We start from the raw sequence: 57,671 nt of genomic DNA, 5'->3' as shown, positions 1-57,671 counted from the left end.
GCGAAAAGCGGAAGAAAGAAACTGCTGCAGTTGTTTGCGCTTGAAGATATGGATACAGAAGAAATTAGAGACTCTATTGTTGAGTTAAAAAGTAAAGAGGAACGGTTAAAGAATCAACTTATTGAGCTTGAAGGTAAAGTGAATAATCAAAAGGAAGTGTCCAGTTCGTTTTTAATGTTAGATGAGGTTAGAAAGCGATGGTTGAAAGAAGATACTATTTCTGAGGAAGATAAAAAAGAAATTTTGCGTATGTTAGTGAGAGAAATTATCTTATCGAAAGACGGGGAAGTTTCCATTCAACTTCTTTAAAGGTCTTTATGTAATAGTAATGACATTAGAATCTCATTCTCAATACATCGAGCTGCATAGGTGGCTAATTTTGTTCCTTTACCATCTGAATAGCTTTCAATGGCTTTAATTAAGCCGATTGTGCCAATTGAAATCAAATCCTCTGCGTCTTCACGTGTGTTTTCAAACTTTTTGACAATATGAGCGACGAGACGTAAGTTATGCTCAATTAATAAGTTTCGCGCTTCTTGATCACCTTGAGCGGCAAGTTGTAAGTACTTTTTTTCATCCTCTTTGCTTAAAGGTTGTGGGAAAGCATTATTTTTAACATAGGAAACAAACACAATAACTTCCCTCATTAAGTATGAAACGGCTGCGAGTAATCCTGACATTTGTTCACCTCCACCATATACCTATGCAATCGTAAGCATGTACGTGTCTGTACAAAAAAAATACACGATAATTCTATGTAACGCTTATCATTGCGAAACCATTGCAAGTCTGATAGGTTAAAACAAATAGTTGTTGGAGTGAGTTCAGTAGAAGGTGGAGAAAAAGATGACATTACTAACGAATTATCATCTCGCGTTAACGGCGTCACGGAAAACAGATGAGATGCAAGAATTAATTAGAAAGCAAGGTGGAACAAGTAGCGTGCGTTCCATGCAAGGCACAGTGATTGAGGACAAAACAATTGTAAGAGCGATGATTCGCAATGGCTTAAATGACGATGTTGACTGGTTTGTTTTTACTACTGGAATTGGCATCCATACCTTTATGCGTCACGCTGAGGAGATGGGAGTAAAAAAAGCGTTTGTTCAAAAATTAAATAACGCAAGAATTGCAGTTCGAGGCTACAAAGCAATTGCTGCATTAAAGAAAGAAGGTGTGTCCTATGAAGTGACATCAGAGGATGGTACAACTAAAGATTTACTTACTAAATTAAGTGTTTTTTCGTTTCAAAAAAAGAATGTTGTTGTCCAACTTTATGGAATTCCATCACCAGAAATAGATCATTTTTTTTCGGATAAACAAGCGACATTAACAACGTGGCTACCTTACCACCATCTCCCTCCAGAAGAGAGTGTAGCGGACAAATTGTTACATGAGTTAGTGATTAATAAAAAGTATCAAGCGGTTTGTTTTACATCTGCATTACAAGTAAAAGCGCTTTTTTCCTGTGCTGAGGATCGAGGGCTTGTAGAAGAAGTCATAGCTAGTTTTGATGAGGATGTCATTGCGACGGCGGTCGGAAAGGTAACAGCAGAGGCTTTATATGAATCTGGAGTAACGAAAGTCGTGTATCCTGCTAAAGAACGAATGGGGGCAATGATTATCCATTTAGGAAAATACATAGCTTCTACTAGATAAAAAATCCGTTGTCTGTTATAGACGACGGATTTTTTATTCTTCTTCTTTGGGCTTTTTAGTGACCTTCTTTTTCTTTGATTTATCTATTTTTTTCTGTTTTTGTTCTTCTTGCTTTAATCGTTTTCTTTCTGCCCGTTCCGTCTTAGTTTTGAATTGACGAAGCTCTGCAATTTCTCTTAGCAAGCGTCGTTCTTTAACTTCTTTCTTCAAGTGTTCATGTCGTAATGCTTTAAATAGAGAAATAACCATTAATAGCATAATGATTGAAAAGGGAAATGCAACGACAATCATCGTATTTTGTAACCCTTGCAACCCACCACTATAGAGAAGTACAGCAGCAGTGGCTGACATGAGAACGCCCCATAGAATTTTTATTTTTGTAGGGGGATTTAATGATCCATTCGTTGATTGGCTTCCTAGCACATGAGTAGCCGAATCAGCGGATGTTATAAAGAAAACGGCAATTAAGAAAATGGTAATATACGATGTAACCGTACTAAATGGCATGGCACCTAATACACCGAACAAGGCCTCTTCATCAGCCAAATTGGAGATCGTGGTTAACCCTTGAGATTCAAAGGATATCGCTGTGCCACCTAAGAAAGAAAACCAAACAAAGCCAAGTAGAGATGGTACAAGCAACACGCCAATCACAAACTCTCTTAGTGTTCTACCTCTTGAAACACGGGCAATAAATGTTCCGACATAAGGAGACCAAGCCATCCACCAAGCCCAGTAAAATAACGTCCACGCATTAATCCATTCACGATGTTCAGAACTATTCGGCGCAATGGTAAAACTTAATTCAGGTAAAGACTGAATGTATTGACCCAGTGTATTTGTAAAAAGGTTTAAAGAATATAACGATGCACCAAAGATCATAAAAAATAATAACATAAGCATGACCAAAACCATATTCATGCGGCTTAACACGCGAATGCCTTTATCAATTCCTGTACTGGCAGAAATTAAAAATAAAATAGTAACGATGACAATAATCGCAAGCTGTAGGCCAAAGCTATTCGGTATATTTGTTAAAAAAGATATTCCGCCATTCATTTGTGCTGCACCAAAACCGAGTGTAGTCGCAATACCTGATAGTGTCGCTACAATAGCAATGACATCAATTGTCTGTCCCCAGAAGCCTCTTGGATCAATAAGTGGTGAAAGAGTGGCACTAATTAAGCCAGGCATATCCTTGCGAAAATTAAAGTAAGCGAGGCAAATAGCGACAATGGCATATATTGCCCAACCATGAAAACCCCAGTGTAAGAAAACGTATTTAAGCGACTCTAGGGCTGCTTGACCAGTAGCTTCATCTGCGGTAGGAGCATCAATGGCATAGTGAGCTATAGGTTCAGCGGCTCCGAAAAACAGTAAGCCAACACCGAGTCCGGCACTAAATAAAAAGGCGAACCACGTTAAGTAGCTGTACTCTGGACGATCTTCTTCTTTTCCGAGGCGAAGCCTTCCAAACGGGCTAACAATAAAAAATAGGCAAACCAACAAGAATATAGTGACAACAATTAAGTAGTACCAGCCAAAGAAAGTAGCTATAAATTGACGTACAGTCGCAGTGACTGCTTCAAGCTGGCTAGGAAAGAGGATGCCAATTGCCACAAAAACAATTAAAATGCCTAGTGTCCAATAAAATACGTTTGTCAGTTTACCGGCGGTCTGTTTTTTCAATGAAAGTTCTCCTAACGTAAATATGTATTAATGGGCATAAGCAGATTATAAAGATCTATAGCTACAATGTCTAATTTTAGTACGTTCAGAATAAACGATTGGTGATTATGGTTATCTATCCCTTATTATTGTACGATTTTTGAAATCGATTCAACTAAGTAGAACGCAACAAGAATTTTTTCAAAGACTTATTAGAAATTAAAAAAACCGAATGAACGGTCAATTTTCATACGATTGATAGAAAATAGGTGACACCTATTTTCTAGAACCATGGTTTCTACACAAACACTATGGTTCGTTTAGACATAGAATTATATAGCTGTTTTTCTAGCAGCAATAAAAGTAGGAGGAGCTAAAAAATGGATTTTTTTAATTGTAATAACGTTCAACGTTTTTCGAGAACTCCTAGAAACGGTGGAGGCTTCCTAGATGGAGTCGCAGGACCAACAGGACCAACGGGACCGACAGGACCAGCAGGTGGTGGAACTGGTATAACAGGACCAACGGGGCCAACAGGACCAACTGGACTAGGGCTAGACAGTATCATTCCATTCAGTGAAGGTATTCGTCCTAGTTTAGTTGCTGGAGATTTTGTCTCTTTCAATGGAAGTGTTTACCGAGTTTTAGTTGATGCACCAGTTGGGGATCCTGGAACCTCTCCTGAATATGAACTTGTGATTGGCGATGGTGGGACTGGAATAACGGGAATAACTGGTCCAGCCGGTCCAACCGGCCCAACAGGATTAGATGGAGCAACGGGACCGACGGGATTAGATGGAGCAACGGGACCGACGGGATTAGATGGAGCAACGGGACCGACGGGATTAGATGGAGCAACAGGTCCAACAGGATTAGATGGAGCAACGGGACCGACGGGATTAGATGGAGCAACGGGACCGACGGGATTAGATGGAGCAACGGGACCGACGGGATTAGATGGAGCAACAGGTCCAACAGGATTAGATGGAGCAACGGGACCAACAGGATTAGATGGAGCAACGGGACCGACGGGATTAGATGGAGCAACGGGACCGACGGGATTAGATGGAGCAACAGGACCAACAGGATTAGATGGAGCAACGGGACCAACAGGATTAGATGGAGCAACAGGACCAACAGGATTAGATGGAGCAACGGGACCAACAGGATTAGATGGAGCAACGGGACCGACAGGATTAGATGGAGCAACGGGACCGACAGGATTAGATGGAGCAACAGGACCAACAGGATTAGATGGAGCAACGGGACCAACTGGCCCGACAGGCCCAACGGGTCTTGGATTAGATGGAGTAACGGTATTTGATCCAGCAACGGCTCCGGCGTTAACAGCAGGAGAGTTAGTATCGTTTGACGGATCAATTTATTTAGTGTTAGTAGATGCCCCAACAGGTACACCAGGCACATCAGCAGACTTTGAGTTAGTGCTTCCGGGTATTGGCATAACCGGCCCAACCGGAGCAACAGGGCTAGATGGAATTACAGGTCCAACCGGGGCAACAGGGCTAGATGGATTGACGGGTCCAACTGGTGCAACAGGATTAGATGGATTGACGGGTCCAACTGGTGCAACAGGATTAGATGGATTGACGGGTCCAACTGGTGCAACAGGATTAGATGGAATTACAGGCCCAACTGGTGCAACGGGACTAGACGGGGTAACGGGTCCAACCGGTCCAATTGGTCCAACCGGTGTTGGTTTAGATGGAGTGACAGTATTTGATCCAGCAACGGCTCCAGCGTTAACAGCAGGAGAGTTAGTGTCGTTTGACGGATCGATTTATCAGGTGTTAGTGGATGCCCCAACAGGCACACCAGGCACATCAGCAGACTTTGAATTAATTCTGCCAAGTATTGGTGTAACAGGTCCTACTGGGCCAGCTGGTCCAACAGGTGAAGGGCTGACAACGACTTATGCATTTGGTACCAACGGTGGAACGACCATTGCCGTAGTATTAGGTGGTACAACAGTTCCAGTTCCCGATAACCAAATTGTTTCAGGTTTAACAGCAGAGGATGATGGATTTGCGGTTGCTACTGCCGGGACCTACAGCATCTCGTACAACGTTAATCTAACTGCTGCATTATTATTAGGGTTGCGTCTTACAGTGAACGGTGTACCTTTAGATTCTTCTGAAGTATCTCCTGGTGTTACTGTTACGAACATTTCAGGTAATGTTATTACTACTTTAGCGGCTGGTGATGTAGTTGAGATAGAGTTGTTTGGTTTATTAGGAGCTGCCGTTCTTGTTGCAGGTCAGGGAGCTGCACTAAGTATCATTCGCATTGCCTAACTAACGAAAGCCTACCAAATAAGGTAGGCTTTACATATCATTTCATTCGTTCTAATTAGAAGAGGCGTTTAAACGATAGGCCCAGTGATTTGTCGGTCCGTATCCATGGCCAATGTTTAAAGAATGAGCTATAGCTGCAGCTGTAAATTGTTTGGCTTTCTTTACTGCTTCGAAAATAGGTACGCCTTTTGCCAGTTCAGACGTAATCGCTGCAGAGAATGTACAGCCTGTCCCGTGAGTATGTTTTGTGTCAGTTCTTGGTGCATCTAAAATATGGAATTCTTGACTTTTGCCGTAAAATACATCCGTTGCTTCTCCATTTAAGCTGCCACCTTTAATAACTACGTACTTAGCACCTAATTCGTGTATGATACGCTCAGCAGCTTTTTTCATATCCTCTAGTGTATCAATCTTCATGTCTATAAGATCTTCAGCTTCCGCTATATTTGGTGTGACAATGGTTGCTAAAGGCACTAGCGTGTCACGTAAAAACGAGCGTACGTCTTTTTCTAATAGAGGGTCGCCATTTTTAGCCATCATGACGGGGTCACAAATGTATGGAACATTTTGAAGCGAACCGAGTTTCGTTGCTAAAAGAGCCATCATCTCTTTTTGTGCAATCATGCCGGTCTTTATTGCATGTGGATAAATATCTTCAATAACCGATTGTAACTGTAGTTCAATAAAGTCAATTGGAAGATGGTGTATATCTTTCACACCCATTGTATTTTGCGCTACGATTGATGTGAGGACAGACATTCCATAAACATGTAGTTCCTGAAACGTCTTTAAATCCGCCTGTATACCTGCGCCACCAGTAGGGTCTGTTCCAGCAATCGTTAAGGCATGTTTTATCGGAGTCATTTTTAACCTCCTCCTTTCAAATAAAAAAACGACCGCAATGAGGCGGCCGTTTTGAGCAATTGTGCATTGCTTATCCACTTCCCTACGCTAGTGTTAACTAGATCAGGTTGAAGAGTTAAAGGTTTCCCTTTTCTCAGCATTCAAGCACCCCTAGTGGAATTTAGTATTGGACAGTTAAATCGTTCTTATGAGTTAACTGCGTCTTTAAGTTGTTTACCTGGCTTAAACGCAGGGTTTTTAGTTGCTGGAATTTCAATTTCTTCTCCAGTTTGTGGGTTACGTCCTTTTCTTGCAGAACGCTCTCTCACTTCAAAGCTACCAAAGCCAACAAGTTGCACTTTGCCTCCGTTTACTAATGAATCTGTGATGCCTTCAAATACAGCGTCTACTGCTTTTGATGCATCCTTTTTAGAGATTTCTGCTTGTTCGGAAACTGCATTAATCAGATCTGTTTTGTTCATCTGTAAAAACTCCTTTTCTTTACATAGAATAACCTATTATTCTGTTACGCTAGAATAATATGTATGCTTTATATCCGCTTTATAAGCGGGCAGACGTTACTGCCTGCCCTTAATTTACTCATGAATCCTGCTACTGTCAAGTTAAAAGCAGTAATTTTAAGGTTATAAGATAGAAAAGTAGACTTATGAATCAATTTCAGTAAAATTACGCAGAAGCGGTTGTTATACTTTCCTTACACGAATGTTACTAATCATTAATCCAGAAAGACATATCATGAATATAACGTAAAACGTAGCTGGCAACTGTTCCGTAAACAATGTTGAAAAAGCTACTATACATCCAGCTGCTGTGATTGGTAAACCAATAAATTCATTCGGCGAGTCAGTAATATTAAAGCGGGCTAAGCGCAATGCGCCACATAAAATAAATAGAACAACAGCAAGTCCACCGACAAAGCTTAGGGGCATTAAAGTAGCCTGTTGAACAAGAAGAGCAGGAGCGACACCAAATGAGACAAGGTCACTTAAAGAGTCTAATTGCTTCCCTAATTCAGATTCAATTTTCAATTTTCTAGCGACCATGCCATCAAATCGATCAAATAAAGCAGCGAGAGCTATAAATAAGAAGCCATACCAAATACTTCCTTGTAAAATAAACATAATTGCAGTAATCCCAAGTCCTAAATTAATAAGCGTTAACGCGTTAGCGAGTTGCCCTTTAATTTTCTTACGGGTAGAGACGAGTTGATTTAATAAAAACACGTACATTTCACCTCTTTTCGAGTTTATTTACGTGCTATAATACCAAAGTATACCATAAAATGATTAGCAATGAGGAAATAATGTATTAAAGGTGATGAGATGAAAAGGAAAATTTTTCAGGTGAGCGTTGAATTAACCAATCATAAATGGAGTTCTGCACTAATCAAACGGTTTACGATGTCAAGGTTAAGTAAACCCTTTATTCCGCTTTTTATTAAGACTTATAAGATTAATGTTGAAGAAGCTGTGCGACCATATGCGGAGCATAAGAGTCTGCATTCTTTTTTTACCCGGCAAATAAAAATGGCTAAACGTCCAATTGATCAATCGGATAAAAGTGTTGTGTCGCCAGTGGATGGTCGTTGTGAAGAAACAGGTACCATTAACGAAGAGACAAGCTTTGTTGTGAAGGGTCAGACGTATAAGATTGGAGAGATGCTGCAATCAAAGGAAAAAGCTTCTGACTATAATGGTGGTATGTACGTCATCTTATACTTAAGCCCACGGGATTATCATCGAATTCATAGTCCTTTTAATTGCGTTTGTACAGAGACTGTAAGCTTAGGAGATCGTTCCTATCCAGTAAATGAAACGGGCTTAAAATACGGTGTAAAACCACTATCTCACAATTATCGAACAGTAAATTATTTACAAGCTGAAAACGTAACAACTGCTATGATTGAGGTTGGTGCGATGAACATCAATACAATTGTTCGAACTAAATTAGATCCCCAATGGACAAAAGGGGAGGAAGTTGGTTATTTTTCGTTCGGTTCTACTGTTATTTTGTTGTTTAAAAAGGACACATTCACTTTAGAACTAAGTAGCAATAAAGTAAAAGTGGGCGAGAGAATTGGTCTATTGCACATAGAAAAACCCCCTTTGGACATCAAGTGACATACCAAGGGGGTTATTTTTATTCATTCTTTGCTGGTGATGACTTTTCATTATCGTAATAAGGCTTCATTTCGTCTCGAACAGAATCCTTCGACATAGGTATACCAATTCGATAGGCTGATCTCGAAATCAATAATGCGGCAACAGGAGTTGTTAAAAAGACAAACAAAATGGTAAGGAGGATCTTTCCTATAAAAAGCTGATGTTCATAAAGAAAGTATATAAAGGTTGCTGTCATAATCAAAATAACGCTTGCCGTCGCATTTTTTCCTGTTGCATGAAGTCGAGAATACACATCTGGAAAGCGAACTAAACCGATACCGGCAGCTATACTAAAAAGGGTTCCGACAGATAAAAAGACAACAATCATCCATTCAATCGCGGTCAAATAGATTCCCCCTCTCTAAATATTTTGCAAGTGCTACAGAGCCAATAAAGGCTAAAATCGCCACTACGAGAATAACTTCAGTATAAGCCATCGTATCTTGAAGAATCATGAGAATACCAACAAAGCCAATTAACATTAGTCCCAACGTATCAAGTGCAGCAATTCGGTCAGAATGTGTAGGGCCGATCAATACACGGATGATGCATAGTAAAGCGCCAACACACTTTATAAGCAAAAGCCAAGTTAGAATTGTGTCGAACATTATCTCCGTGTCACCTCCAAAATGCCTCGTTCAAACGTGTTTTGCACTGTATTAATAATCTCATCTCGGTTTCTAGCATCTAATGCGTGTACGAATATCACATTTGAATCAAGTGAGAATTCAATGGATAATGTCCCTGGTGTTAATGTCATCATCACTGCGAACATTGTTTTTTCTGTTTCTGTTTCGAGTCGGGTTGGGACCGCCACAATACCCGGTGCTACGTCCATTTTAGGACTTAAAGCGGTCTTCAATACGACTACATTTGCTATAGCAAGCTCCTTTATAAAAACGAGAATGAGCTTTATGAGAGACCACACACGGGAAAAGTAAAATTCATAGCCTTTAAACCTGATCAGTACTAAGACAACGAAAAATCCAATCGTAAAGCCGACCACGAAATCAACAAGGGTGAAGCTATTCTGAAACAGCATCCAAACAATGGCAAGAACGATGTTAATTAATAATTGAAAAGCCATAATGTACCTACTCCTTCAGAACAGATTGAATATAAACGGATGGATTAAGAAGATCTTCCGCAATGACTTCTGTATAAGCGAAAAATGGTTCCGCGAACAGACCGAGAATAATTGTTAAAACAACTAAGGGTGATGCCGCTAATAGTGTTGGTGTAATAGAAAACTTTGCTTGCTCTTTCGTATGTTGAGGCGCTCCCCAATATACGTTCATAAAGATTTTAATCATTGAAAACAAGGTGAGCATCCCAACAAATAGAGAAAGAAAAACTAAGAAGTAGCTTGATTCCTCGGCTGCAGCAACAATTAATGGGAATTTTCCAAAGAAACCACTCAATGGTGGAATTCCAGCGATAGACAAGCCGAGAATCAGAAATGACCATGCTAATGCTGGATGCGTCTTGAGTAATCCGCCCATCTTTTTTAAGTCAGTTGTCCCAGTAATTTTCTCAGTTGCGCCAGACATTAGAATTAAACCGGTCTTAACAATCATGTTATGAGCAAGGAAATAAATAGCTCCAGCTAAGGCAAGTGCAGTATTCAAGCCAATACCCATGATCATGTAGCCAATCTGGCTAATGATGTGAAAAGATAAAATACGCTTATAATTAAATTGTGCAACTGCACCAAGAACACCGAGTAGCATCGTTAAACCACCAAGTACAAGCATTATCGTCTGGTGGGTGAAGCTAATGTCAAATGTAAATACGAGAGTATACATACGAATGATGCAGTAAACGCCCACTTTGGTTAGTAAACCACCGAATAAAGCGGTAACTGCTGTTGGAGGACCGACATAAGAATGTGGGAGCCAAAAATACAGTGGGAACAAGGCACCTTTTGTAGCAAATACAAGAAAAAGTAAAATGGCTACAACTTGTAAGATCCCTGTTTGTTCTACTTCAGCAACTCGTTCTGCCATGTGGGCGAAGTTAACCGTTCCTAAAATACCGTAAATGTATGCGATGGCTACTAGGAATAACATGGAAGAGAATGCGTTAATAACAGCGTATTTAAAAGTTTCTCTAAGCTGGAATTTTGTACTTCCTGTAACCATTAAGGCATAGGATGCAAGCAACATCACTTCAAAAAAGACAAAGAGGTTAAACAAATCCCCAGTTAAAAAAGCGCCGTTTACACCAGTTACTAAATAAAAAAACAATGGATAAAAGTAATAGCGTTCCCGCCTTTTATCAATGGTCGTAAAAGCGAAAAAGAGACAGGTGGCACTAACGATACTAGTTAAAACAACCATAAATGCCGCCAGGTTATCGGCAACAATGGCAATTCCAAAAGGAGCTTCCCATCCTCCAAGCCCAATTGAAAGAGGACCTTCTTTATAAACAAGCCAAGCAATATAAATTGAAACGGTCATTAATCCAACTGCTGTTAATGAGCTAAGAATTCGCTGAGTGAGATGTTTTTTTGCAAATAAAATTAACAACGTTCCCATAAAAAATGGGATAATAATTGGCAACATGATTATATTATTCATCGTCAGAACCCCTTAACTTATCCAAGTCTTCTGTTTTGTTAACACGATAGGTTCGGTAGGCGAGAACAACAAGGAATGCTGTAATTCCAAAGCTAATGACAATTGCTGTTAAGATCATGGCTTGTGGCAAAGGGTCTGTTGCCTCGCTACCGGAAAGATCAACGAGAGGAGGTACCCCTTGTCTCAAGCCTGCCATTGTTAGAAGCAACATGTGTGCACCATGTGAGATAAGCAAAATGCCAATAATAACTTTTAATAAACTTCTGCACAGAATAAAGTAAGTCCCAACTGCAAAAAGAACGCCTATGGCAATAAACATTAAGATTTCCATTATGATTCATCCTCCGCAATTGTTACTGTAGCTGCCATCGCCATCCCAACAACAACTAGATAAATACCAAAATCAAACGGGACAGCTGTTGTTAACTCAACTTCGCCAAAGAATGGTAAGTGGAAGTAATCGAAATACTGAGTAAACAGTTCATCACCGAAAACCGGACCAATGAGACCAACAAAAAGGGATACGAACAAACCGGTTGCTAAAATACCAGGGAATGAAAAACGAATAATCCGGTTCGCCACATTTCGATCAAAAATAAGGTAGATCAATATAAACGCACTTGCAGTCATTAGCCCACCTATAAAGCCACCACCTGGATTATTGTGGCCTGCGAAGAACAGGTAAAAGGAAAAAGCAACGAGAAAGTAAATCGTAATCGTAATGAGAACCCGTTGCATGACGTCATGGGATTTTGAATACTTCACACGTCTTCGCCTCCTTTAAATCGAAGTTTGACCATCATCAAGATTGCTAAAGCAACGATTGCAAGGACAAGAACTTCTAAAATCGTATCGAGTCCACGAAAGTCAACTAAAATCACATTAACCATGTTCTTTCCACCAGCTAACGAATACGAATTCTCGATAAAGAATTCTGAGATAGGAGTGAAATTTGCATCATTTCGAAGGGCAAACGATGCTGTTCCAATTAAGAAAACCAACAGCCCCACACTAACTGAAAGAGCAATGTGTAGAGATTTTCTTACTCTTGAACCTGTTTCTTGTACCATCTCGGGTAAATGTCTGAATGCTAATAGCAAGAGTACAACAGTAACGGTTTCGATTAATAGTTGAGTGATTGCTAAATCTTGTGCACTAAAGACTGCGAAAAGTAAGGCTATTAAGAAGCCAACAACGCCTACAGTAATAATGAGTGGTATGCGCTCTTTCATAAATAAAAGGGCAATTGTACTTAGAATTGTTAAGAAGACGATTCCGTACAAAAACAACGGTGCTTCTTCTGTTTGTGCAAATGAGAGAGTAAAGCTATCAGAACGAATGAAGCTGTATGTTAACAAACTGACTATAAATAAAAGCATGTATGTGAAATAATCTTTTAATCGACCTGTCATTTGAACATTCGTTATCCATTCAGAGCTGGTAGATAACCCATTGAGACTTTTGTCATAAACTGAATTGAAAGGGTCGCGGTCATGTTGCATAAGCCAAAGGTTTTTCCATTTTGGGTAGGTCATGTAGAGTGTTGTTCCGAATCCAATGACACCTAACGACATAAGTAATTCTGTATTTAATCCGTGCCATAAGCTCAAGTTAATGGTTAGTTCTTCAGCAGGCAAATGAGGCAGGATACTTGCAACTGCAGGTTCAATGACTGTAGGGACGAGTAAGTTAGGAAATAATCCTAAAATGATAACGAGTCCTACTAAAATAACAGGACTAATCAGCATGCCAAGCGGAGCTTCATGCACTTCTTTCGAGAAATTTTCTTTATTAAAAGTACCAAAAAACGTTTTAAAGAACAAAATGGCACAATATAAAAACGTAAATACGCTGGCAATCCAGGCAACTGCTAGTACGACAACGCCCCAAGTTTCGACACCAGCGACATTCATTGACGAAATGTGTAGAAGCTCTGTAAAGAACATTTCTTTACTAATAAAACCGTTAAAAGGGGGAATTCCAGCCATAGAGGCAAGTCCAATTAAGGAGATAGTAAATGTCACAGGCATAATGGCCATTAGACCACCTAATTTTTGAATATGTCTTGTGCCGGTTTCATGGTCAATGATACCAACCGCCATAAATAAACTACCTTTAAAGGTGGCATGATTAAATAAGTGAATAATCGCAGTCATAATTGCTGCTGAATAAACAAGATTTTCATCAATCGTTTCACCAGTGAAGGCTGCTGAGCCGAGCCCAAGTAAAACCATGAGTAAGCCTAATTGGCTAATGGTTGAAAACGCAAGAATCCCTTTTAGGTCTTTTTGTCGAACTGCCGAAACAGATCCCCAAATAAGTGTCATAAGACCAGTAACAACGATGATCCAAAACCATTCAGCTGCACCCGCAAAAATAGGTGTCATTCTTGCAACTAAGTAAATTCCTGCTTTTACCATCGTAGCTGAATGAAGATAAGCACTGACAGGGGTAGGTGCTTCCATTGCATCTGGTAACCAAAAGTGAAATGGAAATTGAGCTGACTTTGTAAATGCTCCTAATAAGACTAAAATCATTGCTGGGATAAAGTATGGACTAGCCATAATAAGATCACGTTGATCGATTAGTGCTTGAATACTAAAGGTGCCGGTTTCTAAATAAAGAAGAATAAAACCAGCCATCATTGCAAATCCACCGAAAACAGTGACAAGCATGGACTTTCTAGCACCAAAAATGGATCCTTTGTTTGTGAACCAATAGCTGATAAGTAATGCAGACGACAAACTCGTTATTTCCCAGAAAATATACAGTACGATAAGGTTATCGGATAACACGATACCGAGCATCGCACCCATAAACATTAAAAGGTAAACGTAGAAATTCGCAAGCTGTTCTTTTGTTTTATCAAGGTAAAATATCGAGTAAAGAACAACTAAAACGCCAATACCTGTAATTAACAAGGCAAACAATAGGCCTAGCCCATCTAGATATGCATCGAAGTTAATGTCTAAAGATGGAACCCAAGCCATTTCCTCTACTATGTAACCGCCATTAGCTGTATCTCCTAATCGAAAAACGAAATACAAAAATAATGCTGCTGGTACGAGAATGGTAATCCAGCCAGTGTGTAAACGTTTTGTTAGCGGATAGATAAATGGAATGACAATGGCTGCAATAAATGGCAGCAAGATCGCAAGATGCAGGCTTGACATGCTTAACCTCCTTTATTTACTAACATGAATCTCCGCCATTATAGCGTAAAAAAATTAAAGTTGCACATTTTTTTACTTGACTTTTTGCAAACGTGAATTTCGTATTAAATAGGATGAGACACAACAAAAATAATGAAAAAAATGTATAAGATGTGATAAAAAACGCCACCTTTATAACAAAGGAGGCGTTTTATTATTCGCACGCGAACTAAAGTTTATGTATCAGCGGCTATATTAATTAGCATGTTTAGTATAAGTTGGTATGTATGTGAAGAAAACGATCTTTATTCAAAGACTGTGACGGATCGAGAAGGTTTACAATTGCTCCAACAAAACGATGAGCTATTTGCACCTCGTCAATATATTAAACTTGTTCCAGAAAAGGCTCCGTTAGAAAAAGAGGAAGCGAGGTAGATGCTTCCTTTTTGTGTAGCTATTTTTAAGACTGGTCGTAGGGATGTCAAATACTTAAGAAGTTAATTTTACCCGATCATGGAGTGAACGCTTGTACAATTCCTTGTAAATTAAGTCAATGAAATCTTGGTTTAAATTTAAATCAAGTGCTTTTCGATAGGTTTCAATTAAAAGCTCATCTGACAACTGTTCCATTTTCACTGCCTGCTTTTGAGCAGGTTCACCTCCTGTACAAACATACATACGACCGTAATTGTTTGATTTCTTGTATCCTACCACGTTCCTTGTTGTAGAACAACCGTTCGTTTTATCCACATTCGACCGTGTATAACTTGTGGGTTAATTGTGGGTTAAGGTTGGACAACGCTAATGTACTAATGTTTATAACGTGTATAACGTTATCCACAGGTTTGCTATTTGTGGGTTTTTGTCGAAAAATTTTACCGATTTCCAGAATGCCTCGACAAAGGTCAAGGTTTTATTTGAAATATATGAGTGTAGCAGGTATAGTTGATGTTTGACTACAAGTTTTTTGATTGAAAGAAATGAGGTGCACATGTGTTTGATCGCCTAATGCCTGATCAATATGTGAAGAGTATATATGAGATTGATTTTACAAGTTTAAAAACTAAAGGAATAAAAGCTGTGATAACAGACTTAGACAATACACTTGTTGAATGGCATCGTGCGGAGGCAACGCCTGAAGTACAAGATTGGTTTAAACATTTAGATGAGTATGGCTTAAAAGTAACCATCGTCTCCAATAATAATGAGAAACGAGTTCGTGCATTCTGTGATCCTGAGAAGCGAGTTTTTATTCATAGTGCTAAAAAACCAAGAAGGAAAGCATTTCGACAAGCATGTGAGCGTATGCAAGTAAAGCCAGAAGAGACGGTAGTAATAGGAGATCAAATATTTACTGATGTCCTTGGAGGAAACCGAGCTGGTATACACACTATTTTAGTTGTGCCCGTTACACAAACAGATGATTGGATGACGAAAGCAAATCGAAAAATGGAACGCTTTGTCTTAAGGAAATTGAAAAAACGAGGGCTAGTGAAATGGGAGGATACGAAAAGGGATGAGTAAGAATGAAGAACACTACTTTTGTTCAGGGTGTGGTGTCCAAATACAAACAAGTGAACCGAAAAAAATTGGCTATGCTCCAGCTTCTGCCCTAACAAGAGAACATGTTGTATGCAAGAGGTGTTTTCGGTTAACGCACTATAATGAAATTCAGCCGAGTGGTATTTCAGACCAAGAATTTCTAGACTTAATTCATACGTTAAGTCATAAAGACGCATTAATTGTAAAGATTGTTGATGTTGTTGACTTATATGGTAGCTGGATATCGAGCATAAAGCGACTAATAGGAAATAATACGCTACTTCTTGTAGCAAACAAAATTGATTTGTTGCCTAAATCGTTAAACCGGAATAAACTCCAGCACTGGCTCATGCGTGAAGCGAGTCAACAAGGTTTAAAGCCTGCCAACAGTACAATTATTAGTACCGTCACTGGGGAAGGATTAGATGAAACCATTTCTATTATTGAGGAAATGAGAAAAGGTAAAGATGTTTACATTGTTGGAAGTGCAAACGTTGGGAAGTCTTCCTTTATCAACCAGCTTTTAAAACGACATGGTGATGAAAAGGACCCGCTCATTACAACTTCACATTTTCCAGGCACAACGTTGAATATGATTCAAATTCCACTAGATGAACAGCAATCGCTTTATGATACGCCGGGAATTATTAATCGTCATCAACTTTCTCATTATTTGAGTGATAAGAGCTTAAAGCTTGTGACCCCAACAAAAGAAATTAAACCTATGGTCTATCAATTAAATTCTGGTCAAACCCTTTTTATAGGTGGTTTAGCAAGGTTAGACTTTATTAAAGGTGAGCCAACATCCTTTATTGTTTATGTATCCAATCGCTTAACGATTCATAGAACAAAATTGGAAAAAGCGGATCAGCTTTATCAAAATCATATTGGGGAGCTTCTTCAGCCACCAACCTCTGAAGATGAACAAGCTGTGTTTGATTTCAAAAGCCAAACATTTAAATTAAAGGATGGCTCAGTGGATATTGTTTTTTCTGGTCTTGGTTGGATTACGATTAAAGGTGCAGGGGTAACTGTAAATGCACATGCGCCAAAAGAGGTTGCCATTTCTCACCGTACATCGATTTTAGCGTAACCGGGTTTAGGAGGGGTTTAAGTGAAGAAATTTGCGTTAATTGGACAGCCACTAAGTCACAGCCTAAGCCCAAGTATTCATGCAGCTGCTTATCATGACTTGCAACTCCATGGGCACTATGATCTCTTGGAAACGGCGACTGAGCAAGTTGAAGGCGTCATTGAGTTAGTACGAACAGGGGAGATTGATGGCTTAAACGTGACCATCCCTCATAAAGTGACAGTAATGCCATTTTTAGACGCTATTGATGAAGACGCAAATGCCATTGGTGCGGTTAATACGATAAAAAAAGTAGGCAATCAAGTGATCGGCTACAATACTGATGCTCAGGGCTTTAAAGAGTCGTTACTAGAACGATTGCACATAAAAACTGTTAGGCAACAACGCATACTTGTCATTGGTGCTGGTGGAGCGGCAAGAGCGATTGTGCATACACTTGGTAAAGATGGAGCCGTGTTAACCATCGTGAACCGAACAATAAGTAAAGCAGAAGAGTTGGCAGGAATGTACCCGTTTGACGTAACTCACCTTACGATTGAAGCAGCGGAAATGATATTGAATCAATTTGATATTGTGATTAATACGACTTCTGTAGGGATGTCGTCCTTTACAAATAAATCGCCTATAAAGCTTGACCGATTGGCGAGCTCAACCCTTGTTTGTGATCTTATTTATAATCCGCTAGAAACGATCTTATTAAAAGAGGCAAAAAATCGAGGCAACGCTACACTGAACGGCGTAGGTATGCTCGTAAATCAAGCAGCTTTGGCTATTGAAATTTGGACTGGAAAGAAACCAAATCGCAAGTTGATGGAAGAAACACTGGTAAGAGAAGTAAGGAATTAATGGAGGAAGCTCATGTTAACAAATAAGCAGAAACGATTTTTGAGAAGCAAATCTCATCCCATCCAGCCGATTTTTCAGGTTGGAAAAGCGGGTGTAAATGAAAATATGATTACGCAAATAAATGAAGCACTTGAAGTAAGAGAGCTTATTAAAGTATCGATTTTACAAAACTGTATGGAAGATAAAGAAACGATCACAGCAGAAATGGTGGAAGGTACAGAAGCGCACGTCGTTCAAGTGATTGGTAGTACGATCATTCTATACAAAAAATCGGTAAACAATCCTAAGCTGCAATTACCAAATTAAACGTGGAGGTAAGCGGATGCGAAGAATTGGGTTGTTTGGTGGAACGTTTGATCCTCCGCACCATGGGCATTTATTAATTGCTCAAGAAGCACAACTTCAGTTAGGCCTAGACGAAGTGTGGTTTATTCCTGTTTCAAGCCCACCTCATAAAGTTCGAACAGAATTAACATCCGGTGCAGACCGACTGGCATTAACGAAAGCTGCTGTAAACGGGCATCCTGCATTTAAAGTGCTTGATTTAGAAATAGAACGTAAAGGGAAATCGTATACGTATGTTACTGTGCGTGAGTTACGAGAGTTATATCCGCAAGCCCACTTTTATTTTCTTATTGGTGCTGATATGGTGGAACAATTAGATCATTGGTATAACATTAGCGAGCTAAAGAATATGGTGACATTTGCGGCGTTTGACCGACCAGGTTCGCATATTGATGATGCCACAGAAGTCATACGCATCCCGTTTCCACAAATCGATATTTCGTCATCGTTTATTCGCGAACGGGTTAGGGCTAAAATGCCAATACGCTATTTTGTGCCTGAGTTAGTTAGGAAATTTATAGAGGAGCAATCATTATATGACGGTAACACTAACAGAAGCATGGAACATCGTTCGTCGTCATTTACCAGAGAAACGTTTTAAACATACAGTTGGTGTACGTGATACAGCCATTCGCCTGGCAAAGCATTATTATGTTGACGAAAAAAAAGCAGAGTTAGCAGCCATTGTTCATGATCTTTGTAAATACTTTGATACCGATGAAATGAAGCAAGGATTAGCTACTGTAGGAGAAAACCATTGGGCGGCGTGTGGAAGTGAGCTTCTTCACGCTCCATATGGTGCAATGTATGTGGAAAAAGAACTTGGTATAAAAGATAACGAGGTTCTTCAAGCCATCCGCTCTCATACAACAGGTAGGGCGGCTATGAGTCCGTTGGAGCAAGTTGTTTTTGTAGCCGATTATATTGAACCGAATCGTTCATTTGTTGGCGTAGACCAAGCTCGGAAGTACGCAACCGTTAGTCTTGATACTGCTTGTCTTTTTAGTTTAACAAATACAATTCAGTATTTACTCTCAAAAAGGTCACCTATTCACCCATATACTGTTGAAGCATATAATTACTACACATTGAAAGGGGAACACAAAGATTGAATTCATTTTTAAAATTAGCTGTTCATACAATAGACGATAAACGAGGGCATAACATCACGGCTCTTAACATGAAGGGAATCTCTCCCATTGCAGATTACTTTGTGATTTGTCACGGTAATTCAGAAAAACAAGTACAAGCCATTGCTCATGAATTGAAAAAAGTATTTCAAGAAGAGGGCTTAGAAATTAAACGACTAGAAGGTTATGATCAAGCGCGTTGGGTCTTGCTGGATATAGGAGATGTGGTCGTCCATATTTTCCACAAAGAGGAACGTGTCTATTATAATTTAGAAAAGCTATGGGGTGACGCGCCGTCTGTCCCATTGCAAGAGGTTATTAGCCAATGATGAGACCTGGAGAGTCCGCAACTCTTACCGTAGTAAGAGAGGCTTCTTTTGGCTATTTCCTCTCAGACGGAAATGAAGATGTGTTGCTGCATAAAAATGATGTGACAGAAGCGATAGCGATTGATGATTCTTTGAACGTTTTCTTATATCACGATCACCAAAATCGTTTAAGTGCAACCATGAAGACACCTATCATTAAAGATGACGAGATTGACTGGTTAGAGGTCGTGCAGGTGCGGCCCACACATGGTGTGTTTGTTTATAACGGCATTTCACGAGATTTATTTATCTCTATGGATGAATTTCCACAAGATCGAAGCGAATGGCCAGAAAAAGGAGACCGTTTATGCTGCTCCCTTACATGGGATAAAAAAGGGCGTCTCATGGGACGACTCGTTAAAGGTGCACCAATAACCGATAAAGCCGTACCGGCGGATCAGTCTTGGCTCAATCGTGAAGTGTCAGGTATTGTGTACCACTTTTTAGACGAAGGCGCAGCCATTTATGTAGAAGACGGTCCAATTGCTTTCTTACATCAAGATGAAGCCGATGGCATACCGAGGCTTGGACAACTGATTAAAGGACGTGTCCACTTTGTACGCGAAGATGGACGCATTAATATTACTCAGCGTTTAAAGCGAACCGATCAGCAAGACATTGATGCGAAAAAAGTGTTAATGTATCTAGAGAGTCGACGTAATCAAGCGATGCCCTTAACGGACAAATCAGCACCAGAAGATATTGAGCGTGCGGTAGGAATGAGTAAAGCAGCGTTTAAACGAGCTCTTGGGAAGCTTATGAAACAAAAGCTTATTGAGCAAAAAGATGGATTTACCCATAAAGTAAAATGAACGGAAGATTGATTGCATGAAACCTTATATACATTTCGCGCACATCTATGATCATTTAATGGCTCACGTAGAGTATGACCAGTGGTTAATTTATATGGAAAACGTTTTTAAAGAAAGAAAGGTTCAAATATCAAAAGTGCTTGATGTTGGCTGTGGAACAGGTGAGCTTATGCTCCGTATGCATCAAGCTGGTTTCGTTACAACTGGGCTAGACATCTCGGAGGATATGCTAGCGATAGCACATCAAAAATTACAAGCTGCTCACATTCAGCCGCAACTTTTTCAAGAGGATATGAGTCAATTTTCTCTTCCTGAAAATTATGATGCAATAACCATTTTTTGTGATTCGTTAAACTATCTTGAAAAAGAAGAAGATGTAAAGCGTGTTTTTTCACGTTGTTACAATGCCTTACACAAAAACGGCATTTTACTTTTTGATGTTCATTCCCCTTTTAAAATACAGCAGTTTTATCAGGCTACATTTGCAGACGAACAAGATGGTATTGCCTATATGTGGCACTCATTTGCTGGGGAAGAACCACTAAGTGTAGAGCATGAACTTACATTTTTTATTGAGACGGAGAATGGTCTATATGAGCGCGTCGAAGAGCTTCATAAAGAGCGAACGTTTGACGTAGCTACGTATACAAAGTGGTTGAAAGAAGCGGGTTTTACAGATATTCGTATAACAGGTGATTTTAATCAGTTCGAGCTTCATGATCAAACAGAAAGAATTTTCTTTTCTGCCCAGAAAAAGCAGGAAATGAGCAATTAATAGCGAAAAAGTTAAAATAAGTTAGGAAAACCTAACTTATTTTAACTGAAATTCCTGCGCTAGCTTTTTCTTCTCCGTTGCATATTTTTCTTCAGTTAAACGAAACAATGATCCAAATCCCTCTCCTAATAATTGATCTAAATGAGCAATGCCGACCCCTGTAATACCTCCTGGAACACATACTCGTTCTTGTAATGTTGGAAGTGTGTAATACCCCTCTTGTAACAATTTCCCTAAACCAATTAACATGGATGTCGTTAATTCTGTTGCTTCTTTTTCACCTAATGGCGTCTCTGATACAGCTCCTTCAATAAATCGCTGCGCCATAAATGCAAAAAATGCAGGCCCACAACTTACAATATCAGAAGAAACTCGGGTAACATCCTCATCAATAAACAAAGGTCGCGATATGGATGAGACAAAGGAAATGATCGCTTCTTCATCAGCACTCGTGCAACGAGAACTAAAACTAACAAGGGTAGAACCGGACTGAGCTCGGTTTAAAATGCTCGGGATAATACGGGCTACTTTACAAGGGAAAAGCTCTTCTAAATGGTGAATGGATACTGGGCTCGTTATAGAGATTACTACATGTTCACTTACTAAATAAGGAGCGACTGTTGGTGTTAAACCCGGAATATCCTTTGGTTTTACACAAACGAAAATCCATTTACACTGTCGAGTTAACTCTTCAATATTAGAAGCAATATGAATAGCTGGGTAGGTTTCTTTTATCTTTATTGCTTTTTCAATTGTCCGATTCGTAATAACAATGTCTTCTTCTTTTATTGTCTTCGCTTCAAGTAACGTATCAATGAGCATACTGCCCATACTTCCTGTTCCAATAAAGCCAATCTTCATCCGAATTACCTCCTTTAAGACGTAGCTTTACTCATGTTATGCGCCCATGCTTGGTTAACATTCATACAAATTAGTAGAGGAGGGTTAAAAGGTGAAGAGCCTGTTGCATTATGTAAAACAACAGTATCTACCGATTGTGATCATTGTTGGAGTCGTTATGATGCTTATCTTCTTTCTTTTTAATCGAAGCGATACAATAGCGAACGGCGAAGATGCTTTTGAGACAGACCCCTTTAAAACAATGGACTTAGAGGATGAATTAATAGATGACGTGCCGCTTGTGTTAATGGTTGATGTGAAAGGTGCTGTGAAGCTACCTGGGGTTTATACGTTTACTGAAGGAGATCGAATTGACGATGCTATAAAGAGAGCTGGAGGTTTTACAGAGGATGCTGAAGAAATTCATGTTAATCTAGCTCTTAAACTTCTAGATGAGCAAGTAATTTACGTTCCGGAAATGGGAGAGGCACCTGTTGAGATAGAACAGCATTGGAAAGAAGAAGGGGAGGGAGAGTCTGAAAAAGTCAATTTAAATACAGCAACGATTGAAGAACTACAAGGGCTAACTGGGATTGGTCCTGCAAAAGCTGCGTCAATTGTTTCCCATCGAGAAGAACACGGCCCCTATCAAACCATTGACGATTTGAAAAATGTCAGTGGAATAGGTGAAAAATCTTTTGATTCTTTAAAAGATTTTATAGAAGTGAACTAATACACCATTTGACGCTTTCTTTTATTCATTTTACACTCTTATATATGTAAGAGAAAAGGAGTACAAACATGGAACGAATTTCGTGGGATTTATATTTTATGTCACAAAGCCAATTGCTTTCATTACGAAGTACGTGCCCGAGACTGAAAGTAGGCGCGACAATTGTTAGAGAAAAGCGTATTATTGCAGGTGGCTATAATGGCTCTGTAACAGGGTCTGATCACTGCTTAGATCAAGGGTGTTATGTCGTTGACGGACATTGCATAAGAACCGTTCACGCAGAAGTAAATGCATTATTACAGTGTGCTAAGTTTGGTGTGCCAACAAAAGGTGCGGAAATTTATATTACCCACTTTCCGTGTGTGCATTGCGCAAAGTCATTAATACAAGCAGGTATTTCCAAAGTGCATTATGCCAATGATTACAAAAACCAGCCTTATGCAGAGCAATTGTTTGCAGAAGCAGGAATTGAGTGTATAGAAGTAGAGCTAGATCCAACTGTATTTGATACACTGTTTCACGATAAGCTCTCATTAACAACTGAATTACTACAAGAAGTAGAAGAGCTTGGGATATCAAGTGATCGGTTAGAAGAATTTGTTACAAAAACAAAAACATTGTATTTTTCAAAAGCAAGTGAATAAAGCATTTATCTCCTTTTTATCTGCTATCTCCGCTATTTTATTTGTTGTTCAACTAGAATCTACTCTCGCTTTAATTTTTTTACTCATCGCTCTTGTTCTTTCCTCTTATTCGTTTAGTAAAGGGGAAAGAGCAGCTCCTCTCTTTTTTCTTTTACCTTTTAGCCTGTACCTTTGCTCGACATCTTTTATTGACGACCGTAATGCTTCCTCTTTAAAACCAGGACCGACATCCCTTACTTTTTATGTGAAAGAAGCGCCCTATATAAACGGCAGTCAGTTAACAACAACGATTAAAACAACTGACGGAGAAACCTTGTTGCTAATGGGCTACGCTAAGGAAGAGGTAGAGCTCTATCGTCCAGACATGAGTGTAGGGAACATCTGTCAAGCTAAGGGGGATCTAACGCAACCCACAGTTGCAAGAAATCGCTATGGATTTGACTATCGTCAGTATTTGTATTATCAGCATATACATATGCTATTTCGCGTTACCCAGCTGGCTACCATTTCATGCAAATCAATTGATTTGCAGTCTTTTGTTACAAAAGTGCAAAAGTATAGACATAACGCAACACAACGGCTACAGGAGCAACTACCACCGTCATTGAGTGGCATTGTACTTGCTTTAACATTTGGAGAGCGTCGCTATCTAGCTCCTGATGTCATAGAGGCTTATTCGAAGCTCGGTGTTATTCATTTACTGGCTATATCGGGTCTGCATGTGGGCATACTGACAGGGTCAATTTTTTATCTTTTAATACGAATTGGTATTCCAAGAGAAGTTGTTTTTATTAGTTTGCTTGCGTTTCTTCCTGTTTTTATTATTCTTACTGGTGCATCACCCCCTGTAATCCGAGCAGCAATTATGACGATGATTTACTTTTTCCTCGTGCTTCTTCGTGTACCTATTCATCCTTTTTATGGATTTTCAGCCATTTTCCTTCTTTATTTGCTCGTCCAACCGTATGCGCTATTTCAATTAGGTTTTCAACTATCCTTCCTTGTTTCATTTACACTCCTTCTCATGCAAAAGCCAATTATGGACCGGTACCATTCTTATGGAAAGCGACTTTTTTGTGTGACAACAATTGCCCAATTAGTCGGGTTGCCTTTAATCGCCTATCATTTCTTTCAATGGTCACCCCTTAGTTTACTGATTAATCTTGTCTACATTCCATTTATTTCCATCGTTTTACTCCCTTACAGTTTTTTTCTCGTATTTATAAGTGAGCTTCCTATCATTCCAATTGATCCCCTTGTAATGGCATCAGAAACCTTAATGGTATGGATACACAAATGGGTCGTTGAGCTAGGCAATAATGTATATATGTGGGTGATAGGTCGGCCAACGATAGTTCAAATGATGGTACTATATGGCTTTCTAGTAGCCATTGCACTTCTATGGGAAAAGCAGTCTTACTGGACGTGGGTTGCGATCGGTTTATTTTGCGTTGCTTTAACGGTGCCAGCCCAGTTACCAAAATTCAATGGAAACGCAGTTATTACTATGCTTGACGTAGGGCAAGGAGATAGTTTTCTCATTGAAACACCAAATCGAAAAGAAGTCTATCTTATTGATACTGGTGGCGTTATGACGTTTGCCACAGAGGATTGGGAACAGAGGAAAAAAACTTTTGACACAGGAAAGGACATTGTTGTGCCTTATTTAAAGGCAAAAGGGATTAAATCACTAACAGGTCTCATTTTAACTCACGGTGATTTTGATCATATAGGTGGGGCTAAAGGGATTTTGGAGAATGTACATGTTGAATACGTATATTATCCAGAAGGAGAACTCGAAAAAGAAATTGAAGTCGAATTATTTGAACAAGTAGATGACGAAAAAATGGTTTTAGTTAAAGCGGGGGATATGATTTCGAATCAATTTTATGTTCTTCATCCATCGAGTGATCGAATATGGAGTGGAAATGATCAGTCCATAGTGCTTTATGGTTCCTTTCACAAACAATCTATTTTATTTACCGGCGATTTAGAAGAAGAGGGTGAGAATCATTTACTTAAGGACTTTCCTAATTTAAAAGTAGACATCTTAAAAGCTGGTCATCATGGTAGTCGGACATCAACTCAAGAATCGTTACTTGATCAGCTTAAACCTAACATCGCACTCGTATCAGCAGGAGTGAACAATCGATTTGGTCATCCCCATCCAGAAGTACTAGAGCGACTGCATACACGAGATATTCATGTCTATCAAACAAATATCCACGGATCAGTCGAACTTTCTATTAGAAGCGATGGCATCTCCATTCATAAAAGTGTGCCGCACGCAAATGAAAAAACAGCTCCCGAATAGACAGACTAAGCAGGTTTCTTATGTACGAAGGTTCAATGGAACCATCCATGCGGAAACGTTTTCTTTTTAGTCAAATAAAAGGAGCTGTTTTTTCTGTGGGTGGTTAGTGTGTGGCCACGTCCACAATATTAGCGATGACAAAAATTAATGCAAAAAATCCAAAAGAGGCAACAAAACCAACAACAGAAGGGACAATGTCATTTGCTTTGTCTTGTACGTCTTTTTCAAATTTATTCATTTCTTGCACCTCCTCTACGAAGTAAGTATACGTGATTTTAAAGTAAATGAAAAGGTACGATCGTGGTTAGCCCAACGTTTTACAAAATAAAGCGGATATCAGCACCGAACAATCATTCATTGCATATGGTGAAAGTAAGAAATAAAGGTCGCCCGCTTTTAACGGGAAGTCCTAGGGTCTTCGTTAGAAGCGTTCATTATAGATAGGGGGGAGAGGATATCTCTCCCTTGCTCATTTGCTAAAAAGTGACTAAACTAGAGTGGATGAGCATGAGATTGGAGTTATACATATGACGATTTTAACAACAATAAAACAGTTAAAGCGTGATACGCTACAAAGAGTCTATTTTCTTTATGGCGTTGAAACGTTTTTAATAAATGAGTTTGTTGATAAAGTTCATCAGTTATTGTTTACTGAAGAAGATGAATCAATGAACGATATTCGCTTTCAATTAATGGACACACCTATTCAAGAAATTGTCGAGGAAGCAGCAACAATACCTTTTTTTTCAACCCATAAACTCGTTGTTGTGAATGATTTTCATTTAGTATCTAGTCAAAAAGTGAAAGCAAAAGTTGAGCATGATGTACAAGCGTTAGAAGAGTATTTAGCATCGCCAGCCGATTCGACGGTTCTTCTTATTATAGCCCCGTATGAGAAAATTGATGAGCGGAAAAAGCTAACGAAACGATTAAAAAAAGAAGTTACAACGGTAGAGTCTAACCCGTTAAATGAAGAGCAAGTGAAGCAGTGGATTGCAAATTCTCTAAATGAAAATGGGTTTCATATTGATCAGCGGGCATCACAACTTCTGTTTTCAAGAGTGGGCTCCAATTTAATGTTGCTGGAGAAGGAATTGGAGAAATGCATGCTTTATACAGCAGATAGAAAACATATAGTGGAGCAAGATGTGAAAGAGCTAGTCGCAGAAACAGTAGAGGAGAGCATCTTTTCCGTGGTTGAGAGTGTTGCATTAGGGAAAACCGAGCGTGCGTTGCTTGTCTATCATAAATTATTGCGTCAAAAAGAAGAGCCACTCGCGATTCTCGCCTTGTTAACGAGACAATTCCGTAATTTACTTTATGTGAAGATTAGACAAGAAAAAGGCTATGGACAAAAAGAAATAGCTAGTCAATTAAAGTTGCACCCATATGTTGTTCAGCTTGCTCTTCAGCAAACGAAGCGTTATTCAAAACCTTACTTACGTCGAGCGTTAATCGCGTGTGCAGATACAGATTACGCTATAAAAACAGGTAGAGATGTAAAGGAGCGAGCAGTTGAACTACTTCTTATTTCATTGAGTATGTGACCATAATAAAAACGACTCACCAATTGGTGAGTCGTTTTTATTGTTTTATAAACAGTAAGTCTTATGCAGACAAGCTGTTTAATTTTTTTGCAAGACGAGATTTTTGACGAGCTGCAGCGTTTTTATGGATAAGTCCTTTTGTTGCGGCTTTATCAATCTTCTTCGTTGCTTCAGCAAAAGCAGTTTTTGCTTCTTCTGCATTACCGTTAGAAGCAGCAGTTTCAAAGTTCTTAACTGCAGAACGTAAAGCAGATTTTTGCGCTGCGTTTTGCACGCGACGTTTATCGTTTGTTTTAACACGTTTAATAGCAGATTTGATGTTTGGCATTTATTTCACCTCCGTCATAAAATGGCCTATGCGAAGGCCTCTCTAGATCACTGTTTCAGCAGTACAACACTCTGCATTTTATCAAACATACTCCACGAATGCAATACAAAGTGTTGAAGTCTTCTATCTTCTGAATGTTTTCTTTTTGACTCGGTCATATTAAAGGCATGACATTGACGAAGGAGAAGCGATAAAATGGGAAATTTAAACATGGAACCGTATGCGATTCGTACAGATCTTGCACTTGAAGCACATGAAATGGTTGTGGAGGAACAAGTTAATCAAAATGTGAAAGAGCCGACTAAAGTTGATGATGTGCTAGTAGTAGAAGAAACAATAGCGAATGTGAAAGTAACAAAAGTGAAAATTGGTGCAAAGGGTGCAGAACGCTTAGGGAAACAAGCTGGGAACTATTTAACCTTTGAAGCTCAAGGTATAAGGCAAAAAGATACCGAATTACAGGCAGACCTTGAACGAGTGTTTGCGAACGAGTTCTCTGCTTTCTTAAAACGCTCCTCAATTCACGAAGACGCTACATGCTTAATTGTTGGACTGGGAAATTGGAATGTGACACCTGATGCTCTGGGACCCCTTGCGGTAGAAGAGATTCTAGTCACAAAGCATTTATTTAAACTTGCACCAGAAGAAGTTCAAGATGGATATCGCTCAGTTAGTGCCATTACCCCAGGCGTTATGGGTGTAACTGGTATTGAGACAAGTGATGTTGTCTTTGGTGTTATTGAAAAAACAAAACCAGACTTTTTAATCGTCATTGATGCACTCGCTTCACGATCCATTGAACGGGTCAACACAACGATTCAAATAGCGGATACAGGCATACACCCAGGTAGCGGTGTAGGAAATAATCGAAAAGCAATGAATCAAGAAACACTTGGTATTCCAGTTATCGCCATCGGCATACCGACTGTTGTTGATGCAGTGACCATTACTTCTGATGCCATTGATTTTGTTCTTAAGCATATGGGCAAAGAAATGCGTGAAGGAGATAAGCCATCAAGACGATTAGCACCTGCTGGTATGACGTTTGGAGAGAAGCGGACACTAACAGATGAAGACCTACCCGATGAAACTGGTCGAAAAGCTATTTTAGGTATGGTAGGAGGATTGGAAATGGAAGAGAAGCGCAGACTTATTCAAGAAGTACTTGCTCCTCTCGGGCATAATTTGATGGTCACACCTAAAGAAATAGACGTTTTTATAGAAGATATGGCTCACGTGGTTGCTGGGGGATTGAATGCAGCTCTACATGGAAAAGTGAACCAAGAAAATGTCGGAGCGTACACAAAATAAGACGTGAGAGGAGCTGTCTCAATGATTTTGAGTATAGCTCCTTTTTTAAAAGTAACCAAGCTGCCTCTTTAAACAGGTTTTTAATTTGCCAAATGAAAAGGATTTGTTCTGATCCTATTCTTCTCGCATACAGTATACAAATGGACAGGCTGTTTGAATCGGGCTAGAGAGGATGAGCGACATGAAAACTGCGAAACGTCGATTTTTCTTATTATTTTTTAGTATTTTATTTGGCTTGATGATGGGTGTGCAGTTAATGAGTGAGTATGCAGGGTTAAATGAACCAAAGCCATTAAACATAGAATTAATAGAAAAGGAAGAAGAGAACCAGCTTCAGCCAGTGTCTCCAGCGCAAGAAGTAGTGGTTGAAAAGAAACCTTTGACAACGGATCGAGAAGAAAAAGGATTATCAAATTTATTCTCAGACTTAGGTTCGACGTTAGCAGACCAAACAGAAGGTGCAACACGGTCAGGGTTGGAGAAAGTGGCTTCTATTGTACAAGGAAGCGTTAATAAAGACGATAGGTAGATCAATCAAAAGCTTTTATTGCTGGTGTGCCTTAACCTTGTTATAATAAGGGATAGTGTAAATGCAGGTTTTTTAGGGGTGAAGGCAAACGAATGAAAAAGGATCAAAATTTAGAGCGTCAATCCAGAATTCGTAATTTCTCGATTATTGCTCACATTGACCACGGTAAATCAACGCTGGCTGATCGAATATTGGAACGAACCGGCGCATTAACAGACCGAGAAATGAAAGACCAGACGCTTGATGCAATGGATCTTGAAAGAGAACGTGGCATTACAATTAAACTAAATGCGGTTCAGTTGAAATATAAAGCGAAAGACGGAGAAGAGTATATCTTTCATTTAATTGATACACCAGGACATGTCGATTTTACATATGAAGTCTCACGAAGTTTAGCTGCTTGTGAAGGTGCTCTGTTAATTGTTGATAGCGCGCAAGGAATTGAAGCTCAAACATTGGCCAATGTGTATTTAGCGTTGGATAATGATTTAGAAATTCTTCCTGTTATTAATAAAATCGACTTGCCAAGTGCAGAACCGGAACGTGTTAAGCAAGAAGTTCAAGATGTTATTGGGCTAGATGCTTCTGATGCTGTGCTCGCATCTGCAAAAAACGGAATCGGTATTGAAGAAATTCTCGAGCAAGTAGTAGAAAAGGTACCGGCACCGACTGGAGATCCAAGTGCTCCATTAAAAGCACTTATTTTTGATTCTCTTTATGATCCATATCGAGGTGTTATTGCCTACATTCGAATTGTGGAAGGCACGGTTAAGCCAGGGCAAAAAATTCGCATGATGCAAACAGGCAAAGAGTTTGAAGTCAACGAAGTAGGTGTGTTTACACCGAAAGCGATAAAATGCGATGAACTGTCTGTAGGAGATGTTGGGTTTTTAACAGCAGCTATAAAAAATGTAGGGGATTCCCGTGTAGGGGACACGATTACAAGTGCAGTTACACCGGCTGACGAGCCATTACCAGGTTATCGTAGAATGAACCCAATGGTATACTGCGGCCTTTACCCAATCGATACGGGAGAATACAATGATCTTCGCGAAGCGCTAGAACGTTTGGAACTAAACGATTCCTCGTTGCAATATGAGGCAGAAACATCTCAAGCATTAGGCTTTGGCTTTCGTTGTGGATTTCTTGGCTTACTACACATGGAGATTATACAAGAAAGAATTGAACGAGAGTTTGGTATCTCTCTAATTACAACAGCTCCATCTGTTATTTATAATGTAACGTTAACGGATCAGGAAACGGTTAAAATTGATAACCCAGCTAACATGCCTGACGCACAAAAAGTGGATCATGTTGAAGAGCCTTATGTAAAAGCAACGATTATGGTCCCAAATGATTACGTTGGCGCTGTAATGGAACTCTGTCAAGATAAGCGCGGTGTGTTTATGGACATGCAGTACTTGGATGAAGTACGCGTACAGATCATTTATGAAATCCCACTTTCAGAAATTGTGTATGACTTTTTTGATCAGCTTAAGTCTAATACAAAAGGCTATGCATCCTTTGACTATGAGCTTGTCGGCTATCGAGCATCTAAGCTTGTGAAAATGGATATTTTGTTAAATGGTGAAAAAGTCGATGCACTATCTGTTATTGTTCATCGCGATTCTGCTTATGAACGTGGAAAAATCATTGTTGAGAAATTAAAAAAATTAATTCCACGACAGCAATTTGAAGTTCCTGTTCAAGCAAGTATTGGCACAAAAGTCATTGCTCGTTCGACGATAAAAGCCATGCGTAAAAACGTTCTTTCAAAATGTTACGGTGGAGATATTTCCCGTAAACGTAAGCTTCTAGAGAAGCAAAAAGAAGGAAAGAAACGTATGAAGGCTGTCGGGAACGTTGAAGTTCCTCAAGAAGCGTTTATGGCAGTATTACGAATGGACGAGGATTAAGAATGAAAAAGCCGGCTATTTCAGTTGGCTTTTTTCTTATTAGGAGGTAAAGGTATGGGGGATTCGATTTATATCCATATTCCGTTTTGTGAACATATTTGTCACTACTGTGATTTTAATAAAGTCTTTCTAGAAAACCAGCCTGTCGATGCATATGTTGACGCACTTATAAAAGAAGTGCAGCTATCACCACAAGCTAGAGAACAGCGTCCGATTCGCACGATTTATATTGGTGGAGGAACGCCAACTGCACTTACGGCTAAACAACTAGAAACGTTATGTCAAGCGCTGCACAAAGAGTTGAATTTAAGCGCGCTTATTGAATGGTCTGTCGAAGTCAATCCCGATAGTGCTACAGCAGACCGGCTTAACGTTATGAAACGTTTCGGTGTAAACCGATTAAGCTTAGGCGTTCAAACATTTTCACAACCGATTTTAACGGAAATCGGACGAACTCATTCTCCAGAAGGGGTTCATGAGGCAATTCAAAAAGCACGAGAAAGTGGATTTACTAATCTTTCTGTTGATTTAATGTTGGGGCTTCCGAATCAATCGGTTGCAGATTTTAAAGAGTCTCTAGAAAAAGCACTTGAACTAGATGTAGAGCACATTTCTGCTTACATGTTAAAAGTCGAGAAACAAACGGTGTTTTACAACCGTAAAAAGAAGGGGACGTTATCTTTGCCTCCAGAAGAAGATGACGTTGCGATGTATGATCTATTAACGGAAATGACAAAAGCTCACGGTCTTTATCAGTATGAGCTGAGCAATTTTGGTAAGCCTGGCTATGAGAGCCAACACAATCTAGTCTACTGGAACAACTTGTCATATGCAGGGTTCGGTGCTGGTGCATCTGGTTACGAAGGACGCGTGCGCTACCAAAACATTAATCCAATTCAAAAATATATAGATGCTATCAATCAAAATGGCATTGCCCACTACCGCAGACATGATGTTTCAACGGCAGAGTATTTAGAGGAAGCTGTCTTTCTTGGTTTAAGAAAACGAGCCGGTATTAAAAAGGCAGACTTTAAAGAGCGCTATGGGTTTGACTTGGATCAATTGTTTAAATATGAGATTGCTTCAGGTGTAAAGAAAGGCCTGCTTAAAGATGGAGAAACGGCGCTTGCGTTAACAGAAGAAGGGTTATTGCTAGCGAATGAAGCATTTGAATTATTTGTGGCTTCACTTGATGAGACGCTTTATTCATAGTTAAAACGTGTTTTTTAATTGACAAAAGAGGTGCCTTTTGATAGTGTAACTATAGCATTAGCACTCAACAGCATAGAGTGCTAACAGGGAGGTGCTAGGAATGTTAACTGAAAGACAACTCTTGATCTTGCATGCAATCGTTGACGACTATGTACGTTCCGCTGAGCCAGTTGGTTCTAGAAGCATCTCTAAGCGTGCTGATGTCCAATTCAGCTCAGCAACGATACGGAATGAAATGGCCGACTTGGAAGAGCTTGGTTTTCTTGATAAGCCGCATAGCTCTGCCGGACGAGTTCCTTCTCAAAAGGGCTATCGTTACTATGTAGACCATTTACTATCTCCGCATCGATTAACAGTAGCTGAACGTTCGAGGCTGTCCACAATTGCCTCAGCGAAAATACAAGCGATTGAAGAAGTGTTCCAAGAGTCGGCACGAATTTTATCAGAAATGACAAGCTATGTGTCGATTGTTTTAGGATCTGAGCTGTCTAATGAGCGATTGCAAAAGATTCAAATCGTTCCGCTTGAGGGAATGAAAGCCATCGTTATTTTAATCAGTGAAACAGGTCATATTGAAAACCATATTGTGCTATTAGATGAACATGTCACGACAGAAGACTTAGAACGAACAGTCAATCTCTTAAATGAGCGGTTACGTGGTGTGGCATTCTCACAGTTGCAACAGAAAATTCATCATGAACTAAATCATCTTTTTAAAGCCCATGTAAGAAATTATAAGCAAGTATTAGGTATGCTTGAACCAACACTTTCACCAGCTATTACAGAAAAACTGATCTTTTCGGGCCGCTCGAATTTAATGGAGCAGCCAGAGTTTCAAGATATTGAAAAGATGAGAATGGTTTACCGAGCGCTTGAAGAAGAAACATTGCTTTATGATTGGTTGAAAACACAGCATGTGAATGGATTAAATGTTTCAATTGGAAATGAAAATCAGCTAAAGGCACTTGATGAATGTAGTATCGTCACGGCATCCTTTGCGATAAATGGGCAGCACGTCGGCACATTAGGTGTCATTGGTCCGACACGCATGGAATATCGCCGCATGTTAAAAGTAGTCGATTCATTATCAAAGAATATGTCAAAGCTACTAACGGATCATTAAACGTCATGTCTAAGTAGTGGTATAAGCTGCTACTTAACATACATAAAAACGCAAGAGCAACAATGATTGCGTCTTGTGAACATTTTTTGATATCCTGACGAAGGGTAGCAAGAGATGTACATGAGTATTGATTTTAGCAGGAGGTGAACAAGATGCCAGAGCAAAACAAAAATGAAGCTGAAGAAAAACAAGAACATGGCACTGAAGAAGTAGTAGAAGACAATCATTCTGAAGAACATATGGATGAACAGAGTGAGAATGTTCAAGAAGAACAAGAAGCTGAAGTTGTTCATCCTCTTGAAGTAGAATTAAAAGAAGCAAATGATCGACTCGCTCGAACGAAAGCTGATTATGATAACTTCAGAAGAAGAACAAAAGAAGAGCGTGAAGCTCAACTTAAATATAAATCTCAAACGTTAATTGAGAAGTTATTACCAGCTCTCGATAACTTTGAGCGTGCCCTTGCTGTAGAGCCGCAAAGTGATGAAGCAAAACAACTTCTTCAAGGAATGGAAATGGTATACCGACAAATTGAAGACGCGCTTCAAAATGAAGGTGTAACGGTCATTCCGACAGAGGGAGAAACATTTGATCCTCATTTGCACCAAGCAGTGATGCAAGTAGAAGAAGAGGGTTACGAACGTAATCAAATTGTTGCTGAACTACAAAAAGGATATCAATTAAAAGATCGTGTCATTCGCCATTCAATGGTTAAAGTGAATTCATAGGCTTAGGAGGAAAAAATATGAGTAAAATTATTGGAATTGACTTAGGTACAACGAACTCATGTGTAGCAGTAATGGAAGGTGGCGAAGCAACGGTTATCCCGAATCCAGAAGGTAACCGCACGACACCATCTGTTGTGGCTTTTAAAGATGGAGAGCGTCTAGTAGGAGAAGTTGCGAAACGCCAAGCGATTACAAATCCGAACACAGTGATCTCCATTAAGCGTCATATGGGTACTGATTACAAAGTAGAAGTAGAGGGTAAGAGCTACTCTCCACAAGAACTTTCTGCGATCATTTTACAGAAGCTTAAATCAGATGCTGAAGCCTATTTAGGTGAGAAAGTAACGAAAGCCGTTATTACGGTTCCAGCTTACTTCAACGATTCTCAGCGTCAAGCGACAAAAGATGCTGGTAAAATTGCAGGTTTAGAAGTAGATCGTATTGTCAATGAGCCGACTGCTGCAGCACTTGCATACGGTTTAGAAAAAGAAGAGGATCAAACGATTCTTGTTTACGACCTTGGTGGTGGTACATTTGACGTATCTATTCTTGAACTAGGCGATGGTTTCTTTGAAGTTAAAGCAACTTCTGGTGATAACAAGTTAGGTGGAGATGACTTTGATGATGTGATCATGGATCATCTTGTAGCAGAATTCAAAAAAGAAAATGGCATTGACTTATCACAAGATAAAATGGCTATGCAACGTTTAAAAGATGCGGCAGAAAAAGCAAAGAAAGATCTTTCTGGCGTAACCCAAACTCAAATTTCGTTACCGTTTATTACAGCAGACTCTACTGGTCCAAAGCATTTAGAGATGAACTTAACCCGTGCGAAGTTTGATGAGATCTCAAGTGATCTTGTAGAACGTACACTAGCACCGACCCGCCGTGCCCTTTCTGATGCTGGTCTTTCAGCTTCTGAAATTGACAAAGTCGTTCTTGTTGGTGGTTCTACTCGTATTCCCGCTGTACAAGAAGCAATTAAACGTTTAACAGGTAAAGACTCTCACAAAGGAGTAAATCCTGATGAAGTGGTTGCACTTGGTGCTGCAATTCAAGCAGGTGTTTTAACAGGTGATGTAAAAGACGTCGTTCTACTTGACGTTACACCATTATCTCTAGGTATTGAAACAATGGGCGGTGTGTTTACGAAATTAATCGAGCGTAATACAACCATCCCTACATCTAAATCACAAACATTTTCAACAGCTGCTGATAACCAGCCTTCTGTAGATATCCATGTGCTTCAAGGTGAACGTGAAATGGCTGCAGATAATAAAACCCTTGGTCGTTTCCAGTTAAACGATATCCCACCGGCACCGCGTGGTGTTCCACAAATCGAAGTGAGCTTTGATATTGATGCGAACGGTATCGTAAATGTAAAAGCGAAAGATCTTGGTACAAATAAAGAGCAATCTATTACCATTACATCTTCATCAGGTCTATCAGATGAAGACATCGAAAAAATGGTTCAAGATGCAGAAGAAAATGCAGAAGCGGATAAGAAGCGTCGTGAGCAAGTCGAACTTCGCAATGAAGCAGACCAGCTTGTATTCTCAACTGAAAAAACATTAACGGATCTTGGCGATAATGTGGATCAAGGGGAAAAAGAAAAAGCGGAAGCTGCTAAAGATAAGTTAAAAGCAGCACTTGAAAGTGATAATGAAGAAGAAATCAAAACCGCTAAAGACGAGCTTCAAGAAATCGTCACAGCTTTAACTACGAAAATGTATGAGCAAGCAGCACAAGCGGCACAGGCACAACAAGGCGCTGAAGGCGAAAACGCTAGCCAGCAGGATGATAATGTTGTCGATGCTGAATATGAAGAAGTAAACGACGACGAAAAGAAATAAGTGTAATGAGAAAAGTCAAAGTCAGTTTCAAGGGCTTTGACTTTTTTTTAAGAAGTCTTTTATGCCAGTTGCGCGAAAGACTTGACTGATGATAAGATGAACGTTATGTGAGAATAGGTAAAGCAGCGAGAATGCTTTGTAGTCGGGAGGAAAACCGTGAGTAAACGAGATTTTTATGAAGTGTTAGGTGTTAGCCAAAATGCTTCTGAAGACGAAGTGAAAAAAGCATACCGAAAATTAGCTCGCCAATACCACCCTGATGTGAATAAAGAAGAGGGTGCAGAAGCGAAATTTAAAGAAGTTAAAGAAGCATATGATACATTAAGTGATCCGCAAAAGAAAGCGCACTACGATCAGTTCGGTCATACAGATCCAAACCAAGGTTTTGGTGGGGCTGGAGCTGGTGATTTTGGTGGCTTTAGCGATATTTTTGACATGTTTTTCGGAGGTCAAGGTGGCGGAAGAAGAAATCCGAATGCCCCTAGACAAGGGAATGATCTTCAATACACAATGACACTCGAATTTAAAGAAGCTGTTTTTGGGAAAGAAACAGAAATCGAAATTCCTCGAGAAGAGAACTGTGAAACGTGTGATGGCTCCGGTGCAAAGCCGGGAACAAAGCCGGAAACATGCTCGCACTGTAAAGGTTCTGGTCAGCTAAATGTGGAGCAAAATACACCGTTTGGCCGTGTGGTAAATCGCCGTGTTTGTAATCATTGTGAAGGTACTGGAAAGATGATTAAAGATAAATGTAATACCTGCCATGGTAAAGGAAAGGTACGAAAACGTAAGAAAATTAGCGTCAAAGTACCTGCTGGAATTGATAACGGACAGCAGCTTCGTGTTTCTGGTCAAGGAGAAGCTGGAACAAATGGAGGTCCTGCAGGGGACTTGTATGTAGTATTCCAAGTGAAAGAACACGAATTCTTTGAGCGTGATGGTGAAGATATTTATTGTGAAGTTCCACTAACGTTTCCACAAGTTGCATTAGGGGACGAAATTGAAGTACCAACGTTAACGGGGAAAATAAAGCTAAAAATTCCAGCTGGCACACAAACAGGAACGAATTTTAGACTAAAAGGTAAAGGTGTACCGAATGTTCACGGTCGTGGCCAAGGGGATCAGCACGTACAAGTACGAGTGGTAACACCAAAAACGTTAAACGAAAATGAGAAAGAATTGATGAGAGAATTCGCAGGTATGAGTGGCGGTCGCCCGGAAGAGCAAAATGATGGGTTTTTTGATAAATTACGCCGCGCATTTAAAGGCGAGTAAAAAAGGTAGTGAAGAGAAGGAATCCTTTTCTTCACTTCTTTTACGAGTGAAATTGAAAAGGTGGATAAATAGATGAAATGGGCAGAATTTCGTGTTCATACGACGCAAGAAGCGGTAGAACCCGTTTCAAACATTCTTCACGAAGAGGGCGCAGCTGGGGTAGCGATAGAAGATCCGAAAGATTTGGTTACGGAATGGAGCGTCAAGTTTGGTGAAGTTTATGAGCTTTCTCCAGACGATTATCCAACAGAAGGCGTGATGGTGAAAGCTTATTTCCCAATGAATGATGCATTTGAACGGACAATTGCGGAAGTGGAGGACCGAATAAAAGGGTTAGTAGCTTTTGATATTCCGATTGCGCCTGGAACAACAGGCTATGTAGAAGTAAATGATGATGATTGGGCAAACGCATGGAAGAAATATTACCACCCGGTTAAAGTAACGGATCAGATTGTCATCGTTCCTACTTGGGAAGACTATCATAAAAAAGACCATGAGCTTATTATTGAACTTGACCCTGGCATGGCGTTTGGAACAGGGACTCATCCAACGACAGTACTTTCTTTACAAGCATTAGAAGAGTCTGTAAAGAAAGGTGATGCGGTCATAGATGTTGGAACAGGATCAGGCGTCCTCGCTCTCGCTGCCTGGAAATTAGGGGCAGAAAGGATACATGCCTATGATTTAGATGATGTTGCAGTAACGAGCGCACGGGAAAATTTCAAGCTTAATGATGCAGAGAATAAGATTCAAATCGCGCAAAATAATTTACTAAATGGAATCGAAGCGAATAGCGCTCATGTTGTTGTCGCAAACATTTTAGCAGAGGTGATTGTCACCTTCACAGATGACGCTTATCGAGTTGTGAAGCCAGGTGGAACTTTTATTACTTCAGGTATTATTGAACGTAAAGAACAGCTAGTTAAAGATAAAATTGAAGCGTCGGGCTTTACGATTACCGCCGTTCAACGTCAAGAAGGCTGGGTTGCCATTATAGCTAAGAAAGTCAATGAGTGAGGTGACGTATGCAGCGTTATTTTATCGCAAATAAACAAATGAGCGAAATACAGGTTACGGTAACAGGTGAAGATGCCGCTCATATTCGAAAAGTAATGCGAATGGCGGTAGGAGATGCCATCATATGTGTAAATGAGACTGGTCGAGCTGTTGTAGCGACGATAACAGCGCTTTCTGAAGATAGAGTGAGTGGAGACATTCTTTCCGAAGAAACGAAACAAACCGATTTACCTGTATACGTTACGCTTGCTCAAGGATTGCCAAAAGGGGACAAGTTTGAATACATTATTCAAAAAGCCACAGAATTAGGCGTACACGCAATCGTTCCTTTTATTGCAGAACGGTCTATTGTAAAATGGGATGAGAAAAAAATGCAAAAAAAACTTGTCCGATTTGAAAAAATCGCTAAAGAGGCGGCAGAGCAGTCCCATCGTTCTTCTGTTCCTACCATATTAAGCCCTTTAAACAGACAATCGTTAGTAACTAATTTACATACCTACGATCTCTGTTTAGTTTGTGATGAAGATGAGGCAAAAAAAGGTGGAAAAAGCGTATTAAAGGAGCAACTAGAGAAAGTAGCATCTGGAATGCGTGTATTAATCATTGTCGGCCCAGAAGGGGGAATGGCAAGACAAGAAGTGGATCAATTAACACAAGCTGGAGCCATTCCTTGTAGCTTAGGTCCAAGAATTCTTAGAACGGAAACGGCAAGTTTATATATGCTAGCCGCACTCTCTTATCAAGTAGAATTATGAGGTGAACTAAATGTCAACCGTTGCGTTTCATACACTAGGTTGTAAAGTGAATCATTACGAAACAGAGGCTATCTGGCAGCTGTTTAAGCAAGAAGGATATGAAAAAGTAGATTACGAAGAAACAGCAGATGTATATGTTATCAATACATGTACTGTAACCAATACAGGGGATAAAAAGAGTAGACAAGTCATTCGCCGAGCCATTCGTAAAAATCCCGATGCTGTTATTTGTGTAACAGGCTGTTACGCGCAAACATCTCCAGCTGAGATTATGGCGATTCCAGGTGTTGACGTTGTTGTAGGTACCCAAGATCGACCAAAGATGCTTACCTATATTGAACAGTTCAAAAAAGAACGTCAGCCTATTAACGGCGTCGGCAACATTATGAAAACAAGAGTCTATGAAGAACTAGACGTTCCTTCATTTACAGATCGTACAAGAGCATCGTTAAAGATTCAAGAAGGCTGTAATAATTTCTGCACATTCTGCATTATTCCGTGGGCACGAGGGTTAATGCGTTCTCGTGATCCTGAAGAAGTTGTACGTCAAGCGACACAGCTTGTGGAAGCAGGCTACAAAGAAATTGTTTTAACAGGGATCCATACAGGTGGATACGGCGAAGATTTAAAAGACTATAGTCTTGCCCGTTTGCTAGAAGATTTAGAAACAGTTAGCGGCTTAAAACGAATTCGAATATCTTCCATTGAAGCGAGTCAATTAACTGATGAAGTCATTGCTGTCATCGGCAAATCAACAAAAGTTGTTCGCCACATGCATATCCCACTTCAATCTGGCTCTGATACTGTTTTAAAGAGAATGCGCCGTAAATATACAATGGCTGCATTTGCGGAAAGAATTACAAAGCTAAAAGCCGTTTTGCCACGCTTAGCGATTACGTCTGATGTGATTGTTGGTTTTCCTGGAGAAACGAATGAAGAATTTCAAGAAACCTATGATTTTATTGCGGAGCATAAATTCAGTGAGCTTCATGTATTTCCTTATTCAATGCGAACGGGGACCCCAGCTGCGCGAATGACTGACCAAGTAGACGAAGAAGTGAAAAACGAAAGAGTTCATCGTTTAATTGAGCTATCAAACCAATTAGCAAAAGAATATGCATCTTCATTTGAAAATGAAGTCTTAGAAGTTATACCAGAGGAACGGGATAAAGAAAATCCTGAAAGTGGTCTATTTGTCGGTTATACAGATAATTACCTAAAAGTAAAGCTTGTTTGCGATGAGTCAATGATTGGTAAAATTGTACGAGTAAAGCTTACAGAAGCAGGCTATCCATTCAACAAAGGTGAATTTGTCCGTGTGATGGATGATCATAAAGAGCTTGTTTAAAAAGCTATAGCAATGTTTCACTAAAAGGATGAACCCTAAAGAAGACAAATGGGTTCATCCTTTTTGAATTACAAAAAGTATTCTTTCGTACCAATCCATTTGCTCTCCTTATAGATGATGATAAGAAAACAGTCTTATCCATAATAAAGCTATTCACTTATACTAAATGTAATCAAAAGGAGGACTGATTGGGATGGAAAAGAGTTCAAAAGAACAATTTGGTGCATATGCAGAAGCGTATGTTACAAGCAACCTTCATGCAAAAGGAAAAGATCTGGCTGTATTAGAACATTTAGTAAAAGAGGGTGATGCCCAATCTATAATTGATATTGCAACTGGTGGTGGGCATGTTGCCAAAAAATTAGCAGCGTATACAAAAGATATCGTCGCTGTTGATCTAACTCCAGAAATGTTGTCAGTTGCCAAAAAGCATTTAAGTGATGCAGGGATTGATCATGTTCAGTACGTAGAGGCCGCTGCGGAAAATTTACCTTTTGAAGATGAACGTTTTGATTTAGCAGTTAACCGCATAGCGGCTCATCACTTTATGAATGTACCCAAATTTTTAGATGAAACCTATCGTATTCTCTCCAAAGAGGGGCGTTTTTTCCTTCTGGATAACGTAGCATTAGAAGATGATGGTGTCGATAGTGCTTATAATCAACTTGAAAAGAAACGTGATGCCAGTCATATACGCGCCTATAAAAAATCCGAATGGCTGCAAATGGTTGAAAAGGCAGGCTTCACGGTTAAACGCATGCATACGTTTGAAAAACCATTCCTTTTTCAAGATTGGACAGATCGAGTTCAATTTACAACTACTCAAAAGCAAGAACTCTCTCAGTGGATGAGTCAGTTACCTGCTAGCGTTAAAGCTGCCCTATTTATAAAAGAAGATCATACAGGTGTGCACTCCTTTATGGGTCAGTCCATTTTGCTTGAAGCGATAAAAGCATAACCCACAGCGGGAATCAGCCTGCCACTCGTGTTGCGCTCTTTTTCGTGTTATGATGAACAAGAGATTACAACAGATGAAAGGATGAGTGAAATGGCTGAATCAGTCGCCCACCTCATTGACCACACGCTTTTAAAAGCAGATGCAACAAAACAACAAATCTTACATTTATGCGAAGAGGCAAAGCAATATAAGTTTGCTTCTGTCTGTATCCAGCCTTATTGGGTTAAGACAGCAGCCCAAGTTTTAGCTGAAGAGCCAGAAGTGAAAGTGTGTACGGTTATTGGCTTCCCTCTAGGGCAAAATACAACTGTCATCAAAGCGGCAGAAACGAAAGATGCCATTGAGAATGGTGCAACAGAAGTTGATATGGTGATCAATATTGCCGCATTAAAGGATCAAGATGACGAAACGGTTCAAGCGGATATAAAGGCAGTAGTAGACGCAGCGAAAAATAAAGCGTTGACGAAAGTTATCATTGAAACGAGCCTCCTTACAAATGAAGAAAAAGAGAGAGCTTGTCGTTTAGCTGTTCAAGCGGGTGCTGATTTCGTGAAAACATCTACTGGTTTCTCTACTGGTGGTGCTACAGTTGAGGATATTCGTTTAATGCGTTCCACAGTAGGTTCACAAGTAGGCGTAAAAGCGTCTGGTGGAGTTAGAAGTTTTGAAGATGTACAAGCGATGGTTGAAGCAGGAGCTACTCGAATTGGAGCAAGTTCTGGAGTTGCCATTGCAAAAGGATTAGAAAGCGAATCAAATTATTAATTAAAGAGGTTGGGACAAAAGTAGATAGACAGACCAAAATGACGAACATTCCTGAAATTAGGAACGTTCGTCGTTTATTTTATATGAAAATGAACGGAAGGAGAACCCGAAGACTCCTGGGGGATCAGCACGTGTCTGAAGACTCTGGAGTGGCTGTTTTCCACGGAGGAGGCTGAGGCCGTGTCCCCGGAAAGCGAAGGATTCTCCTGTAGCGGTGCTACTCAGCATAGTTTAGACTATTCGTCTTTTCAACTACTACTTTTCGTTATGTCCCAGCCTCTTTTCTTTTTAGAACAATGTGTCAATAAAGCGTTTATCCTCTTCAGTCAACGTAACTTCGACGCTTTTAGCATTGTCTAACAGTTGTTCCGCGCGCTTAGCACCTGGAATGATAATATCTATCTCTGGTCTAGCTAAATACCAAGCGAGTACGATGTGTGCAACGTCAACATGATGCTTTTGAGCAATTGGTTTTAGTTGATTTACTCTTTCGATGTTTCGTTTGAACGTGGTTCCTTGGAAGTGACCTTGTTGATTTCGTAAATCACCCTCAGGAAAGACGGTGTCTTCTGTGTATTTTCCAGCTAGAAGTCCAGATACGAGAGGAAAGTATGGGATAAAAGAGATGGTATGCTCAAGCATATATGGAAAGAGCTCTTTTTCTGCTTCACGATTTAACAAATTGTATTCACCTTGATAAACATCAACGTACCCATCTCGATTCGCGTCTTTCAATTGTTCAATTGAAAAATTAGACACACCGATAGAACGAATTTTCCCAGCTTCTTTCATTTCTTGGAGTGCGGCAACGGCATCTCTTTTAGGCGTCTCTTTATCTGGAAAGTGAATGTAAAATAGGTCAATGTAGTTCACGTTTAGTCGTTTCAACGCATCATCGACTGACGCTTTAAGAAAGGCTGGAGAGTTATCAAAGACATATTGATCTCCATCTTTTCGATGCGCCGCTTTGGTGGCAAGAATAACATCTTCTCGCTTGAACTCTTGCAGGACTTCTCCAATTAGCTCTTCCGAACGACCCTCACCGTAGATAAAGGCAGTATCAATAAAATCAACGCCATTTTTAATTCCATCACGTACTAACGCTTTACCTTTCTCTTCATCAAGATTAGGATATAAATTATGCCCACCAACTGCATTAGCGCCTAATCCGATTGGAAACACATGGATCCCTGAATGTCCTAATTCTTTTTTACGCACTTTTATCTCCTCCTGAAAGCTTTAGTTGGGTACGGTTTTATTTTAAAGGTCTTTTTTCGATCGTGCAAAAAATTGAACAAAACGTGCAAACCGATTTGCAAATGGGAGAACCAGTAAGGAACAAATGATATTATAGATTGTACTTGCATGAGCCAGTTGTACACTTAAACTATCACTTAATAACGAAGAAAAATGAGCCAAAAAATCAATAAATGGATAAAAAAGGATGGCGCCTAACAAATTAAGCCAAATGTGGGCATGGGCAACGAGTCGAGCTGTCTTTCCTGCTCCAATACTAGCGATGTAAGCTGTGAAGCACGTGCCAATATTTGCGCCAAGCATAATGGCTACACCAGATTCACTCGTCAAGCTCATCCCTTCAATAAAACTCATCGCAATGCCAATTGTCGCTGTACTTGATTGGATAATCGTTGTCATGATAGCACCAACGGAAATCCCTGCTACATAATGATCGTTTGTCCACATAAAGAAGTGTTCTGTAAGTGGAAGTGTGCGTAAAGGTTCTGCAAGACCCTCTAGTCCATTCATAGATAAGAAGATACAACCAATTCCAAATAACACGCAACCAATAACATAAAAAGAGGAATGTGACAAAAGCAGACAGAGAAAACCGATAACGAGAAGTGGAACAGCCAAATCGGTTACATTGAAGGCGATTAACTCTAATGTAAAACACGAACCAATGTTAGCACCAAGTATAACACCAATGGAATGCCTAAATTGAATGAAGCCAGCCGCAACAAGTCCAACTAATAAAACAGTGACAACTGAACTACTTTGAAAAAGCATCGTTATAAGAATACCAACGATGAGTCCTTTTAATGGAGAGTTGGTTGTTTTTATTAAGATCGCTTTTACAGTTGAAGTTCCTACTTGCAAAAGACCAGATCTTAAAATATAAATGCCAAATAAAAATAAAGCAATAAAGACAATTAATAAGGAAAGAAACTCCTTAACCATGCTGATCATCACCTCGTCCTTCCAACTATATGGTCAAAAAAGAAGAAGCATGTCTTTTTTCTTTAGGTAGATATGGATATTGAGATCTTATAGTTGACCATAATCCTTGACTGTATTATAATTACTGCAGACGTGTCATAAACACGTATTGAGTTTGGTTGTTTTCGGAGGGAGGGAAATAGAATGGCAGAAACTCGTGTTCGCAAAAACGAATCGATTGATGCTGCACTTCGTCGCTTTAAGAGATCGCTCTCTAAAGAAGGAACGTTAGCTGAGGTAAAAAAACGTAAACACTTCGAAAAGCCAAGTGTGAAGCGTAAAAAGAAATCAGAAGCAGCTAGAAAACGTAAATTCTAGTTCTGATTAGGAGAGGATGATTTCACTTGACTCTTCTTGAGAGGTTAAACCTGGACCTGAAGACTGCGATGAAAAAGAAGGAAAGAGAGACGCTTTCCGTTATTCGTATGGTGAAGTCCTCGTTACAAAATGAGCAAATTAAGCTCGGGCGTGAGCTTACTGAAGATGAAAGCCTTACTGTGCTTAATCGTGAAGTAAAGCAGCGTAAAGAATCCCTCCATGAATTTAAACAAGCGAATCGTGAAGATTTAGCGTTGAAGCAAGAAGAAGAACTTGCTTTGCTCCAACGATATATGCCTAAACAATTATCAGAAGAAGAATTGGAAGCCATCGTTCAAGAAACGATATCTGAAGTAGGCGCAACATCAAAAGCCGATATGGGTAAAGTGATGAGCGCATTGATGCCTAAGATAAAGGGGAAGGCCGATGGTGGTTCAGTCAATCGTCTTGTTGCAAAGCGGTTAACTTAAACATTCTTGATAAACCTCTGTTTCTAACAGAGGTTTTTTAGCGTTCTGTTTGGTTTTGAAAAGCACATCTGATAAACTTTAAGGAAGGACGAAACTTTTCGTTCTCTTCGTTCGTAAAGAGAATAAGAGAGATAGGGGGGATGAAAAAAACGTGAACAAATGGTTGAAGGTTGCATTTGTTTCGTATTTGCTCGTTTTTCTATTACTACCGTTGCAAATGATTGTTAAAGCGGATGATACAAATGATGCAATGGTTTATGTCATTCCTGTTGAACAAACCGTTGAGCGGGGACTCGAAGCATTTTTAGAGCGGTCGTTTAAAGAGGCTGCTGAAGAAAATGCTGATCACATCATACTCGATATTCATACACCAGGTGGCGCAGTGGATGCAGCTGGAAACATCGCTAATATCATGAACAATACGACTATTCCTGTAACCGCATTTATTAATAGTGAAGCGATTTCTGCAGGTGCCTACATTGCGTTAAATGCAGATCAAATTGTCATGGTACCAAATGGTCAAATGGGATCTGCAGGTGTTATTGATGGCAGTGGGAATGCTGCTGAAGAGAAGGTTCAGTCCTTATGGATTAGCAGAATGAAAACGGCTGCCGAAGAAAATGGACCGGATGGGGGAAGAGACCCTGCCTATGCGGAAGCAATGTCAAATGCTGATTTTGATGTTGAAGGATTTCCCTCTGGGTATTTAACATTAAACGCAGAACAGGCATTAGAAGTCGGATATGCAGACGCGATTGAAAGAAATGTAGACGGTGTGATTAACTTCTTAGGGTATCAGTCTGATGAAGTCAACATTGTTCATTCAGAAGTGAGCATCGCGGAGCAAATTGCTCGGTTTGTCACAAATCCTATTGTTATTCCTATTCTTTTATCAATAGGAAGTCTTGGTTTAATTATGGAGCTATACTCGCCGGGATTTGGCGTTCCTGGATTTATGGGTATTTCTGCACTGCTTTTATTTTTCTTTGGTCATATGGTAGCAGGTTTTGCTGGTTGGGAGTCGTTAATATTAGTTGTTGTTGGCATTGTCTTATTAGGTGTTGAGATGGTGGCACCTGGTTTCGGTATTTTTGGCATACTGGGAATCGGATTGATAATTGGTGGACTCTTTATGGCTTCTTTTTCGACTACAGTAATGGTCATTTCAGTAGCCATAACCCTTGTTGTGACGATTGCAGCAGCCATTATTCTATTTGTGTTTTTTGGCAATCGGGGACCATGGAAAAAGCTTGTACTTCAGGCTCAAACAACAAGCGAAGAAGGGTATCTCTCAACTGAAACTGATCAAGGCCTAATAGGTCAAACAGGTAAAGCATTAAGCGACTTAAGACCAGCGGGAATTGCGTTAATTAACGACAGACGCCTTGACGTTGTGTCTGAAGGAAGCTATATTGGACGAGGGAGTATGCTCAAGGTTGTCTATACATCTGGTTCACGGGTAGTAGTTAGAGAAATTGAGCAAAACGATTAAACTAGAATAAGGGAGGAAATGAGAAATGGATGATGGAATTATCATTACGCTCATAATTGTTGCAGCAGCTGTTATTCTACTGGCGATTTTATTTACGTTTGTACCAGTAGCTTTATGGATCTCGGCTATTGCAGCTGGCGTAAAAATTGGCATTTTTGAGTTAGTAGGAATGAGGCTTAGACGAGTTGTGCCAGCTCGCGTTGTAAACCCACTAATTAAAGCGGTTAAAGCAGGAATTGACCTTGATTCTTCAAGATTAGAGGGGCATTACTTAGCAGGTGGTAACGTTGACCGAGTAGTTAATGCATTAATTGCAGCACAGCGAGCGAATATCGAGCTCTCATTTGAAAGAGCGGCAGCAATTGACCTTGCTGGTCGTGACGTTTTAGAAGCAGTTCAAATGAGTGTAAATCCTAAAGTCATTGAAACACCGTTTATTGCCGGTGTAGCAATGGATGGGATTGAAGTGAAAGCAAAAGCTAGAATTACAGTACGTGCGAACATTGATCGACTTGTTGGTGGTGCGGGTGAAGATACAATTATCGCTCGTGTTGGTGAGGGGATTGTTTCGACAATCGGTTCTCAACAAGATCACAAGAAAGTTCTTGAAAATCCAGATATGATTTCTCAAACGGTATTAACAAAAGGATTGGATTCAGGTACTGCTTTTGAAATCCTTTCGATTGACATTGCCGACATCGATATTGGTAAAAATATTGGTGCAGAGCTACAAACCGATCAAGCCGAAGCAGACAAAAAGATTGCTCAAGCGAAAGCTGAAGAGCGTCGTGCAATGGCTGTAGCACAAGAACAAGAAATGAGAGCTCGTGTTGAAGAAATGCGTGCGAAAGTTGTGGAAGCGGAAGCAGAAGTTCCAATGGCGCTTTCTGAAGCGTTGCGCAAAGGACACATGGGTGTAATGGATTATATGAACTACCAGAACGTATTAGCCGACACAGATATGAGAGATTCAATTAGTAAATCATCAAAAGGTGACAGTGACATGTTCCCTGAAAACGATCCAAGAAACAAAAATAATTAAGAAAAACCCTCATAAGGCAATTTGGTGTACCCATTAAGAAGGAGGGGATAATGGATGTCAGATTTAGTGCAATTTATCTTGGCGAATCCTCTTATCTTAATTATCATTGTTGGTGTTTTAGTCAGCTCTCTATCAAAACTAGGGCAGTCAACCCAACAACAAGAGGAGCGTCAAACTCCCCAACGACAATCAGCTGAACCGCAGCGTAGGCAGCAACCGGCTGAACAAAGGCAAGAGGAAGTCCGTTGGGAGGATTATTTCCCGAGTGAATCAGCACCTCCTGAACAAGCTTATGAGCCAATCAACGAGCCATCAAGACAAAGCGAAGCTCAACAGCGTGACACAGCGAAGCGGCAGAATGAACTCTATGAGCGTCATCGTGAAGCACGCCGTAAGGTCAAAGAGTTAAAAAACCAATCGGCACCTGTTGTTGCGGTAATGGCTGAAAGTGAGCAGGCGAACTCAGAGGGAAAATTAGATATGGATTTCAAGAATGTTTCCGGAAAAAAAATGATGGAAGCTGTTGTATGGTCTGAGGTGCTTGGACCACCGAAAAGTAGACAGCGTGGTTCAAAAGGTCGATCGTTTTAACCTTGAAACCTTATAGTAAAACGTAGCAATCACTTTAGTGATTGCTACGTTTTTTTTGTTGCGTAAATGTTGAAAAGGCCAGCAAAAATGTAGGGTTCCAGTCATTTTTGTGCTAAGTAAGCAGAGCCATTCATACAATCTTTAGGAGGGGGGCTGCTTAATGAGTCGTATGACAAACCGTATAAAAAAATGGGTAACCGAACAAATGCAGCTTCCGGCTGACGTCACAATGGATTTACCGAGAATTACAATGATAGGACAGCTACATATATATATTGAGAACCATCGAGGGGTTTTACAATTTTCGAATAAAGAACTTCGCTTATTGTTAAAAGAGGGACAGCTCCTTGTGACAGGGGATCAATTTGTATTAAAGACGATTTTGCCGGAAGAATTACTGCTTGAAGGAAGAATAGACAAAGTGATGTTTATTAATGAAGAAGAAAAGTAAATACTGTTTATAAGGAGCGAAACACGATGCGAAATGGATTTGTAAATTTGATAGGTGGCGTGGTAACGGTAGAAATTAGCGGCCCTTATCCAGAGCAACTATTGAACCGCTGTCTTAAACAGGGTATGCACATTTGGGACGTTTCTGTAATGGAAACAGAGAAGATTCAGTTTAAAGTCCAGTTAAGCAATATTCATCAATTAAGACACTTTTTAAGGAAAACAGATTTAACGTTACGTTTTAAAGAGCGACAAGGCCTTCCTTTTTTTATAAAACAAATGAAAGTAAGGGCGGGATTTGTTACGGGGATTGCTGCGTTTTTTATTGCATTTTTTCTTCTCTCGAATATGGTGTGGGGGTATTCGATAGATGGTGCTTCTCCTCAAGTTGAAAAAAAATTAGAAGAAGCCATTGCAGAATTAGGTGTTAAACGAGGTGAATTTAGTTTCAGTTTACCAAAGCCAAATGAAATTCAAGCGTATGTGACAGATCGAATAGATGAAGCAACCTGGGTTGGTGTGCAAAAAAAAGGGACGAACTATCAATTCGAGGTTGTTGAACAAGTGCGACAATCAGATCCTGAAATAATAAGCCCTAGACACTTAGTAGCATCGAAAAAAGCGGTCATTCGATCAATGTTTGTTGAAGATGGGACAGCGGTAAAACGAACGAATGATGTTGTTGAAAAAGGGGACTTGCTAGTATCAGGTTTTATTGGTGTAGAAGGGGCTGAGCAAACAATTCCAGCTAAGGCCTCTGTCGTCGGTGAAATATGGTATACTTCAACTGTAAGCATGCCAATCACCCAAATATACTCGTCGTTAACGGGCGAGCAGAAAAACAAATATCAGTTAAAAGTTGGCGATGTGTCTATCCCATTTTGGAATATTACCGCGCCGGATTACGAGTCAATGGAAACGTATAGAAAAGAAAGTCAGTATACGATTTTCGGCTATCGTTTACCGGTCCAACTTATTGTTGATGAGCATCGTGAAACCCAACACTTTGAGCGAACGTATGAAAAAGAAGAAGCATTTGACGTGTTGAAAGAGCAAGCACGTTTGGACTTGGAACAAGATTTGCCAGAAGGTGCAGACATAATAGGTGAACAAGTTTTGCATGAAGCGGTTGAAAATGATACAGTTTCATTAAAGATTCATTACCAAGTTCTTGAAGAGATTACGCAAGAAAAACCAATTATTCAAGGAGACTGAGGCGATTGTCAGAAACATCATTGATTCAACTTAACTTAAGAGATGCTCAAATAGCACAAGCACTATATGGGCCGAATGATTTGCATTTAAAACGAATTGAAGAAGAATTATCCATTGAATTAGTGACGAGAGGCGAAGATATCCTCATCACTGGCGATAAGCTTCAAATTGAACGCGCAGCAAAAATAATTGAGACGTTAATTGGCGTCGTCGAGCAATATGCTCAGTTATCCGAACGCGACGTCTTTTATGCGATTCAGCTAGAAAAAGAAGGAAAGCTAGCCGAATTAAACGAATTATACGATGAAAATATAGCGACTACGGTCAAAGGGAAAATCATTCGAGCTAAAACATTAGGTCAGCGACACTACATTTCCATGATTCGCAAACATGATATGGTATTTGGAGTAGGCCCTGCCGGCACGGGAAAAACATACCTAGCAGTTGTTTCAGCTGTATCTGCTTTGAAAGAAGGGAAAGTCAACCGGATTGTGTTAACCCGTCCAGCTGTTGAAGCCGGTGAAAGCTTAGGATTTCTTCCAGGTGACTTAAAAGAAAAAGTGGACCCTTATTTACGTCCAATTTACGATGCGCTGCATGATGTTTTAGGTGTCGAGCATACAACGAGATTAATGGAGCGAGGCACAATTGAAGTTGCACCATTAGCCTATATGCGAGGTCGAACGTTAGATGATTCATTTGTCATTTTAGATGAAGCGCAGAATACGACAGAAGAACAAATTAAAATGTTTATAACTAGACTAGGGTTTGGATCAAAGATGGTTATAAATGGAGATATTACCCAAATCGATTTGCCAAAGGGTAAGAAGTCGGGATTACAAGTTGCGCTTCACAAGTTAAGATCCGTAAAAGGGATTGGCATGGTCTATCTTCAAGCATCTGATGTAGTAAGACATGTGCTCGTCCAACGTATACTTCAAGCATATGAACATGACGAGCGGTTGAACGATCAATAATGTGCAAAGCCGAGTGAGGTGACTGTATGTGGAAGAAGATAAGCCTAAAGTATCTGCTCCAAAAAAATGGTGGCGGAAAATAAAGCAACAACCGTACATACGTACAGTTATTTATACAATACTTGGCTTAATTATGTACGGTATGATGCTTGACAATATTATACCGGAGCAATTAGAAGTGAATTTGTCTGAACCAGCTGAACAAGACATTCGCGCACCAATGACGGTTGAAAATCGAGTGGCAACGGAGCAAAGGCGAACGGAAGCGGTAGGGGCTGTCGAAAGCCAAATGAAGCACAACCGTCAATATGAAGAAGATCGAGTTCAGCAAGTAAACGATATCTTTACGGTTATTCGTCTTGAACGAGAGCAGGAAGCTGATGAAGAGGAAGAAGCTCCTTCCATTTCAGATCAAATTGAAAATGTTCGCTCAGACTTGTCTTCTTCAACAAATGCAGATTTGAGTGATGAAGCTCTTGAAGTGTTGTTGGCGACGTCTGACTACCAATTTCAAGCTGCTCAAGAGGCAGCTGTCAATACCGTTCATGAAACAATGAGTGAACCAATAAAGGTAGGCGATTTACAGGAAGCAAAGCAAAACGCTGAAAATCAAATAGCGGAAGTAACAAGTCTCTCGCCGGATGTTCGTGAAGCCATAAGCAATGTAGTTGATTTAGCAATTGTGTTTAATGTAACCTATGATGCTGAAACAACACAGCGGTTAAGGCAAGAAGCGGCTGATTCAATTGACCCTGTGCTCATACGTGAAGGTGAATTGATTGTAAAAGCAGGCGATCTTGTCACATATGAAATGTATGAACAGCTTCGATTGGTTGGTTTACTGGATGAAGCTACAGTTGTTTTCCCTTATATTGGACTAGCGTTGTTTGTCTTCATTTTAATCGGAATGCTGGTTTATTTTTTAAATGATTCCCATACGACGGTCGCAACAAACAACTCACATTTATTAATGTTTTCAATTGTGTTCGTCGTTATTTTAGTGCTGATGAAGCTATATAGTTACTTAGAGTCTCTTATCTCTCTGCCTGGAATTGGTTTTGCGGTTCCGGCGGCGGCAGGGGCAATGTTACTAACTTTGTTGCTACACCCTAAGATTGCCATCGTAACCAGTTTTCTTTTCGCTATTATTGGGAGCGTTTTTTACAATCACGATTCCTCTAGTACCTTTGCGTTTATGTATGGCTTTTATATTTTAGTTGGTTCTCTTACAGGCATCTATTTCTTGAAACAATCAAACAAAGCAACACGAATTTTAAAAGCTGGCTTTTTTGTACTCTGTGCGAACAGCTTAACGGTACTATCCATTTTATTAATGAAAAGTATTTATTTGAATTGGGTTGAACTAAGTTTTTATTTCTTAGCAGCGTTTTTAGCAGCTTTTGTTGCTTCCGTTCTGACAATAGGGTTACTCCCGTTTATCGAAACAGGCTTTGGAATATTGTCAACAGCAAGGTTAATTGAACTTTCAAGCCCAAACCATCCGCTACTCCGAAAGATATTAACAGAAGCACCTGGAACATATCATCATAGCGTTGTTGTCGGGAATTTGGCAGAAGCAGCTTGTGAAACGTTAGGTGAAAATGGGTTGCTAGCAAGAGTAGGGGCTTACTATCATGATTTAGGAAAAACAAGACGTCCGAGATTTTTTATCGAGAATCAATTAAAAGGGGATAATCCTCACGATAAGATCTCACCCCAATTAAGTAAAACCATTATTATTTCACATCCATACGATGGCGCTGATTTGCTCCGGCAACATAAAATGCCGCGGGAAATTATTGATATCGCAGAACAACATCATGGCACAAGCCTGCTTAAATTTTTCTACTATAAGGCAAAGCAAGATGATGAAAAACAACATGTACCTGAAAGCCAGTTTCGATATCCTGGTCCAAAGCCACAAACAAAAGTAACATCTATTATTTCCATTGCAGATAGTGTTGAGGCTGCTGTGCGATCAATGCAAAAACCAACACCTGATAAAGTCGAGCAGTTGGTCGATAAAATTATTAAAGATAAGCTTGAAGACGGTCAATTCGATGAGTCAGATTTAACACTAAAAGAATTAAACCAAATTAAGCTGTCGATGTGTGAAACGTTAAATGGAACGTTTCATCAGCGAATAGAATATCCTGATGATGATGATTAAAAAGGAGTATTAAATGATTGAGATAGACATTATTGATGAGACAGAGACATTGACAGAAGAGCAACTGAAGCTTGTTCACGACGTCCTTTCTTATGCTGGTAAAGAAGAAGCTATTCATACAGCTGCAGAGCTATCGGTTACATTTGTAGAGGAGGATGCGATCCATGAGTTAAATTTAGAACATCGTGGCATCGATCGCTCCACAGATGTGTTATCGTTTGCTTTAAACGATGGAGAGCCGGATTACGAAGAGGTAGAAGGAATTCCGAATCTATTAGGAGATATTATTGTATCCACTGCTCACATTCATCGACAGGCTGAAGAATATAATCATTCATTTGAACGTGAACTTGCTTTTCTTGTTGTTCATGGCTTTCTTCACCTGCTAGGTTATGATCATCAATCAAAGGAAGAAGAAAGGGAAATGTTTACTAAACAAGAGGAGATTTTAGAATCCTATGGCCTTGGAAGATCGAAACCGTAGAGGGTTAAAACGTTTATTGCGTTCATTTAACTATGCCATTTCAGGTCTTGGCTATGTAATTAGACACGAACAGAACATGCAAATTCATTTAGCTAGTACAATGGCTATTTGTGGGCTTGCCTGGTTTTTTTCCGTCTCAGCGACTGAATGGGTGTTGCTCCTACTTGTAATGGGAGGCGTGTTAACAGCTGAAACACTTAATACGGCAATCGAACGGACGGTTGATTTAGTGACGGAAGACTTTCATCCACTAGCAAAGCGAGCAAAAGATATCGGTGCTGCTAGCGTGTTCATTTTTTGTATCATTGCCATCATTATTGGGGCTATTATATTTGTGCCTTATTTTATAAACATTTTATAACGAAAAAGGAGGATTTCTATGGAAAAAGCAGCATTCATCCAGCTCGCTATTGAAGCAAGGGAAGAGGCTTACGTACCTTATTCCTCATTTAAAGTAGGCGCTGCCCTCCTTCTAGCAGATGGCTCGGTTGTAAAAGGAGCAAACATTGAAAATGCGGCATATAGCTTGGCAAACTGTGCTGAACGTACAGCACTATTTAGAGCGTATAAGCCAAATCACCTACCATTTAAAGCGCTTGCTGTGGCGGCGGATACACCAAATCCGGTTTCGCCCTGTGGTGCATGTAGACAAGTATTAGCAGAGTTATGTGAGCCAGGAATGCCGGTTTATTTAAGTAATATAAACGGCGACTGGAAAGAAACAACAGTAGAAGCGTTACTACCAGGATTTTTTAAAGCGGAGGATATGAATGAATCAAGAGGAAACGTTTAAGTCAGGATTTGTCTCCATAATTGGGAGACCGAATGTAGGGAAATCAACATTGTTAAACAGAATAATTGGGCAAAAAATTGCCATTATGTCGGACAAGCCTCAAACAACAAGAAATAAAGTTCAAGGTGTTTACACGACAAATGACGCACAAATCGTTTTCATTGATACGCCTGGTATTCACAAGCCGAAACATCGCTTAGGCGACTTTATGATGAAAGTGGCTACAAATACTCTTCGTGAAGTTGATCTCATTTTGTATGTGATTGACGCAGATGCTAAATTTGGTCCTGGAGAACAATTTATAATTGATCGCTTAAAGGATACAAAAACACCGGTTTTTCTAATCGTTAATAAAATCGACAAAGTAAGTAAAGAAGCGTTATTAGAAATCATTGCATCCTATCGAGAACGCTATGAATTTGAAGAAGTTGTGCCGATATCTGCTTTAGAAGGTGAAAATGTCGGAACAATGATGGATCAAATTAAGGTACACTTAGACGAAGGGCCGCAATATTACCCAAGCGATCAAATAACAGATCACCCAGAACGATTTATTGTTGCCGAGCTTGTTCGTGAAAAAGCGTTACATGTAACAAAGGAAGAGATACCCCACTCTTTAGCCGTTGTCATTGAACAAATGAAACGACGGGATAATGGAAAAGTTTATGTTGGAGCCACCATTATTGTGGAGCGATCCTCTCAAAAAGGGATTATTATTGGTAAACACGGTTCTATGCTAAAGGAAATTGGTCAAAAAGCAAGAGTGGATATAGAAGCATTACTTGGTTCAAGTGTGTTTTTAGAGTTATGGGTAAAAGTACAAAAAGACTGGCGAAATCGCCCATCACAGCTTAAAGATTACGGCTTTAACGAAGACGATTATTAAAGAGAAGCAATGGTCCAAACAAGACGTTGGACCATTGTTTTTTTATATGCAAAAAGCTATGATGAAGTAAGATGAAAAACGAACAAAAATAAAAAGTCAAGCTCTGCTAATTAACAATATTTCCATCGAATGAGTATAGTAAATTTAGGTCATCATACTTCATAAGAACGATTGAGAGGAGTTGTGAAACAGTGCTTGTTCTATCTTGGAAAGTTTTTTCACAGACAGGAAACATTGAGACTTATTTACTCCATAAGGAATTGGAAAGGGAAACAGTTGGTGAAGAGGTAGAGGTAATGGCTGCCGACGACCAGACCGATTCAACTCTTTCTTAAAAAGCAGTGACTTGCTGTAAGGAATGAACATGTTAATTAAACAAGAAGGAATTATTTTAAAGACAATTGACTATGGTGAATCAAATAAAATTGCAACAGTATTAACGAAAGATAGTGGTAAACTATCAGTGATGGCAAAAGGAGCAAAGAAGCCTAATAGCCGTTATGCAGCTGTAATGCAACCATTCGTATATGGCTCATTCGTTTACTTTAAAGGGAGTGGCTTACCAACGATAAGCCAAGGCGAAATTATCTTATCCTTTAAACAGCTTCACTACGATTTATTTAAGGCTGCTCATGCCGCTTATATAACAGAATTAATCGAGAAATTGACCGAAGAACGACGACCATATGTATTTTTATTTGATTTATTGTTACTCGCTTTAAAGCAAATTGATACTGGTCAAGATCCAGAAATAATCGCAAGAATCGTTGATTTAAAAATGTTAACTGTCGCTGGGGCGAAGCCTAATTTAGACGGCTGTGCAAGCTGTAAATCGGTTGAGCGCGACCCTATTGCTTTTTCTATTCCTTTTGCTGGCTTTTTGTGCAGCGGTTGTGTCCACCGAGATGAGCGAGCATACCCTGTTACGTTATCAATGGTTAAGCTCATTCGCACCTTATTCTATGTTGATTTGACGAAATTAGGTTCCATTTCGATTAAGAGAGAAACAAAAGAACGACTTCATCAGATCATTTCATCGTACTATCAAGAGTATGTTGGTGTGACGCTGAAATCGCAACGCTTTATTGACCAACTAAAAAAAGTAGATGGCAATCATTTTAAGCTTGACGAAAAAAAGGATTAAAGGTATTATAGAAAAATATGACGATATGCTATGATGAGAGAAGAAATACTGCTTATTTTGCGATTAATAGCGACTTCAGGATGGTGTAAGCTGAAGAATCAAAAGCGTATGAGGCACTCTTTAAGCATGTAAACTGTAAAGTGATTAAGCACTTTTTGTGTTTAATAAGTAGGGTGGAACCGCGGGTAACTCTCGTCCCTATGCCATAGTAGGCATAAGGATTGAGGGTTTTTTGTTTTTATTAAGGAGGGTAAACATGAACATTCAAACGATGATCTTAACATTGCAGTCCTATTGGGCAAAGCAAGGCTGTATAATTATGAATGCCTATGATACTGAAAAAGGTGCGGGTACAATGAGTCCGCATACATTGCTACGAACAATTGGCCCAGAGCCATGGAATGTAGCTTATGTGGAGCCATCAAGGCGTCCAGCAGATGGACGTTATGGAGAGAACCCGAACCGCTTATATCAACATCACCAATTTCAAGTGATTATGAAACCTTCACCAAACAATATTCAAGAATTATATCTGGAAAGTCTTAAAGCACTTGGTATTAACCCCCTTGAACACGACATTCGCTTTGTTGAAGACAACTGGGAAAACCCAACATTAGGCTGTGCTGGTCTTGGATGGGAAGTGTGGTTAGATGGAATGGAAATAACACAGTTTACGTATTTCCAGCAAGTTGGTGGCATGGAAGCATCTCCTGTTTCTGCTGAAATCACTTACGGGATTGAGCGGCTAGCTACGTACATTCAGGAAAAAGAAAATGTATTTGACTTAGAGTGGGTTGAAGGATTCACGTATGGTGATATTTTTCTCCAGCCTGAATTTGAACATTCTACATATACATTTGAAGTTTCCGATAGTGAGATGCTCTTCCAGTTATTCAAT

General features: G+C 39.8%; 63 protein-coding genes, 1 pseudogene and 1 riboswitch (2 of these 65 running past the window's edge). Of the genes and pseudogenes, 46 read left to right on the top strand and 18 right to left on the bottom strand.

The window, feature by feature from the left end; all coding sequences use genetic code 11:
* Positions 1-309, top strand: the final stretch of a protein-coding gene (locus tag BK583_RS13155) for a recombinase family protein (RefSeq protein WP_055736063.1). It extends 1,191 nt beyond the left edge of the window; the window shows 309 of its 1,500 coding nt (coding positions 1,192-1,500); its start codon lies beyond the left edge, outside the window; it ends in the stop codon at positions 307-309.
* Positions 310-314: 5 nt separating this feature from the next.
* On the opposite strand, the pseudogene BK583_RS13150 reads toward BK583_RS13155, so the two are convergent.
* Positions 315-680: pseudogene (locus tag BK583_RS13150) on the bottom strand (sigma-70 family RNA polymerase sigma factor); the annotation flags it as partial.
* A 166-nt stretch (positions 681-846) separates the two neighbouring features.
* On the opposite strand from BK583_RS13150, the gene BK583_RS13145 reads away from it, so the two are divergent.
* A complete protein-coding gene (locus tag BK583_RS13145; RefSeq protein ID WP_055736062.1) occupies positions 847-1,659 on the top strand; it encodes a uroporphyrinogen-III synthase in 813 nt (270 codons plus the stop codon).
* Positions 1,660-1,692: 33 nt separating this feature from the next.
* Here the strand turns inward: BK583_RS13145 and BK583_RS13140 are convergent, their stop codons facing one another.
* Positions 1,693-3,348 (bottom strand): BCCT family transporter, encoded by a 1,656-nt coding sequence (locus BK583_RS13140; protein WP_055736061.1) that lies wholly within the window; start codon positions 3,346-3,348, stop codon positions 1,693-1,695.
* Positions 3,349-3,707: 359 nt separating this feature from the next.
* Between BK583_RS13140 and BK583_RS21450 the strand changes: the two genes are divergently transcribed.
* Positions 3,708-5,639: a BclA C-terminal domain-containing protein gene (locus tag BK583_RS21450; RefSeq protein WP_078440178.1), complete on the top strand. Its 1,932-nt coding sequence runs from the start codon at positions 3,708-3,710 to the stop codon at positions 5,637-5,639.
* 51 nt (positions 5,640-5,690) lie between these two features.
* Here the strand turns inward: BK583_RS21450 and thiD are convergent, their stop codons facing one another.
* From thiD to pssA, 3 genes are all read right to left on the bottom strand, one after another.
* Positions 5,691-6,503: a bifunctional hydroxymethylpyrimidine kinase/phosphomethylpyrimidine kinase gene (gene thiD, locus BK583_RS13130; RefSeq protein ID WP_055736060.1), complete on the bottom strand. Its 813-nt coding sequence runs from the start codon at positions 6,501-6,503 to the stop codon at positions 5,691-5,693.
* 62 nt (positions 6,504-6,565) lie between these two features.
* A riboswitch (TPP riboswitch) is annotated at positions 6,566-6,665 on the bottom strand.
* Between the two features lie 23 nt (positions 6,666-6,688).
* Positions 6,689-6,964 carry an HU family DNA-binding protein gene (locus BK583_RS13125; protein ID WP_035398747.1) on the bottom strand — a complete coding sequence of 92 codons (276 nt, stop codon included), beginning with the start codon at positions 6,962-6,964 and terminating at the stop codon, positions 6,689-6,691.
* A 222-nt stretch (positions 6,965-7,186) separates the two neighbouring features.
* Positions 7,187-7,732 carry a CDP-diacylglycerol--serine O-phosphatidyltransferase gene (pssA, locus tag BK583_RS13120; RefSeq protein WP_307188673.1) on the bottom strand — a complete coding sequence of 182 codons (546 nt, stop codon included), beginning with the start codon at positions 7,730-7,732 and terminating at the stop codon, positions 7,187-7,189.
* Between the two features lie 93 nt (positions 7,733-7,825).
* Between pssA and BK583_RS13115 the strand changes: the two genes are divergently transcribed.
* On the top strand, positions 7,826-8,623 hold the full coding sequence (locus BK583_RS13115) for a phosphatidylserine decarboxylase (protein ID WP_055736059.1): 798 nt from the start codon (positions 7,826-7,828) through the stop codon (positions 8,621-8,623).
* 19 nt (positions 8,624-8,642) lie between these two features.
* On the opposite strand, the gene mnhG is transcribed toward BK583_RS13115, so the two are convergent.
* The 8 genes from mnhG to BK583_RS13075 form a co-directional block, all read right to left on the bottom strand.
* Positions 8,643-9,011 (bottom strand): monovalent cation/H(+) antiporter subunit G, encoded by a 369-nt coding sequence (gene mnhG / locus BK583_RS13110; RefSeq protein ID WP_038478789.1) that lies wholly within the window; start codon positions 9,009-9,011, stop codon positions 8,643-8,645.
* Positions 8,998-9,273, bottom strand: a complete 276-nt coding sequence (locus BK583_RS13105; RefSeq protein ID WP_035398743.1) for a Na(+)/H(+) antiporter subunit F1 — start codon at positions 9,271-9,273, stop codon at positions 8,998-9,000. Before BK583_RS13105 ends, mnhG begins: the two co-directional genes overlap by 14 nt.
* Positions 9,273-9,752, bottom strand: a complete 480-nt coding sequence (locus BK583_RS13100; RefSeq protein WP_055736058.1) for a Na+/H+ antiporter subunit E — start codon at positions 9,750-9,752, stop codon at positions 9,273-9,275. The genes BK583_RS13105 and BK583_RS13100 overlap by 1 nt, the downstream gene beginning before the upstream one ends.
* Positions 9,753-9,759: 7 nt before the next feature.
* Complete coding sequence (locus BK583_RS13095; protein WP_055736057.1) at positions 9,760-11,244, bottom strand: Na+/H+ antiporter subunit D; 1,485 nt, start codon at positions 11,242-11,244, stop codon at positions 9,760-9,762.
* A complete protein-coding gene (locus BK583_RS13090; RefSeq protein ID WP_055736056.1) occupies positions 11,237-11,575 on the bottom strand; it encodes a Na(+)/H(+) antiporter subunit C in 339 nt (112 codons plus the stop codon). Before BK583_RS13090 ends, BK583_RS13095 begins: the two co-directional genes overlap by 8 nt.
* On the bottom strand, positions 11,575-12,009 hold the full coding sequence (locus BK583_RS13085; protein ID WP_055736055.1) for an MnhB domain-containing protein: 435 nt from the start codon (positions 12,007-12,009) through the stop codon (positions 11,575-11,577). The genes BK583_RS13090 and BK583_RS13085 overlap by 1 nt, the downstream gene beginning before the upstream one ends.
* Positions 12,006-14,417: a Na+/H+ antiporter subunit A gene (locus tag BK583_RS13080; protein ID WP_055736054.1), complete on the bottom strand. Its 2,412-nt coding sequence runs from the start codon at positions 14,415-14,417 to the stop codon at positions 12,006-12,008. Before BK583_RS13080 ends, BK583_RS13085 begins: the two co-directional genes overlap by 4 nt.
* 468 nt (positions 14,418-14,885) lie before the next feature.
* Positions 14,886-15,026: a sporulation histidine kinase inhibitor Sda gene (locus BK583_RS13075; protein ID WP_060705125.1), complete on the bottom strand. Its 141-nt coding sequence runs from the start codon at positions 15,024-15,026 to the stop codon at positions 14,886-14,888.
* 378 nt (positions 15,027-15,404) lie between these two features.
* On the opposite strand from BK583_RS13075, the gene BK583_RS13070 reads away from it, so the two are divergent.
* From BK583_RS13070 to BK583_RS13030, 9 genes are read left to right on the top strand one after another with little or no spacing between them, the layout of a single operon-like run.
* Positions 15,405-15,920 carry a YqeG family HAD IIIA-type phosphatase gene (locus BK583_RS13070; RefSeq protein WP_055736075.1) on the top strand — a complete coding sequence of 172 codons (516 nt, stop codon included), beginning with the start codon at positions 15,405-15,407 and terminating at the stop codon, positions 15,918-15,920.
* Complete coding sequence (gene yqeH, locus BK583_RS13065; RefSeq protein ID WP_055736053.1) at positions 15,913-17,031, top strand: ribosome biogenesis GTPase YqeH; 1,119 nt, start codon at positions 15,913-15,915, stop codon at positions 17,029-17,031. The genes BK583_RS13070 and yqeH overlap by 8 nt, the downstream gene beginning before the upstream one ends.
* Positions 17,032-17,052: 21 nt before the next feature.
* Entirely contained in the window at positions 17,053-17,877 is an 825-nt protein-coding gene (aroE, locus tag BK583_RS13060) for a shikimate dehydrogenase (RefSeq protein ID WP_055736052.1), read from the top strand.
* 12 nt (positions 17,878-17,889) lie between these two features.
* The gene (gene yhbY / locus BK583_RS13055; protein WP_038478817.1) at positions 17,890-18,183 is read left to right on the top strand and encodes a ribosome assembly RNA-binding protein YhbY; all 294 of its coding nucleotides are present in this window, start codon (positions 17,890-17,892) and stop codon (positions 18,181-18,183) included.
* A gap of 16 nt (positions 18,184-18,199) precedes the next feature.
* The gene (locus tag BK583_RS13050; protein WP_055736051.1) at positions 18,200-18,823 is read left to right on the top strand and encodes a nicotinate-nucleotide adenylyltransferase; all 624 of its coding nucleotides are present in this window, start codon (positions 18,200-18,202) and stop codon (positions 18,821-18,823) included.
* Entirely contained in the window at positions 18,759-19,334 is a 576-nt protein-coding gene (gene yqeK, locus BK583_RS13045) for a bis(5'-nucleosyl)-tetraphosphatase (symmetrical) YqeK (RefSeq protein ID WP_055736050.1), read from the top strand. The genes BK583_RS13050 and yqeK overlap by 65 nt, the downstream gene beginning before the upstream one ends.
* Positions 19,331-19,681, top strand: coding sequence for a ribosome silencing factor (gene rsfS / locus BK583_RS13040; protein WP_038478826.1), 351 nt, complete (start codon positions 19,331-19,333; stop codon positions 19,679-19,681). The genes yqeK and rsfS overlap by 4 nt, the downstream gene beginning before the upstream one ends.
* Positions 19,678-20,532, top strand: a complete 855-nt coding sequence (locus BK583_RS13035; protein WP_055736049.1) for a CvfB family protein — start codon at positions 19,678-19,680, stop codon at positions 20,530-20,532. Before rsfS ends, BK583_RS13035 begins: the two co-directional genes overlap by 4 nt.
* 16 nt (positions 20,533-20,548) lie before the next feature.
* Positions 20,549-21,307 (top strand): class I SAM-dependent DNA methyltransferase, encoded by a 759-nt coding sequence (locus tag BK583_RS13030; protein ID WP_055736048.1) that lies wholly within the window; start codon positions 20,549-20,551, stop codon positions 21,305-21,307.
* Between the two features lie 36 nt (positions 21,308-21,343).
* Here the strand turns inward: BK583_RS13030 and comER are convergent, their stop codons facing one another.
* The gene (gene comER / locus BK583_RS13025; protein ID WP_038478835.1) at positions 21,344-22,168 is read right to left on the bottom strand and encodes a late competence protein ComER; all 825 of its coding nucleotides are present in this window, start codon (positions 22,166-22,168) and stop codon (positions 21,344-21,346) included.
* Positions 22,169-22,259: 91 nt separating this feature from the next.
* Here comER and BK583_RS13020 point away from each other — a divergent pair, with 91 nt between their 5' ends.
* The 3 genes from BK583_RS13020 (at position 22,260) to BK583_RS13010 (ending at position 25,838) form a co-directional block, all read left to right on the top strand.
* On the top strand, positions 22,260-22,880 hold the full coding sequence (locus BK583_RS13020; protein WP_055736047.1) for a helix-hairpin-helix domain-containing protein: 621 nt from the start codon (positions 22,260-22,262) through the stop codon (positions 22,878-22,880).
* Between the two features lie 68 nt (positions 22,881-22,948).
* Positions 22,949-23,524, top strand: coding sequence for a ComE operon protein 2 (locus BK583_RS13015; RefSeq protein ID WP_038478841.1), 576 nt, complete (start codon positions 22,949-22,951; stop codon positions 23,522-23,524).
* Positions 23,478-25,838, top strand: coding sequence for a DNA internalization-related competence protein ComEC/Rec2 (locus BK583_RS13010; RefSeq protein ID WP_055736046.1), 2,361 nt, complete (start codon positions 23,478-23,480; stop codon positions 25,836-25,838). Before BK583_RS13015 ends, BK583_RS13010 begins: the two co-directional genes overlap by 47 nt.
* A gap of 103 nt (positions 25,839-25,941) precedes the next feature.
* On the opposite strand, the gene BK583_RS13005 is transcribed toward BK583_RS13010, so the two are convergent.
* The gene (locus tag BK583_RS13005) at positions 25,942-26,076 is read right to left on the bottom strand and encodes a YqzM family protein (protein ID WP_035396374.1); all 135 of its coding nucleotides are present in this window, start codon (positions 26,074-26,076) and stop codon (positions 25,942-25,944) included.
* 289 nt (positions 26,077-26,365) lie between these two features.
* Between BK583_RS13005 and holA the strand changes: the two genes are divergently transcribed.
* Entirely contained in the window at positions 26,366-27,385 is a 1,020-nt protein-coding gene (holA, locus tag BK583_RS13000; protein ID WP_055736045.1) for a DNA polymerase III subunit delta, read from the top strand.
* A 61-nt stretch (positions 27,386-27,446) separates the two neighbouring features.
* Here the strand turns inward: holA and rpsT are convergent, their stop codons facing one another.
* The gene (gene rpsT, locus BK583_RS12995; RefSeq protein ID WP_038478851.1) at positions 27,447-27,713 is read right to left on the bottom strand and encodes a 30S ribosomal protein S20; all 267 of its coding nucleotides are present in this window, start codon (positions 27,711-27,713) and stop codon (positions 27,447-27,449) included.
* Positions 27,714-27,908: 195 nt separating this feature from the next.
* On the opposite strand from rpsT, the gene gpr reads away from it, so the two are divergent.
* The 13 genes from gpr (at position 27,909) to deoC (ending at position 42,503) form a co-directional block, all read left to right on the top strand.
* A complete protein-coding gene (gene gpr, locus BK583_RS12990; RefSeq protein WP_055736044.1) occupies positions 27,909-29,024 on the top strand; it encodes a GPR endopeptidase in 1,116 nt (371 codons plus the stop codon).
* Between the two features lie 181 nt (positions 29,025-29,205).
* Complete coding sequence (locus BK583_RS12985) at positions 29,206-29,553, top strand: hypothetical protein (protein ID WP_055736043.1); 348 nt, start codon at positions 29,206-29,208, stop codon at positions 29,551-29,553.
* 92 nt (positions 29,554-29,645) lie between these two features.
* Entirely contained in the window at positions 29,646-31,469 is a 1,824-nt protein-coding gene (gene lepA, locus BK583_RS12980) for a translation elongation factor 4 (protein ID WP_055736042.1), read from the top strand.
* Positions 31,470-31,523: 54 nt separating this feature from the next.
* Positions 31,524-32,681 carry a radical SAM family heme chaperone HemW gene (gene hemW, locus BK583_RS12975; RefSeq protein WP_055736041.1) on the top strand — a complete coding sequence of 386 codons (1,158 nt, stop codon included), beginning with the start codon at positions 31,524-31,526 and terminating at the stop codon, positions 32,679-32,681.
* 100 nt (positions 32,682-32,781) lie between these two features.
* Positions 32,782-33,804: a heat-inducible transcriptional repressor HrcA gene (gene hrcA, locus BK583_RS12970; RefSeq protein ID WP_055736040.1), complete on the top strand. Its 1,023-nt coding sequence runs from the start codon at positions 32,782-32,784 to the stop codon at positions 33,802-33,804.
* Between the two features lie 152 nt (positions 33,805-33,956).
* Positions 33,957-34,532 (top strand): nucleotide exchange factor GrpE, encoded by a 576-nt coding sequence (gene grpE / locus BK583_RS12965; protein WP_038478868.1) that lies wholly within the window; start codon positions 33,957-33,959, stop codon positions 34,530-34,532.
* Between the two features lie 17 nt (positions 34,533-34,549).
* Complete coding sequence (gene dnaK / locus BK583_RS12960; RefSeq protein WP_038478871.1) at positions 34,550-36,385, top strand: molecular chaperone DnaK; 1,836 nt, start codon at positions 34,550-34,552, stop codon at positions 36,383-36,385.
* 156 nt (positions 36,386-36,541) lie between these two features.
* Entirely contained in the window at positions 36,542-37,660 is a 1,119-nt protein-coding gene (gene dnaJ, locus BK583_RS12955) for a molecular chaperone DnaJ (protein WP_038478874.1), read from the top strand.
* A gap of 72 nt (positions 37,661-37,732) precedes the next feature.
* On the top strand, positions 37,733-38,677 hold the full coding sequence (gene prmA / locus BK583_RS12950) for a 50S ribosomal protein L11 methyltransferase (RefSeq protein WP_055736039.1): 945 nt from the start codon (positions 37,733-37,735) through the stop codon (positions 38,675-38,677).
* An 8-nt stretch (positions 38,678-38,685) separates the two neighbouring features.
* The gene (locus tag BK583_RS12945; protein WP_055736038.1) at positions 38,686-39,432 is read left to right on the top strand and encodes a 16S rRNA (uracil(1498)-N(3))-methyltransferase; all 747 of its coding nucleotides are present in this window, start codon (positions 38,686-38,688) and stop codon (positions 39,430-39,432) included.
* A gap of 10 nt (positions 39,433-39,442) precedes the next feature.
* Positions 39,443-40,780, top strand: a complete 1,338-nt coding sequence (gene mtaB / locus BK583_RS12940; protein WP_038478883.1) for a tRNA (N(6)-L-threonylcarbamoyladenosine(37)-C(2))-methylthiotransferase MtaB — start codon at positions 39,443-39,445, stop codon at positions 40,778-40,780.
* A 193-nt stretch (positions 40,781-40,973) separates the two neighbouring features.
* Positions 40,974-41,738, top strand: coding sequence for a class I SAM-dependent methyltransferase (locus BK583_RS12935; protein WP_055736037.1), 765 nt, complete (start codon positions 40,974-40,976; stop codon positions 41,736-41,738).
* A 90-nt stretch (positions 41,739-41,828) separates the two neighbouring features.
* Positions 41,829-42,503, top strand: a complete 675-nt coding sequence (gene deoC / locus BK583_RS12930) for a deoxyribose-phosphate aldolase (RefSeq protein WP_055736036.1) — start codon at positions 41,829-41,831, stop codon at positions 42,501-42,503.
* Positions 42,504-42,791: 288 nt separating this feature from the next.
* Here the strand turns inward: deoC and BK583_RS12925 are convergent, their stop codons facing one another.
* The gene (locus tag BK583_RS12925; protein WP_055736035.1) at positions 42,792-43,721 is read right to left on the bottom strand and encodes an aldo/keto reductase; all 930 of its coding nucleotides are present in this window, start codon (positions 43,719-43,721) and stop codon (positions 42,792-42,794) included.
* Between the two features lie 42 nt (positions 43,722-43,763).
* Positions 43,764-44,702, bottom strand: a complete 939-nt coding sequence (locus tag BK583_RS12920; RefSeq protein ID WP_038478896.1) for a Na/Pi symporter — start codon at positions 44,700-44,702, stop codon at positions 43,764-43,766.
* Positions 44,703-44,885: 183 nt separating this feature from the next.
* On the opposite strand from BK583_RS12920, the gene rpsU reads away from it, so the two are divergent.
* From rpsU to glyQ, 16 genes are all read left to right on the top strand, one after another.
* Positions 44,886-45,059: a 30S ribosomal protein S21 gene (gene rpsU / locus BK583_RS12915; protein WP_035396344.1), complete on the top strand. Its 174-nt coding sequence runs from the start codon at positions 44,886-44,888 to the stop codon at positions 45,057-45,059.
* 26 nt (positions 45,060-45,085) lie between these two features.
* Complete coding sequence (locus BK583_RS12910; RefSeq protein WP_038478899.1) at positions 45,086-45,529, top strand: GatB/YqeY domain-containing protein; 444 nt, start codon at positions 45,086-45,088, stop codon at positions 45,527-45,529.
* A 151-nt stretch (positions 45,530-45,680) separates the two neighbouring features.
* Positions 45,681-47,021: an NfeD family protein gene (locus BK583_RS12905; protein ID WP_055736034.1), complete on the top strand. Its 1,341-nt coding sequence runs from the start codon at positions 45,681-45,683 to the stop codon at positions 47,019-47,021.
* Positions 47,022-47,046: 25 nt separating this feature from the next.
* Entirely contained in the window at positions 47,047-48,063 is a 1,017-nt protein-coding gene (gene floA, locus BK583_RS12900) for a flotillin-like protein FloA (protein ID WP_055736033.1), read from the top strand.
* Positions 48,064-48,117: 54 nt separating this feature from the next.
* On the top strand, positions 48,118-48,654 hold the full coding sequence (locus BK583_RS12895; protein WP_055736032.1) for a YqfB family membrane protein: 537 nt from the start codon (positions 48,118-48,120) through the stop codon (positions 48,652-48,654).
* A gap of 160 nt (positions 48,655-48,814) precedes the next feature.
* Positions 48,815-49,105 carry a sporulation protein YqfC gene (yqfC, locus tag BK583_RS12890; protein ID WP_038478909.1) on the top strand — a complete coding sequence of 97 codons (291 nt, stop codon included), beginning with the start codon at positions 48,815-48,817 and terminating at the stop codon, positions 49,103-49,105.
* A 26-nt stretch (positions 49,106-49,131) separates the two neighbouring features.
* Positions 49,132-50,319, top strand: a complete 1,188-nt coding sequence (yqfD, locus tag BK583_RS12885; RefSeq protein WP_055736031.1) for a sporulation protein YqfD — start codon at positions 49,132-49,134, stop codon at positions 50,317-50,319.
* A 5-nt stretch (positions 50,320-50,324) separates the two neighbouring features.
* A complete protein-coding gene (locus tag BK583_RS12880) occupies positions 50,325-51,296 on the top strand; it encodes a PhoH family protein (RefSeq protein ID WP_055736030.1) in 972 nt (323 codons plus the stop codon).
* A gap of 28 nt (positions 51,297-51,324) precedes the next feature.
* Positions 51,325-53,466 carry an HD family phosphohydrolase gene (locus tag BK583_RS12875; RefSeq protein WP_078440177.1) on the top strand — a complete coding sequence of 714 codons (2,142 nt, stop codon included), beginning with the start codon at positions 51,325-51,327 and terminating at the stop codon, positions 53,464-53,466.
* Between the two features lie 13 nt (positions 53,467-53,479).
* On the top strand, positions 53,480-53,950 hold the full coding sequence (ybeY, locus tag BK583_RS12870) for an rRNA maturation RNase YbeY (protein ID WP_055736029.1): 471 nt from the start codon (positions 53,480-53,482) through the stop codon (positions 53,948-53,950).
* A complete protein-coding gene (locus BK583_RS12865) occupies positions 53,925-54,311 on the top strand; it encodes a diacylglycerol kinase family protein (protein WP_055736028.1) in 387 nt (128 codons plus the stop codon). Before ybeY ends, BK583_RS12865 begins: the two co-directional genes overlap by 26 nt.
* Before the next feature lie 18 nt (positions 54,312-54,329).
* Entirely contained in the window at positions 54,330-54,743 is a 414-nt protein-coding gene (locus tag BK583_RS12860) for a cytidine deaminase (RefSeq protein WP_038478926.1), read from the top strand.
* Entirely contained in the window at positions 54,721-55,629 is a 909-nt protein-coding gene (gene era / locus BK583_RS12855) for a GTPase Era (RefSeq protein ID WP_055736027.1), read from the top strand. The genes BK583_RS12860 and era overlap by 23 nt, the downstream gene beginning before the upstream one ends.
* 191 nt (positions 55,630-55,820) lie before the next feature.
* Entirely contained in the window at positions 55,821-55,964 is a 144-nt protein-coding gene (locus tag BK583_RS12850) for a YqzL family protein (protein WP_078440176.1), read from the top strand.
* A 29-nt stretch (positions 55,965-55,993) separates the two neighbouring features.
* On the top strand, positions 55,994-56,773 hold the full coding sequence (gene recO / locus BK583_RS12845; protein ID WP_055736026.1) for a DNA repair protein RecO: 780 nt from the start codon (positions 55,994-55,996) through the stop codon (positions 56,771-56,773).
* 256 nt (positions 56,774-57,029) lie between these two features.
* A protein-coding gene (gene glyQ, locus BK583_RS12840) for a glycine--tRNA ligase subunit alpha (RefSeq protein ID WP_038478935.1) crosses the window boundary here: on the top strand, positions 57,030-57,671 show its 5' portion. Its footprint extends 240 nt past the window's final position; 642 of the gene's 882 nt are visible here — the first part of the coding sequence; it begins with the start codon at positions 57,030-57,032; its stop codon lies off the right edge, out of view.

This window comes from Shouchella oshimensis, from assembly GCF_002019765.1.
In the GTDB taxonomy this organism is placed as follows: Bacteria; Bacillota; Bacilli; order Bacillales; family Bacillaceae_D; genus Shouchella; species Shouchella oshimensis.
The sequence above is the reverse complement of the archived record's forward strand: the minus strand, read 5'-3'. Positions and strand labels throughout refer to the sequence as shown.

Bases quoted from the DNA above. Each gene is read 5' to 3' on its own strand.
- BK583_RS13145 (WP_055736062.1), top strand. From the start codon at position 847: ATGACATTACTAACGAATTATCATCTCGCGTTAACGGCGTCACGGAAA.
- BK583_RS21450 (WP_078440178.1), top strand. From the start codon at position 3,708: ATGGATTTTTTTAATTGTAATAACGTTCAACGTTTTTCGAGAACTCCT.
- thiD (WP_055736060.1), bottom strand. From the start codon at position 6,503: ATGACTCCGATAAAACATGCCTTAACGATTGCTGGAACAGACCCTACT.
- BK583_RS13125 (WP_035398747.1), bottom strand. From the start codon at position 6,964: ATGAACAAAACAGATCTGATTAATGCAGTTTCCGAACAAGCAGAAATC.
- pssA (WP_307188673.1), bottom strand. From the start codon at position 7,732: ATGTACGTGTTTTTATTAAATCAACTCGTCTCTACCCGTAAGAAAATT.
- BK583_RS13115 (WP_055736059.1), top strand. From the start codon at position 7,826: ATGAAAAGGAAAATTTTTCAGGTGAGCGTTGAATTAACCAATCATAAA.
- BK583_RS13105 (WP_035398743.1), bottom strand. From the start codon at position 9,273: ATGTTCGACACAATTCTAACTTGGCTTTTGCTTATAAAGTGTGTTGGC.
- BK583_RS13100 (WP_055736058.1), bottom strand. From the start codon at position 9,752: ATGGCTTTTCAATTATTAATTAACATCGTTCTTGCCATTGTTTGGATG.
- BK583_RS13095 (WP_055736057.1), bottom strand. From the start codon at position 11,244: ATGAATAATATAATCATGTTGCCAATTATTATCCCATTTTTTATGGGA.
- BK583_RS13090 (WP_055736056.1), bottom strand. From the start codon at position 11,575: ATGGAAATCTTAATGTTTATTGCCATAGGCGTTCTTTTTGCAGTTGGG.
- BK583_RS13080 (WP_055736054.1), bottom strand. From the start codon at position 14,417: ATGTCAAGCCTGCATCTTGCGATCTTGCTGCCATTTATTGCAGCCATT.
- BK583_RS13075 (WP_060705125.1), bottom strand. From the start codon at position 15,026: ATGGAACAGTTGTCAGATGAGCTTTTAATTGAAACCTATCGAAAAGCA.
- BK583_RS13070 (WP_055736075.1), top strand. From the start codon at position 15,405: ATGCCTGATCAATATGTGAAGAGTATATATGAGATTGATTTTACAAGT.
- yqeH (WP_055736053.1), top strand. From the start codon at position 15,913: ATGAGTAAGAATGAAGAACACTACTTTTGTTCAGGGTGTGGTGTCCAA.
- yhbY (WP_038478817.1), top strand. From the start codon at position 17,890: ATGTTAACAAATAAGCAGAAACGATTTTTGAGAAGCAAATCTCATCCC.
- BK583_RS13050 (WP_055736051.1), top strand. From the start codon at position 18,200: ATGCGAAGAATTGGGTTGTTTGGTGGAACGTTTGATCCTCCGCACCAT.
- yqeK (WP_055736050.1), top strand. From the start codon at position 18,759: ATGACGGTAACACTAACAGAAGCATGGAACATCGTTCGTCGTCATTTA.
- BK583_RS13035 (WP_055736049.1), top strand. From the start codon at position 19,678: ATGATGAGACCTGGAGAGTCCGCAACTCTTACCGTAGTAAGAGAGGCT.
- BK583_RS13030 (WP_055736048.1), top strand. From the start codon at position 20,549: ATGAAACCTTATATACATTTCGCGCACATCTATGATCATTTAATGGCT.
- comER (WP_038478835.1), bottom strand. From the start codon at position 22,168: ATGAAGATTGGCTTTATTGGAACAGGAAGTATGGGCAGTATGCTCATT.
- BK583_RS13015 (WP_038478841.1), top strand. From the start codon at position 22,949: ATGGAACGAATTTCGTGGGATTTATATTTTATGTCACAAAGCCAATTG.
- BK583_RS13005 (WP_035396374.1), bottom strand. From the start codon at position 26,076: ATGAATAAATTTGAAAAAGACGTACAAGACAAAGCAAATGACATTGTC.
- holA (WP_055736045.1), top strand. From the start codon at position 26,366: ATGACGATTTTAACAACAATAAAACAGTTAAAGCGTGATACGCTACAA.
- rpsT (WP_038478851.1), bottom strand. From the start codon at position 27,713: ATGCCAAACATCAAATCTGCTATTAAACGTGTTAAAACAAACGATAAA.
- gpr (WP_055736044.1), top strand. From the start codon at position 27,909: ATGGGAAATTTAAACATGGAACCGTATGCGATTCGTACAGATCTTGCA.
- BK583_RS12985 (WP_055736043.1), top strand. From the start codon at position 29,206: ATGAAAACTGCGAAACGTCGATTTTTCTTATTATTTTTTAGTATTTTA.
- lepA (WP_055736042.1), top strand. From the start codon at position 29,646: ATGAAAAAGGATCAAAATTTAGAGCGTCAATCCAGAATTCGTAATTTC.
- hemW (WP_055736041.1), top strand. From the start codon at position 31,524: ATGGGGGATTCGATTTATATCCATATTCCGTTTTGTGAACATATTTGT.
- hrcA (WP_055736040.1), top strand. From the start codon at position 32,782: ATGTTAACTGAAAGACAACTCTTGATCTTGCATGCAATCGTTGACGAC.
- grpE (WP_038478868.1), top strand. From the start codon at position 33,957: ATGCCAGAGCAAAACAAAAATGAAGCTGAAGAAAAACAAGAACATGGC.
- dnaK (WP_038478871.1), top strand. From the start codon at position 34,550: ATGAGTAAAATTATTGGAATTGACTTAGGTACAACGAACTCATGTGTA.
- prmA (WP_055736039.1), top strand. From the start codon at position 37,733: ATGAAATGGGCAGAATTTCGTGTTCATACGACGCAAGAAGCGGTAGAA.
- BK583_RS12945 (WP_055736038.1), top strand. From the start codon at position 38,686: ATGCAGCGTTATTTTATCGCAAATAAACAAATGAGCGAAATACAGGTT.
- mtaB (WP_038478883.1), top strand. From the start codon at position 39,443: ATGTCAACCGTTGCGTTTCATACACTAGGTTGTAAAGTGAATCATTAC.
- BK583_RS12935 (WP_055736037.1), top strand. From the start codon at position 40,974: ATGGAAAAGAGTTCAAAAGAACAATTTGGTGCATATGCAGAAGCGTAT.
- deoC (WP_055736036.1), top strand. From the start codon at position 41,829: ATGGCTGAATCAGTCGCCCACCTCATTGACCACACGCTTTTAAAAGCA.
- BK583_RS12920 (WP_038478896.1), bottom strand. From the start codon at position 44,702: ATGGTTAAGGAGTTTCTTTCCTTATTAATTGTCTTTATTGCTTTATTT.
- rpsU (WP_035396344.1), top strand. From the start codon at position 44,886: ATGGCAGAAACTCGTGTTCGCAAAAACGAATCGATTGATGCTGCACTT.
- floA (WP_055736033.1), top strand. From the start codon at position 47,047: ATGGATGATGGAATTATCATTACGCTCATAATTGTTGCAGCAGCTGTT.
- BK583_RS12895 (WP_055736032.1), top strand. From the start codon at position 48,118: ATGTCAGATTTAGTGCAATTTATCTTGGCGAATCCTCTTATCTTAATT.
- yqfC (WP_038478909.1), top strand. From the start codon at position 48,815: ATGAGTCGTATGACAAACCGTATAAAAAAATGGGTAACCGAACAAATG.
- yqfD (WP_055736031.1), top strand. From the start codon at position 49,132: ATGCGAAATGGATTTGTAAATTTGATAGGTGGCGTGGTAACGGTAGAA.
- ybeY (WP_055736029.1), top strand. From the start codon at position 53,480: ATGATTGAGATAGACATTATTGATGAGACAGAGACATTGACAGAAGAG.
- BK583_RS12865 (WP_055736028.1), top strand. From the start codon at position 53,925: ATGGCCTTGGAAGATCGAAACCGTAGAGGGTTAAAACGTTTATTGCGT.
- BK583_RS12860 (WP_038478926.1), top strand. From the start codon at position 54,330: ATGGAAAAAGCAGCATTCATCCAGCTCGCTATTGAAGCAAGGGAAGAG.
- era (WP_055736027.1), top strand. From the start codon at position 54,721: ATGAATCAAGAGGAAACGTTTAAGTCAGGATTTGTCTCCATAATTGGG.
- recO (WP_055736026.1), top strand. From the start codon at position 55,994: ATGTTAATTAAACAAGAAGGAATTATTTTAAAGACAATTGACTATGGT.